The organism is Prevotella sp. P5-108, from assembly GCF_002251385.1.
GTDB lineage: Bacteria > Bacteroidota > Bacteroidia > Bacteroidales > Bacteroidaceae > Prevotella.
On record NZ_NPJJ01000033.1, the window covers coordinates 57,672 to 115,342 of the forward strand.

At 54.0% G+C, this 57,671-nt stretch carries 56 protein-coding genes, 1 tRNA gene and 1 pseudogene (2 of these 58 cut by a window edge); 24 read left to right on the forward strand and 34 right to left on the reverse strand.

Annotation, left to right across the window (positions count from 1 at the left end):
• The 3 genes from nth to CIK95_RS06295 all read right to left on the reverse strand — a co-directional run.
• Positions 1-634: the 5' portion of an endonuclease III gene (gene nth / locus CIK95_RS06285; protein ID WP_094420757.1), read on the reverse strand. The gene continues 14 nt to the left of window position 1, outside the view; the window shows 634 of its 648 coding nt (coding positions 1-634); it begins with the start codon at positions 632-634; its stop codon lies off the left edge, out of view.
• Between the two features lie 137 nt (positions 635-771).
• A complete protein-coding gene (locus CIK95_RS06290; RefSeq protein ID WP_022310772.1) occupies positions 772-1,383 on the reverse strand; it encodes an OmpH family outer membrane protein in 612 nt (203 codons plus the stop codon).
• 47 nt (positions 1,384-1,430) lie between these two features.
• Positions 1,431-1,625, reverse strand: a complete 195-nt coding sequence (locus CIK95_RS06295) for a hypothetical protein (protein ID WP_094466553.1) — start codon at positions 1,623-1,625, stop codon at positions 1,431-1,433.
• An 89-nt stretch (positions 1,626-1,714) separates the two neighbouring features.
• Here CIK95_RS06295 and CIK95_RS06300 point away from each other — a divergent pair, with 89 nt between their 5' ends.
• Positions 1,715-3,169, forward strand: a complete 1,455-nt coding sequence (locus CIK95_RS06300; RefSeq protein ID WP_022310774.1) for an aminoacyl-histidine dipeptidase — start codon at positions 1,715-1,717, stop codon at positions 3,167-3,169.
• 219 nt (positions 3,170-3,388) lie between these two features.
• Here the strand turns inward: CIK95_RS06300 and glmM are convergent, their stop codons facing one another.
• The 6 genes from glmM to holA form a co-directional block, all read right to left on the reverse strand.
• The gene (gene glmM / locus CIK95_RS06305) at positions 3,389-4,774 is read right to left on the reverse strand and encodes a phosphoglucosamine mutase (protein ID WP_094385955.1); all 1,386 of its coding nucleotides are present in this window, start codon (positions 4,772-4,774) and stop codon (positions 3,389-3,391) included.
• A 13-nt stretch (positions 4,775-4,787) separates the two neighbouring features.
• Positions 4,788-5,426: a DUF4827 domain-containing protein gene (locus CIK95_RS06310; RefSeq protein ID WP_022310776.1), complete on the reverse strand. Its 639-nt coding sequence runs from the start codon at positions 5,424-5,426 to the stop codon at positions 4,788-4,790.
• A 361-nt stretch (positions 5,427-5,787) separates the two neighbouring features.
• The gene (locus CIK95_RS06315) at positions 5,788-6,699 is read right to left on the reverse strand and encodes a dihydroorotate dehydrogenase (RefSeq protein WP_022310777.1); all 912 of its coding nucleotides are present in this window, start codon (positions 6,697-6,699) and stop codon (positions 5,788-5,790) included.
• Positions 6,687-7,463 carry a dihydroorotate dehydrogenase electron transfer subunit gene (locus tag CIK95_RS06320; RefSeq protein ID WP_022310778.1) on the reverse strand — a complete coding sequence of 259 codons (777 nt, stop codon included), beginning with the start codon at positions 7,461-7,463 and terminating at the stop codon, positions 6,687-6,689. The genes CIK95_RS06315 and CIK95_RS06320 overlap by 13 nt, the downstream gene beginning before the upstream one ends.
• Before the next feature lie 118 nt (positions 7,464-7,581).
• On the reverse strand, positions 7,582-8,031 hold the full coding sequence (locus CIK95_RS06325; protein WP_094466554.1) for a helix-turn-helix domain-containing protein: 450 nt from the start codon (positions 8,029-8,031) through the stop codon (positions 7,582-7,584).
• 870 nt (positions 8,032-8,901) lie between these two features.
• Positions 8,902-9,924 (reverse strand): DNA polymerase III subunit delta, encoded by a 1,023-nt coding sequence (gene holA / locus CIK95_RS06335; protein ID WP_094466555.1) that lies wholly within the window; start codon positions 9,922-9,924, stop codon positions 8,902-8,904.
• A 284-nt stretch (positions 9,925-10,208) separates the two neighbouring features.
• Here holA and CIK95_RS06340 point away from each other — a divergent pair, with 284 nt between their 5' ends.
• The 3 genes and pseudogenes from CIK95_RS06340 to CIK95_RS06350 form a co-directional block, all read left to right on the forward strand.
• Positions 10,209-10,655 carry a type I restriction enzyme HsdR N-terminal domain-containing protein gene (locus tag CIK95_RS06340; protein WP_094466556.1) on the forward strand — a complete coding sequence of 149 codons (447 nt, stop codon included), beginning with the start codon at positions 10,209-10,211 and terminating at the stop codon, positions 10,653-10,655.
• Positions 10,656-10,825: 170 nt separating this feature from the next.
• Positions 10,826-10,954 (forward strand): hypothetical protein, encoded by a 129-nt coding sequence (locus tag CIK95_RS13570; RefSeq protein ID WP_256387330.1) that lies wholly within the window; start codon positions 10,826-10,828, stop codon positions 10,952-10,954.
• A 97-nt stretch (positions 10,955-11,051) separates the two neighbouring features.
• Positions 11,052-11,774 (forward strand): annotated as a pseudogene (locus CIK95_RS06350) (TolC family protein); the annotation flags it as partial.
• Between the two features lie 223 nt (positions 11,775-11,997).
• Here CIK95_RS06350 and CIK95_RS06355 read toward each other — a convergent pair.
• From CIK95_RS06355 to nusB, 11 genes are all read right to left on the reverse strand, one after another.
• Positions 11,998-12,813, reverse strand: a complete 816-nt coding sequence (locus CIK95_RS06355; protein ID WP_094466557.1) for a zinc ribbon domain-containing protein — start codon at positions 12,811-12,813, stop codon at positions 11,998-12,000.
• A gap of 7 nt (positions 12,814-12,820) precedes the next feature.
• Positions 12,821-13,639: a Nif3-like dinuclear metal center hexameric protein gene (locus CIK95_RS06360; protein WP_094466558.1), complete on the reverse strand. Its 819-nt coding sequence runs from the start codon at positions 13,637-13,639 to the stop codon at positions 12,821-12,823.
• Positions 13,640-13,712: 73 nt separating this feature from the next.
• On the reverse strand, positions 13,713-14,714 hold the full coding sequence (locus CIK95_RS06365) for a lysylphosphatidylglycerol synthase transmembrane domain-containing protein (protein ID WP_094385938.1): 1,002 nt from the start codon (positions 14,712-14,714) through the stop codon (positions 13,713-13,715).
• 3 nt (positions 14,715-14,717) lie between these two features.
• Entirely contained in the window at positions 14,718-15,821 is a 1,104-nt protein-coding gene (locus CIK95_RS06370) for a PdxA family protein (RefSeq protein ID WP_094466559.1), read from the reverse strand.
• A 21-nt stretch (positions 15,822-15,842) separates the two neighbouring features.
• Entirely contained in the window at positions 15,843-16,886 is a 1,044-nt protein-coding gene (gene rlmN, locus CIK95_RS06375; protein WP_094466560.1) for a 23S rRNA (adenine(2503)-C(2))-methyltransferase RlmN, read from the reverse strand.
• A gap of 248 nt (positions 16,887-17,134) precedes the next feature.
• Positions 17,135-18,220, reverse strand: a complete 1,086-nt coding sequence (locus tag CIK95_RS06380; protein WP_254046434.1) for a TlpA disulfide reductase family protein — start codon at positions 18,218-18,220, stop codon at positions 17,135-17,137.
• An 88-nt stretch (positions 18,221-18,308) separates the two neighbouring features.
• Positions 18,309-18,746 carry a DUF5606 domain-containing protein gene (locus CIK95_RS06385; RefSeq protein WP_022310795.1) on the reverse strand — a complete coding sequence of 146 codons (438 nt, stop codon included), beginning with the start codon at positions 18,744-18,746 and terminating at the stop codon, positions 18,309-18,311.
• 8 nt (positions 18,747-18,754) lie between these two features.
• Entirely contained in the window at positions 18,755-19,321 is a 567-nt protein-coding gene (coaE, locus tag CIK95_RS06390; RefSeq protein WP_094466561.1) for a dephospho-CoA kinase, read from the reverse strand.
• Positions 19,318-20,295: a YbbR-like domain-containing protein gene (locus CIK95_RS06395; protein WP_094466562.1), complete on the reverse strand. Its 978-nt coding sequence runs from the start codon at positions 20,293-20,295 to the stop codon at positions 19,318-19,320. The genes coaE and CIK95_RS06395 overlap by 4 nt, the downstream gene beginning before the upstream one ends.
• Entirely contained in the window at positions 20,296-20,616 is a 321-nt protein-coding gene (gene yajC, locus CIK95_RS06400; RefSeq protein WP_022310798.1) for a preprotein translocase subunit YajC, read from the reverse strand.
• A 46-nt stretch (positions 20,617-20,662) separates the two neighbouring features.
• Positions 20,663-21,616 (reverse strand): transcription antitermination factor NusB, encoded by a 954-nt coding sequence (nusB, locus tag CIK95_RS06405; protein ID WP_094385929.1) that lies wholly within the window; start codon positions 21,614-21,616, stop codon positions 20,663-20,665.
• 195 nt (positions 21,617-21,811) lie between these two features.
• Between nusB and CIK95_RS06410 the strand changes: the two genes are divergently transcribed.
• From CIK95_RS06410 to CIK95_RS06430, 5 genes are read left to right on the forward strand one after another with little or no spacing between them, the layout of a single operon-like run.
• A complete protein-coding gene (locus tag CIK95_RS06410; protein WP_094385926.1) occupies positions 21,812-22,408 on the forward strand; it encodes a 50S ribosomal protein L25/general stress protein Ctc in 597 nt (198 codons plus the stop codon).
• A gap of 10 nt (positions 22,409-22,418) precedes the next feature.
• Positions 22,419-22,991 carry an aminoacyl-tRNA hydrolase gene (gene pth, locus CIK95_RS06415; RefSeq protein WP_022310801.1) on the forward strand — a complete coding sequence of 191 codons (573 nt, stop codon included), beginning with the start codon at positions 22,419-22,421 and terminating at the stop codon, positions 22,989-22,991.
• The gene (locus tag CIK95_RS06420; RefSeq protein WP_094388542.1) at positions 22,988-23,425 is read left to right on the forward strand and encodes an RNA-binding S4 domain-containing protein; all 438 of its coding nucleotides are present in this window, start codon (positions 22,988-22,990) and stop codon (positions 23,423-23,425) included. The genes pth and CIK95_RS06420 overlap by 4 nt, the downstream gene beginning before the upstream one ends.
• A complete protein-coding gene (locus CIK95_RS06425) occupies positions 23,415-23,999 on the forward strand; it encodes a phosphoribosylglycinamide formyltransferase (protein ID WP_022310803.1) in 585 nt (194 codons plus the stop codon). The genes CIK95_RS06420 and CIK95_RS06425 overlap by 11 nt, the downstream gene beginning before the upstream one ends.
• A gap of 12 nt (positions 24,000-24,011) precedes the next feature.
• Positions 24,012-24,593, forward strand: coding sequence for a manganese efflux pump MntP family protein (locus CIK95_RS06430; protein WP_022310804.1), 582 nt, complete (start codon positions 24,012-24,014; stop codon positions 24,591-24,593).
• 85 nt (positions 24,594-24,678) lie between these two features.
• On the opposite strand, the gene CIK95_RS06435 is transcribed toward CIK95_RS06430, so the two are convergent.
• Positions 24,679-27,660, reverse strand: a complete 2,982-nt coding sequence (locus tag CIK95_RS06435; RefSeq protein WP_094466563.1) for a TonB-dependent receptor — start codon at positions 27,658-27,660, stop codon at positions 24,679-24,681.
• A gap of 216 nt (positions 27,661-27,876) precedes the next feature.
• On the opposite strand from CIK95_RS06435, the gene aroB reads away from it, so the two are divergent.
• The 5 genes from aroB to CIK95_RS06460 all read left to right on the forward strand — a co-directional run bounded on the left by aroB (position 27,877) and on the right by CIK95_RS06460 (position 36,714).
• A complete protein-coding gene (aroB, locus tag CIK95_RS06440) occupies positions 27,877-28,950 on the forward strand; it encodes a 3-dehydroquinate synthase (RefSeq protein WP_094466564.1) in 1,074 nt (357 codons plus the stop codon).
• 472 nt (positions 28,951-29,422) lie between these two features.
• A complete protein-coding gene (locus CIK95_RS06445; RefSeq protein WP_094466565.1) occupies positions 29,423-30,568 on the forward strand; it encodes an efflux RND transporter periplasmic adaptor subunit in 1,146 nt (381 codons plus the stop codon).
• Positions 30,569-30,591: 23 nt separating this feature from the next.
• A complete protein-coding gene (locus CIK95_RS06450) occupies positions 30,592-33,657 on the forward strand; it encodes an efflux RND transporter permease subunit (protein WP_094466566.1) in 3,066 nt (1,021 codons plus the stop codon).
• Entirely contained in the window at positions 33,632-34,813 is a 1,182-nt protein-coding gene (locus CIK95_RS06455) for a TolC family protein (protein ID WP_094466567.1), read from the forward strand. Before CIK95_RS06450 ends, CIK95_RS06455 begins: the two co-directional genes overlap by 26 nt.
• Before the next feature lie 224 nt (positions 34,814-35,037).
• Positions 35,038-36,714 (forward strand): SulP family inorganic anion transporter, encoded by a 1,677-nt coding sequence (locus CIK95_RS06460; RefSeq protein WP_022310810.1) that lies wholly within the window; start codon positions 35,038-35,040, stop codon positions 36,712-36,714.
• 133 nt (positions 36,715-36,847) lie between these two features.
• Here the strand turns inward: CIK95_RS06460 and CIK95_RS06465 are convergent, their stop codons facing one another.
• The 6 genes from CIK95_RS06465 to CIK95_RS12820 all read right to left on the reverse strand — a co-directional run bounded on the left by CIK95_RS06465 (position 36,848) and on the right by CIK95_RS12820 (position 42,985).
• Positions 36,848-39,688, reverse strand: coding sequence for a helix-turn-helix domain-containing protein (locus tag CIK95_RS06465; RefSeq protein ID WP_094466568.1), 2,841 nt, complete (start codon positions 39,686-39,688; stop codon positions 36,848-36,850).
• Between the two features lie 114 nt (positions 39,689-39,802).
• Positions 39,803-41,080 (reverse strand): porin family protein, encoded by a 1,278-nt coding sequence (locus tag CIK95_RS06470; RefSeq protein ID WP_094466569.1) that lies wholly within the window; start codon positions 41,078-41,080, stop codon positions 39,803-39,805.
• A complete protein-coding gene (locus CIK95_RS06475; protein ID WP_094385904.1) occupies positions 41,077-41,634 on the reverse strand; it encodes an RNA polymerase sigma factor in 558 nt (185 codons plus the stop codon). Before CIK95_RS06475 ends, CIK95_RS06470 begins: the two co-directional genes overlap by 4 nt.
• Positions 41,635-41,699: 65 nt before the next feature.
• Positions 41,700-42,371, reverse strand: a complete 672-nt coding sequence (locus tag CIK95_RS06480; protein ID WP_094388551.1) for a NigD-like protein — start codon at positions 42,369-42,371, stop codon at positions 41,700-41,702.
• 28 nt (positions 42,372-42,399) lie between these two features.
• Entirely contained in the window at positions 42,400-42,672 is a 273-nt protein-coding gene (locus CIK95_RS06485) for a hypothetical protein (protein WP_094466570.1), read from the reverse strand.
• 7 nt (positions 42,673-42,679) lie between these two features.
• Positions 42,680-42,985 (reverse strand): hypothetical protein, encoded by a 306-nt coding sequence (locus CIK95_RS12820; protein WP_144007757.1) that lies wholly within the window; start codon positions 42,983-42,985, stop codon positions 42,680-42,682.
• A gap of 181 nt (positions 42,986-43,166) precedes the next feature.
• Between CIK95_RS12820 and CIK95_RS06490 the strand changes: the two genes are divergently transcribed.
• From CIK95_RS06490 to CIK95_RS06505, 4 genes are all read left to right on the forward strand, one after another.
• Positions 43,167-44,207, forward strand: coding sequence for a bifunctional oligoribonuclease/PAP phosphatase NrnA (locus tag CIK95_RS06490; protein ID WP_022310816.1), 1,041 nt, complete (start codon positions 43,167-43,169; stop codon positions 44,205-44,207).
• A gap of 17 nt (positions 44,208-44,224) precedes the next feature.
• On the forward strand, positions 44,225-44,785 hold the full coding sequence (locus CIK95_RS06495) for a DUF4738 domain-containing protein (protein WP_094466571.1): 561 nt from the start codon (positions 44,225-44,227) through the stop codon (positions 44,783-44,785).
• Between the two features lie 17 nt (positions 44,786-44,802).
• A complete protein-coding gene (locus tag CIK95_RS06500; RefSeq protein ID WP_094466572.1) occupies positions 44,803-45,681 on the forward strand; it encodes an SGNH/GDSL hydrolase family protein in 879 nt (292 codons plus the stop codon).
• A 117-nt stretch (positions 45,682-45,798) separates the two neighbouring features.
• Positions 45,799-45,871 (forward strand) — tRNA-Met (locus CIK95_RS06505).
• Between the two features lie 272 nt (positions 45,872-46,143).
• Here the strand turns inward: CIK95_RS06505 and CIK95_RS06510 are convergent.
• Positions 46,144-47,055 (reverse strand): nucleotidyltransferase, encoded by a 912-nt coding sequence (locus CIK95_RS06510; protein WP_094385894.1) that lies wholly within the window; start codon positions 47,053-47,055, stop codon positions 46,144-46,146.
• A gap of 349 nt (positions 47,056-47,404) precedes the next feature.
• Here CIK95_RS06510 and mnmA point away from each other — a divergent pair, with 349 nt between their 5' ends.
• Complete coding sequence (gene mnmA / locus CIK95_RS06520) at positions 47,405-48,490, forward strand: tRNA 2-thiouridine(34) synthase MnmA (protein ID WP_371591386.1); 1,086 nt, start codon at positions 47,405-47,407, stop codon at positions 48,488-48,490.
• On the opposite strand, the gene CIK95_RS06525 is transcribed toward mnmA, so the two are convergent.
• The 6 genes from CIK95_RS06525 to lysS form a co-directional block, all read right to left on the reverse strand.
• Positions 48,480-49,049 carry a hypothetical protein gene (locus CIK95_RS06525; RefSeq protein ID WP_094385889.1) on the reverse strand — a complete coding sequence of 190 codons (570 nt, stop codon included), beginning with the start codon at positions 49,047-49,049 and terminating at the stop codon, positions 48,480-48,482. The genes mnmA and CIK95_RS06525 overlap by 11 nt on opposite strands.
• A gap of 88 nt (positions 49,050-49,137) precedes the next feature.
• On the reverse strand, positions 49,138-49,719 hold the full coding sequence (locus tag CIK95_RS06530; RefSeq protein WP_094466574.1) for a hypothetical protein: 582 nt from the start codon (positions 49,717-49,719) through the stop codon (positions 49,138-49,140).
• A gap of 138 nt (positions 49,720-49,857) precedes the next feature.
• Positions 49,858-50,625, reverse strand: a complete 768-nt coding sequence (locus tag CIK95_RS06535) for an HAD family phosphatase (protein ID WP_094466575.1) — start codon at positions 50,623-50,625, stop codon at positions 49,858-49,860.
• Positions 50,626-50,692: 67 nt separating this feature from the next.
• Positions 50,693-52,051 carry a glucose-6-phosphate isomerase gene (locus CIK95_RS06540; protein WP_022310825.1) on the reverse strand — a complete coding sequence of 453 codons (1,359 nt, stop codon included), beginning with the start codon at positions 52,049-52,051 and terminating at the stop codon, positions 50,693-50,695.
• A 6-nt stretch (positions 52,052-52,057) separates the two neighbouring features.
• Positions 52,058-53,053 carry an NAD(P)H-dependent glycerol-3-phosphate dehydrogenase gene (locus tag CIK95_RS06545; RefSeq protein WP_022310826.1) on the reverse strand — a complete coding sequence of 332 codons (996 nt, stop codon included), beginning with the start codon at positions 53,051-53,053 and terminating at the stop codon, positions 52,058-52,060.
• A 32-nt stretch (positions 53,054-53,085) separates the two neighbouring features.
• Complete coding sequence (lysS, locus tag CIK95_RS06550) at positions 53,086-54,819, reverse strand: lysine--tRNA ligase (RefSeq protein ID WP_022310827.1); 1,734 nt, start codon at positions 54,817-54,819, stop codon at positions 53,086-53,088.
• A 363-nt stretch (positions 54,820-55,182) separates the two neighbouring features.
• Here lysS and CIK95_RS06555 point away from each other — a divergent pair, with 363 nt between their 5' ends.
• The 5 genes from CIK95_RS06555 to CIK95_RS06575 form a co-directional block, all read left to right on the forward strand.
• On the forward strand, positions 55,183-55,551 hold the full coding sequence (locus CIK95_RS06555; protein ID WP_144007758.1) for a hypothetical protein: 369 nt from the start codon (positions 55,183-55,185) through the stop codon (positions 55,549-55,551).
• A gap of 32 nt (positions 55,552-55,583) precedes the next feature.
• Positions 55,584-56,123, forward strand: a complete 540-nt coding sequence (locus CIK95_RS06560; RefSeq protein WP_094385880.1) for an RNA polymerase sigma factor — start codon at positions 55,584-55,586, stop codon at positions 56,121-56,123.
• A gap of 4 nt (positions 56,124-56,127) precedes the next feature.
• A complete protein-coding gene (locus CIK95_RS06565; RefSeq protein WP_094385878.1) occupies positions 56,128-56,460 on the forward strand; it encodes a hypothetical protein in 333 nt (110 codons plus the stop codon).
• 25 nt (positions 56,461-56,485) lie between these two features.
• The gene (locus CIK95_RS06570; protein WP_254046017.1) at positions 56,486-56,953 is read left to right on the forward strand and encodes a hypothetical protein; all 468 of its coding nucleotides are present in this window, start codon (positions 56,486-56,488) and stop codon (positions 56,951-56,953) included.
• Positions 56,954-57,439: 486 nt separating this feature from the next.
• A protein-coding gene (locus CIK95_RS06575; RefSeq protein WP_094385872.1) for an SPFH domain-containing protein crosses the window boundary here: on the forward strand, positions 57,440-57,671 show its 5' portion. 710 nt of this gene lie beyond the right edge of the window; only the first 232 of its 942 coding nucleotides appear in the window; the start codon lies at positions 57,440-57,442; its stop codon lies off the right edge, out of view.

The window sequence follows — 57,671 nt, forward strand, 5'->3', positions numbered from 1 at the left end:
CGTCAAATCTTTTTGGACAGAATGAATCGAAGGGACATTCGCCACAGAGCGGACGATTGCTCCGACAGATATAGCGCCCATGGAGCAGGAGCCAGTGGTGGGCATCGGGGATGTCCTGGACGGGGATATAGCGCATGAGCTGCTGCTCGACCTTCAGAGGCGTATTGGCAGTCTGGGGAACGAGGCCCAGACGGTGGCTGACACGATAGACATGGGTATCAACAGCCATGGTGGGCTTGCCGAACCACACGGCCTGGATGACATTGGCGGTCTTGCGCCCTACGCCCGGCAATGTCATGAGCTGGGAGCGGTCGGAGGGTACATCGCCATGGAAGTCGCTGACCAGCTGGCGCGACATGGCTACCAGATGGTTGGCCTTGGCATTGGGATAGCTCACCGAACTGATGAGCTGCAGCACATCGTCGACCTCGGCCTGGGCCATGGCCTGCGCGGTGGGATAACGGGAGAAAAGGGCTGGGGTAACCTGGTTGATGCGCTTGTCAGTACACTGGGCACTGAGGAGCGTGGCTACCAGCAACTGGAAAGCCGAACCAAACTGGAGCTCGGTGGTAACCTTGGGCATGGCTTCACGATAATAATCGAGCACACGCTGGTAACGCTGTTGACGGGTCATAATAAAATCTGTGTAGGATAAAGGGCAAAACAAACGGAGTATGAAAAACTCTTTCGCTCGTGAGCGGCGGTTTCTACATACTCCGTCGTGGATTGTGGAACGTGCCTTGCGGTGCGCCCACTAAGGTAAGTATCTAATTATTTCTTCTCTTCGGTGGCCTTCTTGGTAGCGGCTGTGGGCTTGTAGGCCTTGTTGAGACCGGCAACCACCTCGGCAGTAACGTCGTAAGCCTTGTCGGCGTAGAGCAGATTGTCGCCGGCCTTGCTCAGGATAAGGCTATACTTCTTGTCCTTGTTGTAGGCAGCGAGGAAGTGCTGGATAGAGTCGCGCAGAGCGGCGTTGTACTTGTCGGTCTCTGCCTGGAACTCGTTGGAAAGACGACGATTGAGCGCATCGAGGTCAGCGCTCTGCTTCTGCAGACCAGCCTGGATGCCCTCGGCCTGCTCACGGGTATAAGCATTCTGCTGAACCTTCTGCTGGAAGTTGGCAGCGGCTGCCTGCAACTGCTGCTGCTTGGCTGCAAGGGTATTCTGGATGTTCTGGCCCTTCTTCTGAAGAATGAGCGAATAGTCTTTGCAGAACTTATACTGCGACATAATCGAGTCTACCTCAACATAGGCAATCTTCAGGCTACCGGGAGCTACGGGCTGAGCCTGGGCTTCATCGTTAGCGGTACTCTTGTTGCATGAGGTCATAGCGAGCGACAGTGCTGCGACTGCCACCATGGTTTTCATCAGATTTTTTTTCATATCAGTTATAGTATTTATTGTCATCGTTAGCGGCGACGGCCTTCGCATCAGTATGCCCCACCCTTCTGGCGGGCTTCACGGTCCTGGTCCATCACGCAGTGTATACCGCGGTCTTTCATCGCCTTGCTGTCATGGATATGCTGGGAAGAGAACTCTCCGTGCTTGCGAAAAAGCAACTTCACACACAATAATGCCAGTGCAATAGCAATTATTAACACGCTTAATAGTAGAGTTTCCATCATTTTAATTAATTTTGCAGTATCACATTGACACCTTTCTGCTGACAAAGGTAGCGTTTTTAGATTAAAGGACAAAATAAATAATCATAAAAATGAGTAACGTAGAATTAAAACCTGCTCGCGTGTTTGAGCAGTTTGCTAAAATCAATCAGATTCCACGCCCCTCCAAGCGCGAGGAGAAGATGATTGAGTATCTCAAGGAGTTTGGTAAAAGCCATGGTCTCGAGACTGTAGTCGACGAGACAGGCAACGTACTGATACGCAAGCCCGCCACCCCCGGCCACGAGAACCGCAAGACGGTAATCCTGCAGAGCCACATGGACATGGTTTGCGACAAGCTGGTGGATATCGAGTTCGACTTTGACAAGGATGCCATCCAGACTTATGTAGACGGAGAATGGCTGCGCGCCAAAGGCACCACACTGGGTGCCGACGACGGTATAGGTTGTGCCATCGAGCTGGCAGTGCTCGACAGCGACGACATCGAGCATGGCCCCATCGAGTGTGTGTTCACTCGCGACGAGGAAACCCAGCTCACAGGTGCCATAGGTATGAAGTCGGGCTTCATGAACGGCGACTATCTCATCAACCTCGACTCTGAGGACGAGGGCCAGTTCTTCGTAAGCTGTGCCGGCGGCCGTAGCACCATCGCCACGTTCAGCGTAGAGCGCGAAGAGGCTCCTGCCGGTTACTTCTTCATGGAAACTGCCGTGAAGGGCCTGGTAGGCGGACACTCGGGCGACGACATCAACAAGAAGCGCGCCAATGCCATCAAGCTGCTCACCCGCTTCATCTATGCCGAGATGCAGAAGACCGACGTGCGTCTGGTTTCTTTCAACAGCGGAAAGCTGCACAACGCCATCCCACGCGACGGCAAGGTGGTATTCGCCGTTCCCGCTGCCGACAAAGAGATGGTCAAGGCCGACTTCAACATATTCGTAGCCAATGTAGAGGATGAGTTCCACGTTACAGACACCGCCATGGAGTTTGCCCTCACCAGCACCGACGCTGCAGCTGTCATCACCAAGGCTGTAGGCGACAACATCATCTTCGCGCTGCAGGCTGTAGACAACGGCGTCTTCGCCATGTGCCAGGACGAGGCTCTCGACTGGCTGGTAGAGACATCGAGCAACGTAGCCGCCGTGAAGACCACCGACAACGAGGTGGAGGTACTGTCATCGCAGCGCTCTTGCGTGATGAGCAACCTCGACAACATGTGCAACACCGTGGCTGCCGCTTACCGTCTGGCTGGTGCCAAGGTGATAACCACCGACGGCTACCCTGCATGGAAGATGAACCCACACAGCAAGCTGGTAGACATCACCGCAGAGACCTATCGCAAGCTCTTCGGCAAGGAGCCCAAGGTGCTGGGAATACACGCCGGTCTGGAGTGCGGCCTCTTCTCAGAGCGCTACCCCAACCTCGACATGGTAAGTTTCGGCCCCACACTGCGCTATGTACACACTCCCGATGAGCGTCTGCTCATCCCCACTGTACAGATGGTATGGGACCACCTGCTCGAGATACTCAAGAATATTCCCGAGTAAAGCATATATTATAATATAGGTACGGGAGGAATTGCCGGCATCCATGCCACCACAACAGCAATTCTGACAACCGGCCTGACGATGACAGCAGACCTCCGCAAAGAGAAGTCTGCTGTCTTTTTTATTGGTTACAGAAAAGCCCACACCGTTCATGCTGAAGGTGTGGGCTTATATAGTAAAGTTAAACAGTCTTGCTGTTTCCGCTTTAGTCCATCCGGCTTATTGCATCGAATAGACTACGTCCATCAGGCGCTTGCCCAGCGCGTCGGCAGCCTCCATAGTGGAAGCCTCGCTGTAGACGCGGATGATAGGCTCGGTGTTGCTCTTGCGGAGGTGCACCCAACGGTCGGGGAAGTCGAGCTTCACGCCGTCGATGTCGGTTACGGTCACATCGGCCTCCTTGCCATAGAGTTCCTTGACCTTGACCAGGATAGCGTCGACATCGGTCTCAGGGGTAAGGTCGATGCGGTTCTTGGCGATATAATAGGTGGGGAAGGTGGCGCGCAGCTGGCTGACGGTAAGTTTCTTCTGGGCCAGCGACGAGAGGAACAGGGCGATGCCCACGAGGGCGTCGCGACCGTAGTGGCTCTCGGGATAGATGACTCCGCCATTGCCCTCGCCGCCAATGACGGCACCCACTTCTTTCATCTTGGTGGTGACGTTGACCTCGCCTACTGCCGAAGCATAATACTTGCATCCGTGGCGCTCGGTGACGTCGCGCAGGGCACGGGTAGAACTCAGATTGCTCACAGTGGCACCCTTGACATGGTCCAAAATATAGTCGGCCACGGTCACGAGGGTGTATTCCTCGCCATACATCTTGCCGTCTTCCTGAATGAAGGCCAGACGGTCTACATCGGGGTCGACCACGATACCCAGGTCGTAACCGCCCTTGGCAACCTCGCTCATGATGCCGCCGAGATTCTTCTCCAGAGGCTCGGGGTTGTGGGCGAAATCGCCGGTGGGCTCGCCATAGAGCATGGTATACTCTACGCCCAGAGCGTCGAGCAGACGGGGCAGGATAACGCCACCCACAGAATTGACAGTGTCGACAGCCACACGGAAGTGGGCATTGCGGATAGCCTCGCGGTCAACGAGCTCGAGAGCCAGCACACTGTCGATATGGCGCTGGTCGAAACTGTCGTCGCTGGTGTAATGGCCCAGATGGTCTACGTCGGCATAGTCGAAAGCCTCGGCCTCGGCTATGGCGAGCACCTCGGCACCGTCGGCAGCGGTAAGGAATTCGCCCTCGGCATTGAGGAGCTTCAGGGCGTTCCACTGGCGTGGGTTGTGGCTGGCGGTGATGATGATACCACCATCGGCGCCGCTCATGCGCACTGCCAGTTCGGTAGTGGGTGTGGTGGCCAGACCGATATCAATGACATCGAAGCCCATACCCATGAGGGTACCGCAAACGACGCGATTGACCATCGAGCCCGAGATGCGGGCGTCACGGCCTACTACTATCTTGTTGGTCTTCTTGGTCTTGCCAATGAATGTGGCATAGGCTGTGGTAAACTTCACGATGTCCAGCGGGTTGAGAGTGTCGCCGGTGTGACCGCCTATGGTGCCACGAATACCTGAAATGGATTTGATGAGTGTCATAATTACTTAAAAGTTATCTTCCGCGTTTATAAGTTATATCATACAGACAGGGATAGACGGTCTGCATCGCATAGCTCTGTCCCTGGGCAGCCGGTACGATGAGTCGTACCTTGGCTATCTCTTCGTTCTCGTTCTCCGGACGCCCAAGATTGATGTAGGTAAAGGGCACAAGCCATCCACCAGGTACTGAGGTGGTGCCATAGACCTGATACATGAGACACTTCTTGGTATCGAACGATGCGGTGAAGGTGCCCGATGTGTTGGTTACTGACATCTTGTCGTAATAGTCGGAGTAATAGAGGATATTGTTGGTAAGCTGTATGGAGTCGGTGAGCAGGTTGCGCTCGGTGAAACGGCAGAGCACATAGGCGGTCTCGCCATCCTTGAGCTTCTCGCCACATCCTTGGCGCACAATCTGCATATAGACACCATTGCTCTCGAAAAGTACAAATTCATTTTTAGACACGTCGGTCTTGTAGCCATTGGCCTTGAACTTGGCCTCGCTGATAACGTTTACTGCCGAGTCGGCAATATACTTGCCTATGGCTGCGCGCTCCTTGGCCTTGCGCTCGGCATAGGTCTCGGTATCGTTGCATGACCATAAGAAACTCAGTCCCAAAAACAATAAAATGATATACTGAATACGCTTCATCAGATTGTAATCTATTTGCTATTATTGATTATACATTTATAATATATACCGCCGCCACAATGACGAGGCATAGCCCAAAGCCATATAACACAAGCTCAAAGCTGCGCAAAGTTAAGCAAAAATAAAAGAAAAACGCCCTATTTCTTCATAATTTTCGATTAGAGGCAACGATTTTCATTTTTTTTATCATATCGGGGGCGCCGAGCATGGTCAGCCGAGGAGTCAGAGCGATGCCCTTCGGAGTTGTGGCGGTGGCCATAATCAAAAGCAAACCGCCAGAGAGCACTCGTGCGAGTCGCCCGCTGACGGTTGCTATCATTCATTATCCACTATGCAGAGCCAGTCGGCCTGCAGTCACTGTCTAAGCATTGACGGCGCCGATAATCTCCTGTACCGAAGCACAGCCATGGCTGTCGAGCCAATCGTTGATACCGGTCTTTACCTTGTAGGCGATGGCGGGGTCTATGAAGTTGGCTGTGCCTATCTCTATGGCTGTGGCTCCAGCCATAAGGAACTCGATGGCATCCTGGGCCGAAGAGATACCGCCAAGTCCGATGACAGGTATCTTGACGGCACGTGCCACCTGCCACACCATGCGCAGGGCAACAGGCTTGACGGCAGGACCGCTCAGTCCGCCGGTACCGATACTCAGCTTGGGGCAACGGCGCTCGGTGTCGATGGCCATACCCATGAGAGTATTGATGAGCGACACGCTGTCGGCGCCTTCAGCCTCACAGGCACGGGCTATCTCGGCAATATCGGTCACATTGGGCGATAGCTTTACGATGAGCGTCTTGTGATAACGCTCGCGCACGGCCTTGACCACACTCGTGGCGCCGGCGCAAGTCACGCCGAAGGCCATTCCACCGTCCTTGACATTGGGGCAAGAGATATTGAGCTCGATGGCAGGTATCTTGTCGAGGGCGTCGATGCGGGCGGCACACTCGGCATAGTCTTCGGGCGTACTGCCGCTGACGTTGACAATCATCCGCGTGTCGATATCCTTAATCTGCGGATAGATGTGGGAGCAGAAATAATCGACACCCTTGTTCTGCAGCCCCACACAGTTGAGCATACCCGAAGCGACTTCGGCCATACGGGGATAGTCGTTGCCCTCGCGTGGACGCAGGGTGGTTCCTTTGACGATAATGCCGCCAATCTCATGCAGAGGCACGAGGTCGGCAAACTCCAATCCATACCCGAAAGTGCCCGATGCGGTCATTACCGGGTTGGAGAGTTCCAGGTTATTTATCTTTACATTTAGACTTGCCATAACAGTTTCTTAATATTTAACACCGGACCATCTTTACATACACACAAATTGCCCTCAATAGTCTTCTCTACACAGCACAGACAAGCACCCAGACCACAGGCCATCATATTCTCCAGCGACACCTCGCAGCTTACGTCGTGCTTGGTGGCATAGGCGGCTACAGCCTTCATCATCGGCTTGGGGCCACAGCAGGATATCTGGTCGAAATGCGTGGTCTGCAGCACCGAGTGATTGGTGACAAATCCGCGCTCACCATAGCTGCCGTCTTCGGTGGTGACATAGACATCGCCCAGCGCCTCGAAAAGCTCCAACTGGAGCAGGTCGGTCTTGGTGCGAGCGCCAAGAAGGAACGAGGGACGGCCGCCCATCTTCTTTATCTCGGCTCCGAAATAGAGCAGAGGGGCCACACCCACGCCGCCGCCAACCAGAAGCAGACGCTTGTCGGCAGTGTCGGGCATGGTGAAGCCATTGCCCAAAGGAAGGACACAGTTGAGGGTATCGCCGACATGGAGCTCGCCCATCTGGCGGGTACCGTCGCCAATACGGGCGACAAGGAGCCAAAGTTCGTTGGTCTCGGCATCAAAATTGTGAATGGATATAGGACGACGCAGAAAAGTATTGGGAGACTTTTCTACCTTCACCTCGACAAACTGACCAGGCGCCATAGGCGGCATGGCGTCCTGAGAAGTCAACTTGATGAGTACGTACTTCTCGTTGAGGTGGTCGATGGAACTTACGGTCAAGTCCAAGCAAGCCTTCTTCATAAATAGAGTTTTATAAGTAACACTGCAATTTGATGATGACACGTGAAGACGCCGTCAGGCGTCTCACGCGCGTACATATAATTATATGTTGCAAAATTACTTATTATTTTGCGAATAATCACTTTTTGGGTACAAAAGTTTCCCAGGTCTGGTCATCGTAGAAGATGCGAATTTCGGTGATATTGCGTTGTGTTTTGTAAATATTTTTCATCACTACAGCAGTGGGCTGTTGACCCTGCTGTGGGGCACGATTGACAGCCGATGGGGTGGGAGCCGTTTGAGGAGCGTCACCGAAATCGATAACCTGTTCACCGCCATCGGGAGCGGAGTCATGGCCCTGGGCAATGTCGCCGGAATGGTCTCCATACATCGAACCGTTGCCAAACATCAACCAGTCGGTAGAGATGGCAGGAAACTTTTTCTTTATCGCGTCGACAATGTTAAGGGTAGGGTTGGTACGACCATTGAAGATGCTGCTGAGGGTGGCGGGAGACAACTCGAGGGTGTTGGCAAACTCCTGTTGGGTCAACCTCTGGGCTTCCATAATCTGCTTAATTCTGTCCTTCATTTTCTGTTAATGGGTTTAAGAGGGCCAAAAATGGCCATTTTTATACGTTTTACAAAGTTAAAGCATTTTTTTAGAACAAACAACAAAAGTAAAGGATATTTTATGATTATGATTATTAAATCAGAAATTAAGATTATTGAAATCTGATTTACCTTTGTTGATACCGGAATTAATATTCATAAATCTATATTAGTTCCCATGTTTACATATATGTAATTCACTTGAATAAATACTGTCTTTAGATTGGTTCTCAGTATGATACATATTAACATGTGCATCTAAATCAGCGCTTAATGCGGTTCCGGTGCATAGTAATGGCGTCTTTTGGCATAAAATGATTTAATATATCGCAAATAATCGCTGTTTTTCATAGGTTTTGCGCTGATTTTTGGCGGTGCATAAATATGCGTTAGGTTTGTAGTTGTGAATGTTTTACATATTAATATTCATATCTAAATCACCCGTGATATTCATTGCGATAAATATCATAATGTTCAAATGTAAATTCATTAACTTCCGCTGTTTAGTTTATGTTTTTAGATTTACAAATCAATATGATAATAAAAGTTAAGACAACCTTTGCGACCACCCTGATGACCGAAAAAATCAAATAAATCGCATATTTCGAGCCATTGTCCAGCTCGTTTGCAAATATGCGAGTATTTTTGAGGGTATTTCTGCCTAAATAGATAATTTTCAGCCATTTAAGGCTAAAAAATAGTGGTTTCAAAACTTGCGAAAAACGGCCCAGAAAAGTCCAAAAACCGCGTTTTCAGGGCGAAATAGTGGCAAAAACGGTCAAAAAAGGCATCAAAAAGGGGGCCGAAGCCCCATTTTTGATGCTATAATGATGGTATGAAAAAACGGAAATCAGTGCATTATGAAGAACAGAAGTTCTTTGGCCAAATCGGAAGCCGTAGCCGAAACATTGCCCAAACCTTTGCTCCTTGCATCGACACTTTTTATCATGTGGATAATCTGCATTACCTTCATCGCATTGTAATTGCGCATGCCAGAGATGTACTCTTTTGCCGCCCAGGGAGACTTCAATCCCAAGAACGACGCCACCGAATTTTCATTGGTTCGCTCGGGAGCATAGAAGGCAATCATCAGATTTTGGAAATAATTAAAGAGCAGAGGCACGACTGCATACAGCGAACCAGCCTTGGGATTATTGTCAAAATAATTCATAATCTGGTTGGCCTTGAAAACGTCCTTGGCGACCACCGCATTTTTCAATTCGAAGATGTTGAAATCTTTGCTGATGCCAATTTGTTCCTCCACCACTTCCGGAGTAATCTGCCGGTTGTCCTCGGGAAGAGAGATGAGTACCTTGTCTACCTCTGAGGTGAGGCGTGCCAAATCGGAGCCCACATGGTCGGCTATCATCTCAGCCGCTTTGTGGTCGATGACCGCCTTCTGCATTTTGACATATCCTTCGACAAATGCCGGCAACTCGTAGTCGCGCTTCTTTTTGCTCTCAAAGACCACACCCTTGGCTTTGGCCTTGGCGACCACTCCCCTGTCGGCTTTGCCACCCTTGTAGCAAAGCACCAGGACGGTCGAAGGCACCGGGGCTGCAAGATACTTCTCCAGTCCGTCGCCACTCTTCATGCCCTGCGCTTCCTTGATGATGACCACGCGACGCGAAGCCATCAGCGGAAATTCGCGGGCCAAGTCGACCACCTGCGGAGCGGTGATATCCGAGCCGAACGCCACCACCTGATTGAAGTCTTTCTCTTCGGGCTGCAGCGCATGTTCCTCGATATACGCCGAGATTTTGTCTATAAAATAGGGTTCATCCCCCATCAAGAGATAGACAGGCGCAAAATTCTGCGCCACCAGGTCACGCATCACGGCTTCATAAGTGATTCCTGTTTCTTTTACTGCCATAATCGGTTGTTTCTGACCCCACAAGGCGCATGGCAGCACCCGGCAGCGTCGTTAATGATTGTGCTATCGTAGAGCCCAGCTTTTCGGCTTTCTTGTCCAGCAGTCGTCGCCCCGAAAATAAATCAACCGATTTGTTTGTTATTTCCACAGGTTTACACTACCTTTGTATGAAAGCGCGAGCCCTCTCATTCACCTACAAAGGTAATGTAAATCGGGCGCAATACAAAACAAATTGTTTTTTTTCCCCGTTTACCACTCTACAAACCATTAAAAAATCAGATAATATGCAATTAAATCTGCCCCCTTTTGATGTACGCATGGGAGGAACGCCCACCCAGCCCACCATCTTTGACATTCTGCGCCGCAAATATGTAGCGCTCACTCCCGAAGAGTGGGTACGGCAGCACTTTATACATTATTTAATAGAGTCCAAGGGCTACCCTGCCTCGCTGCTTGCCAACGAGGTCAAGCTGAAGATTGGCTCCAAGACGCTGCGGGCCGACAGCGTGCTCTACTCCACCCAACTCAGCCCACGCATGATTGTCGAGTACAAAGCCCCGCACATCAAGATAACCCAGCAGACCTTTGACCAGATCTTTGCCTACAACCTACTGCTCAAAGCCGACTATCTGGTGATGAGCAACGGCCTCTCCCATTACTGCTGCAAGCTGGATTCAGACAGCCAGAAGTACGTCTTCTTTGAAGACATTCCCACTTATGAAAATTTATGACAAAACGGCAAGAAAACAGCGGTAATTTTTCTTGACAGTTTTTATCTCCATTACCGCGCCAACCAAGCCCAAAAATCGCGTAATGACATTGCCCAAATCGGAGGACTAAGACAGTACCGCCGTGATGGTCATGGCCGACGCGCATCGTAAGGCACGTGAGTCCGCATCGTATGAAACGTGTGTCCGCATCGGACAAGACGCGCATCCGTGCCGTCCGACACGAGCCGGCAGCTATCATCCCAGCGCCACAGAGTATCATCTCCATACCCACCAAACTGACCTCCAACATCACTGCATAGCATCTCCCGCAGCGCAGAGGTCATCTCCAGCAACGCAAAGGTCATCTCCAGCAGCACAAAGGTCATCTCCAGCAGCACAAAGGTCATCCCCTGCAGCGCAGAGGTGGAATACGCCCGTACAGCCACATTGGTGCCCGAGTTAGAGCGTAAGATTTCTGTCAAGGAGAACGACATCGCCTTCTTGGCTGGCGAATATCCGCAGGTGATACACCGCTCCATTCTTCCCGAAGAAGTGAAGTTGCCCGAGTCACTGCCAGTGGGTCTCCCCTCCACTCTGCTGGAACGGCGCCCCGATGTGCGTGAAGCCGAGCAACGCCTGATTGCCAGCAACGCTGCCGTGGGTATGGCATTTACCAACCTCTTTCCACGCATCACTCTCACAGCCAATTACGGTTTGGAGAGCAAGCAAATGTCAGACTTCTTCAAGTCGCCCATTCACTACCTCGGCGCAAACCTGCTGGGGCCGCTTTTCGCTATGGGCAAGAACCGCGCCATGCTGAAAGCGCAGAAAGCAGCCTACGAGCAGGCCTGCTATGGATACGAAAAAGCTGTGCTCAGTGCTTTCAAGGATGCCCGCAACGCCATCGTTGAGTTCAACAAAATCAAGGAAATCTACGAGTCGCGCCGCGAGCTGGAACGCTCCTCAAAGGCTACTATGGAACTGGCGCAGTTGCAGTACATCAACGGTGTCATTGGCTACTTGGATGTGCTCGACGCCCAGCGTAGTTACTTCGATGCCCAGATAGGACTGAGCAATGCCATCCGCGACAAGCAAATCACCATGGTCAAGATGTATAAGGCACTGGGTGGTGGATGGTAGTTTAGGGAAATCATCAAAACTCCAAATATCTTCAAAGCCGTTTCAGCTATCAGTCTGAAACGGCTTTGATATTTCATCAGGTATGCCCATCACTATTGCTGTCTGCTAAAGAATTGGGCTTACCCAGGTTTTTTCCCGTCAGACAATGCTGCTGAGCGTACAAAAAATCCCTATCTGCTGCTTGCAGATAGGGATTGTTATGGTTATGAATGACGACAGGAGATTACTCTGCATCCTCAGTCTTCTTCTTACGGGTAGCGCGCTTCTTGGGCTTTTCCTCCACATCCTTCTTGATGCCTGCGAGTTCGCTGTCAATCATGATACGACCGCAATATTCGCATACGATAATCTTCTTGTGCATCTTGATATCTATCTGGCGCTGTGGTGGAATCTTGTTGTTGCAACCGCCACAGGCATCACGCTGCTCTACGGTGATACCAAGACCGTTACGGGCACTCTTGCGGATGCGCTTGAAACTTGCCAGCAGACGGGGCTCAATCTTAGCCTCGAGCTCGCGGGCTCTGGCCTTGAGTTTCTCCTCGTCGTCGCGAGTTTCCTGCATGATTTCGTCGAGCTCGCCACGCTTTTCAGCCAATGCCTCAGTGCGGTCGGCGATGATTTCCTTGGTCTGCTCGAGTTCCTTCTTCTTCTCGTCGATGCGAATGATGGCATCCTTTATCTTCTTGTTACAGAGTTCCACCTCGAGCGACTGGAATTCAATTTCCTTGGTCAGCGTGTCATACTCACGGTTGTTCTTCACGTCGTTGAGCTGCTCCTTGTATCTTTCGATACCTGCCTGTGCCTTGGCTATTTCGCCCTTCTTGGCAGTCACGGCACTCTGGAACTCATTGATGTCGCCTTCGATTTTCTCCACACGGGTCTTGAGACCTTCGAGTTCGTCGGCCAAGTCCTGTACTTCCAGAGGCAACTCACCGCGCAATGCGCGCTTCTCGTCGATAGCCGACAGAGTAACCTGCAGCTGATAGAGCGCCTGCAGCTTCTCCTCTACGGTCAATTCAGTAGGTGATTTTTTTACCATAATCGTATTAAAAATAAATGATGGGATTGGTGTCGATGGCCGAAATTTCGCATTTCACACCCTCACACTGCTCCTCTATGATTGTTTTGAATATTTCTGTCGTAAACTGTTCGCTCTGATAGTGCCCTATGACGGCAATCTGTATCTCCTGCTCGTGGCCGAAATACTGGTGATAGCTCATCTCGCCTGTGACAAAGGCATCGGCACCGCGGGCTATGGCCTCGTCGAGCATGAACGCGCCGGCACCGCCACACAGCGCAACCTTGCGTATGGGCCTGCGCAGCAACTGGTTGGCCATGACGCACTCTACGCAGAATGTCTGCTTGAGCATCTGGATGAAATCGTCGGCAGCCATAGGCTCGTCCCACTCTCCCATCACGCCCTCGCCACCTGCCACCATGGCGTCGGCATCTGCCGATGCGCCATGAGCCTCGGCCTGGCGGGTCTTGCCGATGAAACCTACGTGGCTGAGCCCCATCTTCTCGGCAATCTTAAAGTTGACTCCGCCCTGTGCGGCATCCATATTGGTGTGCATCGACACGATGACAATGTGATTGACAATAGCCTTAGCCACAACGCGTTGCACCATATCTTCGCCCGCTATACGCCGCAGCCGGCGGAAGATGAGCGGGTGATGCGACACGATGAGGTTGCAGCCCTTGCGGATGGCCTCATCCACGGTCTCTTCGGTCACGTCAAGACACAATAAAGCCCCTGAAATCTCCGCTTCTGTCAATCCTATTTGCAAGCCGGCATTGTCATAGTCTTCCTGCAAAGGCAGAGGCGCGAATCGTTCAAGGGCATTAACCACTTCTATAATTTTCACGCTAAATCGTAATATTTAGAGTACAAAGTTAGTGATTTCTTATGGAATAAAGCGCTTTTTCATAGCGCTTTAACTATTTATAACTATTTTTCCTGCCCTCTGCCACCTTGATGAGCATCAGTCCGATGCCAGTCCACACCAGTTCGCGCAGACGCACCAGCAGCGCCACAAAGATGGCGGCATTGGCGGTCATGCCCAGACCTGTGGTCGAGAGCAGGAATCCTCCCTCGCGTCCACCAAGCTGCAAGGGCATGAAAAAGAGCAGATTGGCAAGCAGCGAGGTAAATGCCAGTATCAGGATGCAGGCTCCATAACTCACCGACGGCGTGAGGACAAGCAGGATGAAGTAGATTTCGAGCGCAGAAAGTATGCGGCAAGCCAGCTCAAGGCTTACCGCCAGTATGAATGACGCCGGACGCTGGCCGTGGAGAGCCGTTATCTGCATGTCGATGGCGTCGAGCTGGGTCTTGTGGGTCTCGACAAACCGCCCTACCCTCGACTTGAGCAGCGGTATGTGACGCAGGAGCGCCATCAGCCTGTTGGCCAGTCCACGGCGATAACCGCTGAGAAAGAACCAGATGCCCAGTCCGCATCCCGCAGTGACCGCCGCCAGCATGATGGCCATGGGCAGATCTACGGGGTAAAGGGCTACAAAGAGCACCACCGACAGCAGCCAGAAGCAGAGATGGCTGAAGATGTGGGTCATGGCGTAGAGTATCACCGACGACGAGGCGCGCTCTGTGCCTATCCTCGGTGCCAGTTCCATGATGCGATAGGGCTCGCCACCCATCAGTCCGCCAGGCGTAGCGTAGTTGAGGGCAAATCCAGACACGGTGAGCTTGTAGAGCCAGGCAAACTTGACATTGCGGCTGTCGCCCTGCTGACTACGGATGATGGTAAGCCAAGAGGCGGTATTAAGCAGATACAGCAACGCCCATAATACCAAAATCACTGGAAACCAGTAGCCTGCCCGCTGCAGTCCGCGCCACACTTCGGCAAAGTCCAACTGTGACACCATCACGGCCAGCACCACCAGTCCAAAGACCAGGAAGGCGTTCTTGTATCTGCTCTTCATCTTCTACTTGTCAGCGCCGCTGTTCTCGTGCTTCTTGGGAATGGCAAATCTTACCTTCTCGCTCTCATCACGCTTCTCGTGATAGAGTTTGGGGAGCGGATTGGCAAGCGGCTCGTCGTACATGGCGCGGTTGCGATAGGTATCGATGGCCAGATAGATAGCCTGGCGCAGAGCGGTTTCATCGGCCTCGTTCTTGCCTGCGATGTCGAACGACGCATCCTGCAAGGGCTGCACACACACCAGTGGCAAACCGGAAGCTATCTCTACCCCACCTTCGGGCGTCTGTGCCAGGAATGGCGCCATACCCTGGTCGTGATACATGGCCAGAATGCCGTCGAAGCAGTCGTACATGCTGTTGCTGAAGAAGTGGTTGGCGGTATAGGGACCAAAGGCATTGACCTTCTGCTCAGCCAGCGCCTCGATGACGGGCTTGATGGTCTCCTTCTCTTCGGTACCGGGCTCGGGATTGAGGGCCAACACTGCCACACGTGGATTGGAGATGCGATAATCGCGCTTCAGCGTCTGGGCGAAGTTCTTGATAGTCTCTGTCAGCGTCTCGCGGGTTATGGCGTTGGCTATGTCCTTGACAGCCACATTGTCGGTCATGAGTCCGATGCGCATACGGTCGTTGACGAGTATGTTCATCGCCTGGGCATGCTCGGCGAAACACTCGGCTACGTAGTGCATCTGTCCGCGGAAGTCCAACCCGGCGCGCTTCATGCTCTCAGCGCTCACGGGGGCTGTCACCAGCACGTCGAAGAGGTGGTCGTTATAGTCTACCATCGCCTTGTCGAGCGCCATCAGCGCAGCATGGCCCGCCTCTTCGCTCGGTGTACCCAGCTCGACCTTGATTTCATCGTTGGTCACTGCCACCAGGTTTACCCTGCCGTCCTTGGCTTCACTGGCATGGCTTATCACGGCATAGCCCGTGGGCTCCAGGCCGAGGGCCTTGCGGTGGAAGGCGGCTGCCTTGGGCGACCCATAGATGATGGGGGTGCAGAGCTCGAGCATCTCTGGCTCTGCAAATGTTCTAAAAATAAGTTCGTATCCGATACCGTTGGTATCGCCGTGGGTGATGGCCACACGGATTCGTCTGTTGTCGTTCATATATATAATATTAATATGTGTCTACTCGTGCCTTATCTCTTCTATCTTCTTCGAGGTGCTCAGCAGTCCGCAGGCGGCATAGATGTCCTGTCCGCGGCTGGCACGGATGGTGGTAAATACGCCGTGACCGGTAAGATAGTCTCTGAACGCCTCCATGCGCGAGTCGTCGACTCCCCGCAGGTTGACCTCGGGTATCTGGTGGAAGCGGATAAGGTTGATGCGGCAGTCGAGCCCCTTGAGCAGCGTGATAATCTGCTGGGCATGCTCGATGCTGTCGTTGACTCCGTCGAAGACGATATACTCGAACGAGAGGCGGCGCTGATGGGAGAAGTCGTAGTTGCGCAGCAGCTCAACGACCTCTTCGATGCCCATACCCCGCTCGGCAGGCATCAGCTGGCTGCGCAACTCGTGGGTAGGCGCATGCAGGCTTATCGCCACATGGCAGTCGCTCTCCTCGATGAAGCGCTTCAGCTTGTTGCGCACTCCCACCGAAGACACCGTGATGCGCTTGGGGCTCCAGGCATAACCGTAGTCGGCGGTGAGCACCTGGGTGGCTCTCAGCACATTGTCGAGATTGTCCATCGGTTCGCCCTGGCCCATAAACACGATGTTGGTCAGCGTGTCGTGCTCGGGCAGCGAGTATATCTGGTTGAGTATATCGGTGGCAGTAAGGCTTCCCTCGAAGCCCTGCTTGCCCGTCTGGCAGAACAGACAGTTCATCTTGCATCCCACCTGTGACGACACGCAGAGCGTGGCGCGGTCGTGGTCGGGAATATATACCGTCTCCACAAACTTGCCTTCGGCTGTGGGGAAGAGATACTTGACTGTGCCGTCGACCGAGCGCTGCTCGTCGATGGGCGCACGGGCTCCTATCTCGTAGGCCTCGGCCAGCTTCTGTCTGTTGGCCTTGGATATATCTGTCATCTCGTCTATGCTTTTCACCTGACGCTGATAGAGCCACTTGGCCATCTGTCCGCCGGCAAAAGCAGGCATCCCCAATGCTCGAGCCACTTCCTTGAGCTCCAAGAGGGTCATGCCGAGAAGAGGTGTCTTGGTCTTTTCCATATCTGTAATTAATTAATGATGCAAAGTTACTACAAACCAAAGAGAAAACAAAGCAAGCGCGCTGTTTTTTATCGTCGCTGGCGCCAACGTGATGACTTTGGGGCTGGCGCCAGAGGCAAGGGTCTCACTATCTCGTGCGTTTGCCATAGCTGCAGGACACCGCCCTGCTGCCACGACAAAGGGCGTGCCGCAGACAGATGACTCTCTGTCGCCGGCACGCCCTTGACGCTATCGGTAGTGACGAATGGTTATTCGCCGTAGATTTCCTTGAGCTTGTTCAGCAGTTCCTTGCCACGCAGGTCGGAAGCCACAATCTTGCCCTGGGGGTCAACGAGCACATTGCTCGGAATGGAGCTTACGCCATAGACCTCGTTGGCAGCACACTTCCAGCCCTTGAGGTCTGACATCTGAGGCCAAGCCATACCCAACTGCTTGACGCCGTCCTTCCAACGGTCGAGCTTGTCGTCGAACGAAACTCCTACGACATTGAAGCCCTTGCTGGCATGGTAGCGATTGTAAGCCTCTACCACGGTAGGCATCTCGCGGCGGCATGGACCACACCATGATGCCCAGAAGTCTACCAGTACATACTGGCCCTGACCAACCCACTGGCTCAGTTTGACAGTCTTGCCGTCCATATCCTGCATGGTGAGGTCGTGGAAGGTAAGACCGGTACGGCGCTTCTCGAGTCCAGCCAGCTTGCTCTTGGCCTGCATCATAGCGGGATGGTTGAAATAAGCGGTTGCGGGGTCGCAGAACTCCTTGAGATGGTCGTAGTCGAACGAGTAGAAATACTCCAAGCCGATGACGGCAGGCAGCACATTGTCGCGGTTGTCGCGATAGAACTTATAGATTACCTCATTGCTCTCATTGTCAAGACGCTTCAACTCGGCCTCCAGCTCCTTCTGGCGCTCGGGAGTGGCCTTGCCAGCCTTCAGTTCGCGATCCATGCTGTACTGCTTGGACATACAGTCATTCATATAAACCCAGAATGCGGCAACACGCTCGTTGAGGGCAGAGCCCTTGTACTCGTTCTTGGTATAGTCGAGTGCGAGCGGAGTGCCATCGTTGATGAAGAACATCAGGTTGCGGTCGTCCTTGGTGAAGACTGCTACAGCGACGATGGCATCCTTGGGCGCCTTGCCGGCGATGGCGAACTTGCCACCTGCGCATACGCTGTCGGTATAAATCGTCTTGCCACGGCCATACTCGCCGACCATTGCCTTGACGGTTCCCTGGGGCACTACGCCTGAAACCTTGAACTCTACATCCTGTGCCATAGCTGCTACAGTGCATGCAAAAGCAGCCACGAGGGTCATCATGATTTTTCTCATTGTTGTTTTCCTCCTATTGATTAAAACTAAATAAGGTGCGCCCCTCAGCCTACAGGCGAGAGATACACCTTATTGTATATATACATCTTTACTCGGCGCGGTCATCCACGTTGTCGCCCTCGGTGGGAGCGAGCACGGCCTCGAAATCGGTGATGCCGTTGTTGACGAGGATATCATACCACTGGATGAGCTTGCGGATATCGCTGTCGTGTACACGCTCCTCATCGTAAGAGGGCAGCACCTCGGCAAAATAGGCACGAAGCTCCTTGCTTGTGGCCTTCTTGTAATGGATAGAGCAAGGCTTGCTCTGCTCCTTCTCGCCTACATTCTTGAGCACCTGCCACAGAGGGATATCCTCGGCATCGGTGTACATGGCTATATCGGCCAGACTGGTCACGCGGTCGGTGGCAAAAGCCGGCATACGACGGTGAGCGTCGTCAAGGGTTTCTACTATCAAGTTCATTTTACCACGCGAAACCAGCTTGTAGAGACCTGGCTTGCCTGAAATCGAAAGAATTGTTTCCATTGTTTTCTTTATAATCTGTTTATATTATTATTAATCTGACTGATTTGAATGTCTATATCCTGCACACCGTCGTTGACGATAACATAGTGGCTCAACTCGACCATACGCTGCTGGGGCATCTGCCGGCGTATCCACTCGAGTGCTCTGTCGCGGCTCACATGGTCGCGCGCCATGATGCGCTCCACTCTCAGGGGCTCTGGAGCGGTGACGCATATCACATGGTCGAACGCTATGCGCCTGTCAAATCCGCTGTCGAAGAGTATGGCGCTCTCGAGCCAGTCGTAGCCCGAAGCCATGAAGTCCTCAGCCACAGCGGGATGAACCACATCATTGACCGCCTGCTTGTTGGCCTCGCTCTGGAGCAGAAACTCTGTCAGCACATCCTTGCGGAGCTGTCCCTGGCTATAGACATCGGGGCCCACCAGAGAGATAAGTCCTTCGCGGATGGCTTGAGACTCTGCCATGAGCCTCTTGGCGGCGCTGTCGCAGTCGTAGACAGCGATGCCACGGGCTCTGAGCCGCTGGCACACATAGGACTTTCCGGCTCCTATACCTCCTGTGATGGCTATCTTCATTGCTGTTCGATGAGATAGTCAACCTTCTGGCTGACCAGATGGCATCGTGACACGTTGTGAGGATAAGCCTTGAGATGGAGCATGCACTTGTCTTGCGGATGGGCCTGCAGCTCGTTGTAGTCGGCCACCACCTTGAACTGGTCGGCCTTGACATTGCGGTACATGCTGGCTCCGATGGAAAATCTCACCCTGACCTTGGAGGGGAATGTGCGCAGCACCTTGCCCTCGGGCATATTGACTGCCGTGATGGGCACCTCTATGGTCTGCTCGGTGAGGATATCGGGATAGAGCACTATCTTGACCGTCGCCGGCACTGTCTTGACTCCCTTGACCTGCTTCAACTCCACCACCCGCTCTACGGTATCATTGAAATTGACGATGTTCAGATCGGCGGTGGTGACATACTTGATGCTGTCGAGCATGTCCTTGCGGGCATACACGGTCACCTTTTCGGGCATCACCTTCTTGCCGGCAAGATAGTAAGCCTTCTCGGGCTCAATCTTTCCTACCAGCTTGACCGGAACAAGTTTGGACTCGCCATAATTGAAGAAATACTCGATGCGGTCGGGCTTCACGCCGGTGACGCGCGACGAGCCAAACAGCTGGTTGAATGCTGCCTTGATCATGTCGGCCGAGGTGATGACGCCCTTGCCAGCCACCTTGTTGGCCGACGCCTCGAAATTGAAGTTGATGGGTTTCTGCTTGTTGGTCATATAGGCCAAGAGGGAGAATCCCTTGTCCCTTACCGTTACCGTGATAGAGTCTGTGCTCTGAGACGTGATGATTACGTTCTTGGGTATATTGGTAAGGTACACGGGAATCTTGAGTTCTTTCTCATAGCTCTCGTTGAGCGTCATCAGCAGCCAGAATGTGCCGCTGAGCGCGAGAAAGAACAAAAAAATCAAGAACTCCTTGTTGACGAAGCCGAACAAGAAGTTCTTGACATGTGCCATATTACGGTTCAGGTTCGTCATTTATGCCTGGCGCATGGGAGAATTGGCATCGGCGAATACATAGCTCTTATCGACTACGATGTTCACGCCGCGGGCAATCTCTACCTCTACCGTATTCTTCTCCAGATTGATATTCTTTACTGTGCCATAAATGCCACCACCGGTTACCACGTGGTCGCCGGCCTGCAGCGAGTTCTGGAAGTTGCGTATTTCTTTCTGCTTCTTCTGCTGTGGGCGAATCATAAACAGCCACATGATTACAAACATGGCTATCAGCATAATAATCATTCCCATACCGCCTCCGGCGCCTTGGCCCTGGGCAGCTAAGATAAGTGTACTCATATTAGTCTATTCTTATGTTTTGATTGTTGTTACTATTCTTCTATTATTATTTGCCACCGTTGCGATGGGCAGGCTCGATGGGCTTGAGCAGCTTGCCGGTATTGACCAGATGGCGGGCTATGCCGTCGAGCATACCGTTGATGTAGCTGCCGCTCTTGGGTGTACTGTAGAGCTTTGCCAAATCCACAAATTCGTTGATGGTAACGCTGATGGGGATATTGGGGAAAGTCATCATCTCGGCTATGGCTATCTGCATGATGACCACATCCATGTACGCCAGACGCGAGAAATCCCAGTTGTGACTGGCCTCGCTCATATAGCGCTGATAAGTATCGGCATTGAGGATGGTAGCGCGGAACAGCTTGCGTGCAAACTCGCGGTCTTCCTCGTCCTTGTATTCGGGCAGGAGTTCCTGGTTGCCCTTGTTGGCAGGGTCGAAGCGCTTGATGGTCTTCAGCACGAAGGTATCTACTATCTCTTTGTCGTCATTCCAATAGAGACTCTTCTCTTCCAGAATGGCATCGAGCTCGGCATTGTCCTGAATGAGCATCTTATAGAGCTTGCGCCACACTTCACGGTCAGCCTCATAAGAATCGTCATCGCTGTCCATATATTCCTTATATACTTCACTCTGCTCTATCTGATTGCACTTGCCGCGGATAAACTCCTTGTCGTTTTCCCAGGTGAGCTTCTTGTCTTCCAGGAAAGCGTTGAGCATCTTGTTCTCCTCGAGCTGGATGGCGAACTTGTTAAAAGCAAATTTGTTGGATGGTTTGTCTGTGCCTTCACGCTCCGCACGAGCTGTGAGAATATCAAATCGACGTCTTTCCTCTCTTGAAATCTCGACGATTAACAGCAACAGATAGTTGTAAAGGTCATAAGCCTTGGAGAGGCTAAACAACAACTCCTTTTCAGCATTCTCCATGTTCTTGTTGCCGTTTTGGTAGTAGGCGTAGGTTAACTGAACTACCTTAGTTCTAATCAATTCTCTGTTTATCATTCTCTAATAATAATTGGTGTTTCTTTTATTTTCGCTACAAAAATAGTCAAAAAACAAATTCTATGCAATAAAAACGCTGAAAATAAATGTTTTTTTAGAAATTCTTTGCATAATCCGAGGAAAAAGGCTACCTTTGCAGCGCTTTTCGCATCTCAGTGTGATGGCGAATTAATTAATAATTTAGAGTAACACATTATGAAAGAGATTAATGTAACAGGTCAGAAGCGTACAGACCTTGGTAAAAAAGCTTCTAAACATCTTCGTAAGCAGGGCATGGTTCCTTGTAATCTTTATGGTGAGGCAAAAGAGGACAACAAGCCTGTAGCTTTAGCATTTGCTGTAGCTATGAGCGACCTCCGCAAGATTGTTTACACTCCCCATGTTTATGTAATCAACCTCATCATCGACGGCGAGTCTCACACCGCAATCCTGAAGGAACTTCAGTTTGACCCCGTGACAGACGCCGTTATGCACATCGACTTCCTGGAGGTTAACGACCAGAAGCCTATCACTATCGGTATTCCTGTTCGCCTCGTAGGTCTGGCTCAGGGTGTTCGCGATGGTGGTCGTATGAACCTCTCTATGCGCAAGCTCAACGTTACCGCTCCTTATCAGCAGATTCCCGAGCACCTCGACGTTGACGTTACCGCTCTCAAGATTGGTAAGAGCATCAAGGTTGGTGAGCTGAGTTTCGAGGGCCTTGAGATTGCCAATGCTAAGGAAGTTATCGTTTGCTCTATTAAGATGACCCGTCAGGCTGCTGCCGCCGCTGCTGCCGCCGCTCAGGCTTAATTGATAGCGAATGGACAAATTTTTGATTTGTGGTCTGGGTAACCCCGGTGCTGAGTATCAGGATACCCGACACAATACAGGTTTTATGGTATTGGACGCTTTTGCTAAGGCGTCCAATATTGTTTTTGAGGATAAGCGTTATGGTTTCGTGGCAGAGACATCGATTAAGGGACGCAAGGTTTTTCTGCTCAAGCCCACCACCTTCATGAACCTCAGCGGCAACGCAGTGCGCTACTGGCTGAACAAGGAGAACATCGACCAGAAGCGGTTGCTCGTCATCTCCGACGACGTCGCCCTGCCCGTAGGCGCCTTCCGTCTGAAGGCCAACGGCAGCAACGGCGGCCACAACGGACTGGGGCATATCCAGCAGCTCATTGGCCAGGACTATCCCCGCTTGCGCATGGGAATCGGCGGAGACTATCCCCGTGGCGCCCAGGTCGATTGGGTACTGGGCCGATTCTCCGATGACGACCTGCTCAAGCTCAAGCCCAGCATCGACATTGCCGTCGACATCATCAAGAGCTTTGTGCTGGCTGGTATCGACATCACCATGAACCAATACAACAAACTGGGAAAGAAATGAAAACCGAGGCACGTATAGACAAGTGGCTGTGGGCTGCGCGCATATACAAGACACGCAGCATAGCCGTCGACGCTATCAAGAACGGACGCGTCACCATCGATGGCATCAATGTCAAGCCGGCACGCATGGTCAAGGCTGGCGATGTGGTGTCGGTGCGCAAACCGCCCATCACCTATTCGTTCAAGATACTCCAGCCCATCGAGCAGCGCGTGGGGGCCAAGCTCATTCCCGAGATTTACGAGAATGTCACCGACCCCAAGCAGTACGAGCTGCTGGAGATGAGCCGCATCAGCGGATTTGTCGACAGAGCGCGCGGAACCGGACGCCCCACCAAGAAAGACCGACGTGCCATGGACGCCTTTGTCGACCCGGCATTGTTGGACTTCGACGATATTGATGACGACTTTGATTGGGGCAACGACGATGAAGCATAATCTTGCCATCTTTGTATCTGGCAGTGGTACCAACTGCGAGAACATCATCCGACATTTCGCCCACCATCCCGAGGTCAACGTGGCGCTGGTGGTGAGCAGCAGTGCCAAGGCCGGAGCTTTGGCGCGTGTAGAGCCTTATGGCATCCCTACCCTCGTGGTCAATAGAGAAGAACTGGCAAGTCCGCAGTTTGTCCGTATGTTGCAGACCGACTATCACGTCACCTTCATTGTCCTCGCCGGATTTCTCTCGCTCATTCCCGAGACGCTCACTACCGCTTACGCCCACCGCATGATTAACATCCATCCTGCCCTTCTGCCCCGTTATGGTGGCAAAGGCATGTATGGACGCCATGTCCACGAGGCTGTGAAGGCTGCCGGAGACACCGAGACCGGCATGACCATCCACTGGGTGAGTGACGAGATAGACGGCGGAGCCATCATCAGCCAGTTTTCCACCCCGCTCCTGCCCACCGACACCGTCGACGACATCGCCCGCAAGGAACACGAGCTCGAGATGCAGCACTTCCCAGCCGAGATAGAGCGCATCCTGGGCACCCTCGACACCTTATTATAATATATATAGGTGATGGCCGACACTCTCGAACTGCTGCTACTCGCCGTAGCCCTCGCCATGGACTGCTTCACGGTCTCCACCGTGTGTGGCGTCATCCTGCGCCGCCGCCAGTGGCGCACCATACTCCTTACCGCTTTCTTCTTCGGCGCTTTCCAGGCGTTTATGCCTTACATCGGATGGCTCGGCACCTCGCTCTTTGCCCGCCAGTTAGAGGCTTACGACCACTGGATAGCCTTCTCACTGTTGCTGTTTCTCGGCGGCAAGATGATACACGAGTCCTTTCTGCCCGAAGAGCGCCAGAGCTTCTGCCCCACATCGCTGCGCACCCAGCTGGTACTGGCGGTAGCCACCAGCATCGACGCCCTTGCCATAGGCATCTCGTTTGCCTGTACCGGCTATCGCTCGTCGGTCGATCTGGCAGAACCTCTGACCATCATCGGACTCGTCTCCGCGCTTTTCTCGGTCATCGGCTATCTGCTCGGCATCCGTTTCGGTTCGACCGTCACGCGGCGCATCAAGCCCGAGCTCTTGGGCGGCCTCATCCTGATAGCCATAGGCGTCAAGGTGCTCATCAGCCATCTCTACGGGCTGTAGGCGGTCATCCCTCATCCACCAACCAAAATGGGCTGCAACTCTACAAGACGTGAGTTGCAGCCCATTTTGTATGTCGGCCATCAGGTCAGATGCCCATGCCTGGCCCGCGGGGAGGCATACCGCCGGGAGGCGGACCACCATAGCCGCGACCACCCTGCGGACGACCCGGGGGCATATCGCCAGGAGCCATGTCTCCTCGTCTGCGCATACCCTGACGGGCGTTCTTGCCGCCAAACATATTGAAGCGATAGACCACATGGAGCATGGCATAGCTGTTGATGCTGTTATACCATGTATCGCTACGCTGGAAGGCGTCGATGGTACGGCTGAAGTTGCTCTGCTGGTGCAGCAGGTCGTAGAACTGGAGCAGCACGGTGAGGGGCTTGCCCTTGAGGAAGCCCTGCGATACCTGAGCGTTCCATATCAGCTCGTTGGTGTTCATCGAGTTGTCGTTATATCCACGGCGGCTGCTTTCGGAGATATTGGTAGAGAGTGCCGTACCCCAGGGGGTATTGAGGCAGAACGTGGCTCCATAGCTGAACTGCCATGTGTCGAGATTGCTCTGACTCTGCAACTGGTTGCGGCCGTGCATATAGTTGACCGACCCGTTGAGTTCTATCGAAGCCCATCCTTTACGATAACCCACATTGAGCTGTTCACGCAGATTCAGCGTGCGGGTGCGGTTTTTCTGCACACCGCTTGTACGGTCCAGGGTGAGGTAGCTCACGTTGTTGGTAAATCTGGCATCGGTATTGGTATTGGTATACCACGTACCGGTCGAGTCGATAGAGGTGTTGTAGAGCAGTCCTCCGCCGATGCTCCAGTTGCCGTTGATGTTCTCCGGACGGCTGGTGCGCCCGCCAGTCACCTCGTCATAGGTCACCATATTGCTTATCGAGTTGCGCACAGTCTGAAACGACAGATTGGCATTGACAAACTGCGAACGCTTGGTGATGAAGTTGTTGTAGAAGAGATTGAAGTCATTGGTAAACGAGGGCTTCAGTCCGGGGTTACCCTTAGAGATGTCGAGCGGGTTGCTGTCGTCGGTGATGTCGAGCAGCTGACTCATGCTGGGCTGGCTCGTAGTGCCGCGATAGCGTATGCGCAACTGGTGCTGGCGGTTGAAGCGGTAGCGCAAATCAAATGTAGGAGACAGATTGGTCACCGTGCGCACCGTGTCGACATGCACTCCCTGATAGTCCTGGATATACTTCGAACGCTGGGGCTGCACCATAAATCCGGCGTTGAGCTGATACTTGCTCTTGATGAGCCTGAAGGTCAGGTTCATCTCGTGGATATAGTTGTTGTATTCCGAGTAGCGGCTCAGCGTCTGGTCGAGATAGTCGGGCAGCGTGCCGGGCAGCAGGTTGAGATAGTCGCCCCAACCGCGGTACTCGGGGTTGACGCCGTCAAAGACGCTGCTGCTCAGTCTGCTGAAGTCGTAGGTAGAGCGGTCGCTCTTGCTGTGGTTGTATCTGAAGTTGTAGCGCAGCTGCAGGAAGGCGCCCTTGAAGAGGGGTTCGGTGAAGGTCGCCGACAGCCGGTAGTTGTAGTTGTCGGTGGGCATCAGATTGTAGCGGTGGGTCTGATAGGTCGAGTCCAGACCCTCTGCGGTCTGCTTGAGCCACAGTCGGGTGGCATTGAGCGACATGCTCTCGCTGTCGCTTTCGCCGTAGCCTCCGCCCGCACCGAATGTGATGCTGCGTCCACGCGTGTTGAGCTTGCGGTTCACCTGCAGCATACCGCTCAGGTTCTTGCTGTTGCTGTAGTTTATCGAGTTGCTCTTCTGCGAGTTGACCACGATGCCCTCACGGCTTATCTCTTCCAGTTCGCTGTCGTCAAGCGGACTCTCTGAGTAGAGATAGGGGTCGGCATTAAACGATGCCGAGGTCGAGGTGGTCAGTCCGTCGCTCTTCGACCACGACAATGTGGGCCTGAACATGATGTTGGTCATCGTGTCGGGCTGCCACTCCAGTCTTCCCTGTACATTCCAGCTATCGCTGCGCGAGTAGTTCTGCCGTATACTGTTGGAGAAGGCACCAGTGGTATTGACGAAGTTCTCTGCCGAACTGCGTGTGAAGGCATCGCCGTCATTGTGGCGCCAGAATGCACTCAGGTCTATCTTTATCTTCTTGACTTTCTCGTAGTTATAGTTGAACCCCAGCATCTTGGCGGCGTTCAGACCCTGACGGCCGGCCCCGAAGCGGCCTCTGCCACCACCGGGGAAACCCATATCGTTCACGTTGTTGGCACTGCCAAACATCATGAACCTGTTTTTGTCGTCAAAGTATGCGCCCATGCCTCTCTCGGCATAGCGGCTGTGGTTGCCCAAACCCAGGTCTACATTGGCAAAGGTGCCGCGGTTCATGCCCTTCTTCAGTCCGAAGTCGAGCACGGTGGTCTCTTCGCCGTCGTCGACGCCGGTGATGCGCGCCAGGTCGCTCTTTTCGTCATAGGCCTTGATTTTCTCCACGATAGAGGTGGGCAGATTCTTCATGGCTATCTTGGTGTCGCCAGTCATAAACTCCTTGCCGTCTACCAGTATCTTCTTCACCTCCTTGCCGTTGTGGGTTATCTTGCCGTTTTCGTCGACCTCCACGCCCGGCAGCTGCTTCACCAGTTCCTCGATGGTCGAGCCTTCGGGTGTGCGATAGGCGGCGCTATTATATATAAAGGTGTCTTCCTTGACCGTCACCTTGAGTGCCTGCCCTACCACCTGGGTCTCCTTGAGCACCACGGCGTCGGTCTTCATCTCCATCTTGCCGAGGGCCAGGTTCTTGCCGTCGCTTATCACGATGCGCTTCACGATGGTCTGATAGCCTATACTTGATATACGCAGACGGTATTTGCCGTCTTTCTTGATGCGCAGTTTGAATACGCCCTGTTCGTTGCTCAGCGTACCTCCGGCATAGGTGCTGTCGGCATTGAGCAGCTGCACCGAGGCTTGCTCGATGGGCTCCTTGCTCTCGGGGTCAAAGAGTTGGCCCGTGACGAGCCGCTCTTGGGCCATCGTCATCGCCGACGATAGCAGCAGTAGCAGCAGTAGTAGCAGTGTCTTGTTCTTCATTGTTGTTTCGTATGTGTTGCTTTGTTAGTTTTTTGACGCCTCCACGGTCCAAAGGTTTAATCGTGAGCCTCATCATTTTTATGCACACTGTCAGCGGGATGTGCGCAAACGGCGACACTTTTATCTTAAAAACTCTTAATTGTTATCACTGTGTTAGATACTTTCTCCGTAGTTTTGCCTACTTTTGTCCTTGCTATACAAAAAGAGCATTATGTTATGAAACCAACCGATACACTATCCAATAAGCATCAGCAGGTAATCCTTACCACCGACCTTGAGCGCGACCTCACCATGGCGATAGCCGAGTGTGAGCACGACCGCATCTTTGTCATCGCCGACCGCAACACCCATGCCCACTGCATGGGCAGGCTCAGCACCTTCCGCTGTCTGCGCGATGTCATCACCATCACCATCGAGCCCAGCGACGCCCACAAAGACCTCACTACCCTCACCGCCGTATGGCAACAGCTTCAGGAGCATGGTGCCACGCGCCACTCGCTGATCATCTGCCTGGGCGGAGGCGTGGTGACCGACCTCGGCGGCATGGCGGCAGCCACCTTCAAGCGGGGCATCAACTTCATCAATATCCCCACCTCGCTGCTGGGCATGGTCGACGCCTCGGTGGGCGGAAAGACCGGCGTCAACTTCGGCGGACTGAAAAACGAGATTGGCGTCTTTGCCGAGGCACACTTCGTGCTGCTGTGCGCCGACTTCCTTGCCACGCTCGACGACGAGAACCTACGCTCGGGCTATGCCGAGATGCTCAAGCACGGCCTCATCTCTACCACCGCCCAATGGGCCAGTCTGCTGCAGTTCGACCTCGCCACGCCCGACTATAGCCTTCTGGGCAGGCTCGTTGCCGACTCGGTCAAGGTCAAGGAAGACATCGTGGCCCAAGACCCGCTGGAGCAGGGGCTGCGCAAGGCGCTCAACCTGGGCCATACCGTGGGCCACGCCATAGAGAGCCTGCTGCTGCAGCGCACCCCCATCCTGCATGGCTATGCCGTGGCCTACGGCATCGTGGCCGAGCTCTATCTCAGCGCAACCAGGCTGGGCTTCCCCGCCGACAAGTTGCGCCAGACGCTCCATTACATCCGCCAGTATTATGGTACCCCCGCCATCACCTGCGATGACTATCCGCAGCTGCTCGCCCTGATGCACCACGACAAGAAGAACACGGGCACCGACATCAATGTCACCCTGCTCAGCGATGTGGGCGAGATACACATCAACCAGATAGTCGGCGAAGAGGAGATAAGCGAGGCGCTCGACTTTCTGAGAGAGGGCTGAGCCGTCATTGCCGCCGGCATCTCCATGACAAGTCCTCATACCTTATACTTTCATCCCAGGATGAAACGACACTGCAGCCGCACCCACAGGTGCGGCTGTTGTTTTTCCGGCAGTTACGTTGCCGGCCGTCACAGCCCATACTGCTTGGAAGCCAGCATATTTCCGCACATCCCTCACCTGCTCCACGCCGTTACTGATGGTCACTGGCGGCTCGTAACATTTGATACGTGAGTCCGTATCATACGTCACGTGACCGCGCGTCATACGTTACGAGACCACGTGACTTATGATACGAGCCAGCCCACGCACCTTGCAGACCTCCATCTGCCCTCTCCCGCCTCGCTCTCTGCCGTCACGAGAGAGGGAGGGGGGCCAAATATGCAACCCGGTTGCAAGAAAATGTGCGTATCTTTGCACTATAATCATTACATATATGTTGAAAACAGGTTTATATTACTTATCGCTGCTGTCTATGGCAGCATGTATAGCGGCCTGCGGCCATCACGCCCATGCCGACGGAGAAGGAAGTCACGACCACGAGACCGAAGAGGCTGGCCATGAGGGTCACGGCCATGCAGACCAGGACCACGGCGACGAGATAATACTCGAACCCGAGAAGGCACGCGCTGCCGGCGTAAAGGTCGAGACCGTCAAGCCAGGCAACTTCCATGGCGTCATCCACACCAGCGGCAAGGTCATGGCTGCCTCGTGCGACGAGACCACCGTGGTGGCCACCATCAGTGGCCGCGTGGCCCACATGGGTCATGTGAGCGAAGGCCTGAAAGTGGCAGGCGGCACTACCCTCTTCTCCATCACCTCGGCAGGCATGCAGGTGGCCGACGGCGACCCTGTGCAGCGTGCCAAGATAGACTTTGAGCGTGCCGAGCGCGACTACACCCGTGCCCAGGCGCTGATTAAGGACAAGATTATCAGCGTGAAAGACTTCGCTGTGGCCAAAGCCGAATACGAAGCCGCCAAACTTACTTATACCAGCATGCAGAAGACCCGCAGTGCCGGCGGCGTAGTGGTCGCAGCTCCGCGCGGCGGATATATCAAGCAGTGTCTGGTCAACGGCGGCGACTACGTCGAAGCGGGCCAGCCTCTGGCCATCATCACCCAGAACAAGCATCTCTATCTGCGTGCCGAGGTGCCCGAGCGCCGCTTCAACGAGCTCAACAACATCCGAAGCGCCAAGTTCAGCACCAGCTACAGCAACCGCCTCTACGACATCAGCCAGATGGGCGGACACATCCAGTCGTATGGCCGCTCTGCCGAGGTCAACAACTCTTACATACCCGTAATCTTCGAGTTCAACAATACCGGCGACGTGGTCCAGGGCTCCTATGCCGACATCTACCTCATCACCCATGAGCGCCAACAGGTCATCACGCTGCCCCTGACAGCCATCACCGAGGAACAGGGCTTACACTATATCTATATACAGAAAGACGCCGAAGGCTATCAGAAGCAGGAGGTGACTCTCGGCGAAAGCGACGGCGAGCGCATCGAAATCAAGAGCGGTGTGAAGGCCGGCGACCGCGTGGTGACGCGTGGCGCCATACAGGTCAAGCTGGCCTCGGCTTCCAACGCTATCCCCGCCCACAACCATAACCATTAAGCCCACCTCTATACTGTAACATCATGCTGAACAGGATCATCAAGTTCTCGCTCGAGAACAGAATATTAATACTGGTCTTGGCTGTACTGCTGGTTATCGCCGGCCTCTATTCTACCGCCAAGACCGAGGTCGACGTCTTCCCCGACCTCAACGCTCCCACAGTGGTCATCATGACCGAAGCTGGCGGCATGGCCAGCGAGGAAGTCGAACAGCTGGTGACCTTCCCTATCGAGTCGGCGGTCAACGGCAGCACCGGCGTGCGTCGCGTGCGCTCTCAGTCTACCCACGGCTTCTCTGTCGTCTGGGTAGAGTTTGACTGGGGCACCGACATCTACCTGGCGCGCCAGATCGTGAGCGAGAAGCTCTCTGCCATTGGCGAGCAGATGCCTGCCAGTGTGAGCGCTCCCGTGCTGGGCCCTCAGTCGTCTATCCTGGGCGAAGTGCTCATCGTGAGCCTTACCAGCGACAAGACCTCCATGCAAGACCTGCGCACCTACGCCGACTGGGTTATCCGCCCACGGCTGCTCTCTACCGGTGGCGTGGCCCAGGTGAGCGTCCACGGTGGCGACATCAAGGAGTACCAGATACTCATCAACCCCGGCAAGATGAAGCACTTCGGCGTAAGCCTCGCCGACGTGATGGCCTGCACCCGCGGCATGAACACCAATACCAACGGCGGCGTGTGCTACAAGTACGGCAACGAGTACATCATACGCGGCATCACCTCGACCAACGATATCGACAAGCTCGAGGCCAGTGCGGTGAAGAAGAGCGGTGAGAGCGTCATCACCCTTGCCGATGTGGCCGACATACGCGTGGGCAGCCAGTCGCCCAAGCTGGGCGTGGCCAGCGAACGGGCTCACCCCGCCGTGCTGCTTACCGTGACCAAGCAGCCCAACACCAGTACGCTCGACCTGACAGCCCATCTGGACCATGCGCTCGACGACCTCAAAGGCAATCTGCCCGCCGACGTACATATCTCTACCAACATCTTCCGCCAGGCCGACTTCATCAGCAGCAGCATCGACAATGTGAAGAAGTCACTCATCGAGGGAGCCATCTTTGTGGTCATCATCCTGATGATATTCCTTGCCAATGTGCGCACCACCATCATCTCGCTGGTCACCATCCCCCTGTCGTTTCTCGTGGCGATGATAGTGCTCAACGCCCTCGGCATAAGCATCAACACCATGACCCTGGGCGGTCTGGCGATAGCCATCGGGTCGCTGGTCGACGACGCCATAGTCGATGTGGAGAATGTCTACAAGCACATCAGGCTGAACCGGCAGTTGCCCGAGGCCGAGCGCGTGCCCATCATCCGGCTGGTCTATGAAGCCTCGCGCGAGGTGCGTATGCCCATCCTCAACTCTACCCTCATCATCATCGTGAGCTTTGCGCCGCTGTTCTTCCTCAGTGGCATGGAGGGCCGCATGCTCATCCCGCTGGGCATCGCCTTTGTGACGGCACTCATGGCGTCGACGCTGGTGGCGCTCACGCTTACGCCCGTGCTCTGCAGCTATCTGCTCGGCAAGAGCAATGGCGAGATGGGCAAGGAGGCCTTTGTGGCAGTATGGCTCAAGGGGTATTACCAGCGGGCGCTGACATGGGTATTGGGCCACACCCGATGGGTGATAGGCTCTACCGCCGTGCTGCTGGTGGCGGCTCTTGCCACATTCTTCTCTTTAGGTAGCAGCTTCCTGCCCAAGTTCAATGAGGGCTCGTTTACCATCAACATATCTTCGCTCCCGGGCATCTCGCTCGAAGAGAGCGACTCCATAGGCGCACGGGCGGAGAGGCTCCTGCTGCAGGTGCCCGAGATAACCACCGTGGCACGCAAGACAGGCCGCGCCGAGCTCGACGAGCATGCACTGGGCGTCAACGTGAGCGAGATAGAAGCTCCGTTCAAGCTCAAAGACCGCGGGCACGAAGAGGTACAGAACGACGTGAGGCAGCGCCTGTCGGTGCTGGCGGGCGCCAACATCGAGATAGGTCAGCCCATATCCCACCGCATCGACGCCATGCTGTCGGGCACGCAGGCAAGCATAGCCATCAAGCTCTTTGGCAGCGACCTGAACAAGATGTACACCATAGGCAACCAGATCAAGAAGGCCTGCAAGGACATCGACGGCATCACCGACCTCAACGTGGAACAGCAGATAGAGCGTCCGGAACTCAAGATAGTGCCACGGCGCGAACTGCTGGCACGCAACGGCATCACGCTGCCCGAGTTCAACGAGTTTCTGGCTGTCAATCTGGCGGGCGAGACCGTATCGCAGGTGTACGAGGCGGGCAGAGCGTTCAACCTGGTGGTCAAGGCCGCCAACTACAACGAGATAAGCGACCTGATCATCGACACGCAGGACGGACGCAAGGTGCCTCTGTCCGATGTGGCCGACATCATATCGAGCGCCGGCCCCAACACCATCAACCGCGAGAACACCCAGCGCAAGATAGTCATCTCTGCCAACACCACCGGCAGGGCACTGAGCGACGTGGTGGCCGACATCAAGACTGCGGTAGACAACAATATCCAGTTGCCCGAGGGCTATCATATAGAGTATGGTGGACAGTTTGAGAGCCAGGAGCATGCTTCACGGGTGCTCTATCTCACCTGCACGATAGCCATCGCCATCATCTTCCTGCTGCTGTTCATGCAGTTCCGCAGCACGATGGAGGCCGGTGTGATACTGCTCAATCTGCCACTGGCGCTCATCGGCGGCATCTTTGCCATCATCTTCACCACCGGCGAGGTGAGCATTCCCGCCATCATCGGCTTCATCTCGCTTTTCGGCATCGCCACGCGCAACGGCATGCTGCTCATCACCGAGTACAAGCGGCTGCGCACCGAAGAGGGCAAGACCGTGAAGGAAGCCATCATCGAAGGCTCGCTCTCACGACTCAACCCCATACTCATGACAGCCCTCACCTCGGCGCTGGCTCTGGTGCCGCTGGCTCTCGGCGGCGACCTGCCCGGCAACGAAATACAGTCGCCCATGGCCAAGGTGATACTGGGCGGACTCATCAGTTCGACATTACTCAACGCATTTATCATACCTATCATTTATGAAAAGATATCTCATCGCTATTAGCGCCATGCTCGCTACGCTGACGGCAGCAGCCACCGGCACAGACAGCATCGGCGACATACTCAGGCAGATAGCCGCCAACAACCTGACGCTCAAGGCGCAGGCACACGAAAGCGAGGCCGACGTGCTGGACATCAAGGCCGACAACGCGCTGGGCGGCCCATCGGTCGAATACAGCCCTTTCTTCAAGAAGGGATATTCGGGCGTGGTCGAGAGCGAGCTCGTGGTCAGCCAGGAAATCAAGTTTCCTACCAAGTACAAGGATTGCAGCCGGCTCGCAGGCATGCAGAGGAATGCCGGCCAGCAGCAGCTGCTCAAGCAGAGAAGGGACATTCTGCTCGAAGCCGAGCTGATTTGCCTGGACATCATACGCCTCAACCAGACGCTCAGTATGCTCAACCAGCGCCTCACGAGCAGTGAGCAGCTGCGCAGTATGTACGAGCAGCGTATGGAGGTGGGCGACGCCAACATCCTGGAGCTCAACAAGGTGAAACTCGACGTCATGGAGGTGAAAGCCCTGGTGACCGAAGCGCGCAACGAGCGCATACTGCTGCTCCAGCAGCTCCAGCAGCTCAACGGCGGACAGGCCATAGAGGTCAACATGACCACCATGCCTGAGTTTGCAGCCATCACAGACTACAAGTCGTTTGAAGCGCTGGCGCTGGCCAACGACGCCGACATCAAGACAGCCGAAGCCTCACTCAAGACTGCCGAGATGGACATGAAGATACAGAAGAGCGAGTGGCTGCCCAACCTCACGGTGGGCTACCGCAGGAACACCGAGGAGGGAGAGCCTGTCAACGGAATGATGGTGGGCATGAGCTTCCCGCTCTACAGCAACAGCAAGAAAATCAAGGCTGCCCGTGAGCGCAAGCAGAGTGCCGAGATACAGGTGATGCAGTCGCGCCGGGAAGCCGAGGCCTCTATCAGGTCGCGCTACCAGCAGCTCAAGGGGCTGCAGCAGGTGCTCGACCACAGCGATGTCAAAATGATGAACGAGAGTATCGCCCTCTTTGCCAAAGCGCTGAAGCAGGGAGAAATCACCGCGCTGGTCTACTACGAGGAAATCAACAATATCTATCAGAAACTGCAACGCCACATCGACCTGCACTGCCAGAGCACCAAACTCCTGGCCGAACTGCACAAGAACGAGTTGTAACACGCCAGACACCACTATCGCCACAGCGGCTGCCGTCATCTGTAGAGTAGAGACGGCAGCCGCTGTTTGGTTTACTGGGGTGCAGGGGCCAATGATACAGGTCAATAAGACACCATGAAAACGAAGAAAGACACCGCGCCAGCACCGATGTGTGGACAAAAGATGATACCTTTGCAGTCGTTTTTAAGGACACTTACATTATTACCGTTTTAGCAACAACACTTATGCAAGTATTTACGTACAAACCCAAACTGGTTTCTACCCTGAAACACTATAACCGTAGTAAATTTATGCAAGACCTCATGGCTGGCATCATCGTGGGCATCGTAGCCCTGCCGTTGGCCATCGCCTTTGGTATCGCTTCGGGCGTAACGCCCGAGAAGGGCATCATCACTGCCATCGTGGCAGGCTTCATGGTATCGGTCTTCGGCGGAAGCCGCGTGCAGATAGGCGGACCTACAGGTGCATTCATTATCATCATCTACGGCATCATACAGCAATACGGCATACAGGGACTCACCATCGCTACACTTATGGCAGGCGTGTTCCTGATACTCTTCGGCGTACTCCGCTTGGGTACCATCATCAAGTATATACCCTATCCTATCGTGGTGGGATTTACGAGCGGTATCGCCGTAACCATCTTTACCACCCAAATCAAGGACTTGTTGGGTCTGACTATGGCGACGGTACCTTCTGACTTCACCGAGAAGTGGATAGCCTACTTCCACGACATCAGCACGATAGACTGGTGGACGGCGATGGTGGGCATAGTGAGCATCGTGATTATCACGCTCACGCCCCGATTCAGCAAGAAGATTCCCGGCTCGCTGGTGGCTATCATCGTGATGACTCTGGCAGCTCTGATACTCAAGCAGTTTTATGGCGTGACAAGCATAGAGACCATAGGCGACCGCTTCTCTATCAACAGCGAACTGCCCAGCGCCACCGTGCCCGCCCTGTCGTGGGATATCATCAAGAGCCTGGTGTCGCCGGCGCTTACCATTGCCATCCTCGGCGCCATAGAGAGTCTGCTCTCTGCCACGGTGGCCGACGGTGTGATAGGCCATCACCATGACTCCAATACCGAGCTCATCGGACAGGGTCTGGCCAACCTCGCCTCGCCCCTCTTCGGCGGCATCCCTGCCACCGGAGCCATAGCCCGCACCATGACCAATATCAACAACGGCGGCCGCACCCCTGTAGCCGGCATCATCCATGCGGTGGTGTTGCTGCTCATCTTCCTCTTCCTCATGCCGCTGGCGCAGTATATCCCCATGGCGTGTCTGGCAGGCGTGCTGGTGGTGGTGTCGTACGGCATGAGCGGCTGGCGCTCGTTTGCCATGCTGATGAAGAACCCCAAGAGCGATGTCAGCGTGCTGCTTATCACCTTTATCCTGACCATACTCTTCGACCTGACCATAGCCATCGAGGTGGGCCTCATCATCGCCTGTCTGCTCTTCATGAAGCGTATGGCTGAGACCAGCGATGTCAAGGTAATCATGGACGAGATAGACCTGACCGACGAGACCGACGTGAGACTGGAGAACAACGAGCACCTCACCATCCCCACCGGCGTGGAGGTGTACGAAATCAACGGCCCCTACTTCTTCGGTGCCGGCAACAAGTTTGAGGAAATCATGGCCAACTTCGGCGACCGCCCCAAGGTGCGCATCATCCGTATGCGTAAGGTGCCGTTTGTCGACTCTACCGGCATACACAACCTCACCAATCTGTGTATGATGAGCCGCAAGGAGGGCATACAGATTGTGCTGTCGGGAGTGACTCCCAAGGTAGAACAGGTGCTCGAGCACGCAGGCTTCTACCAGATTGTGGGCAAAGAGAACATCTGCAGCCACATCAACCTGGCTCTGGAGCGTGCCAAGGAAATCATAAGATAAACCGCCATCGCCCCCTGCTGGCGGGCGACCCACGCGCGTATATATAATAAGGTAAGGACTTGGAGTGTGACTGCTCCAAGTCCTTACCTTAATTATATATATAGACACCAGAAGGCTGCCGCAGGATAAAGGACTAAGGCTTCAGCCACTCGTCCTTGTACTGCTTGGGCGTCTTGTTCATGCTCTTTCTGAATACCATGATGAAGTAGGCGGTGTCGCTGTATCCGCACGCCTCTGCCACCTGAGCCACCGTCATGTCGGCGGTCTGCAGGAGTTCGCAAGCCTTTCGGATACGGCGCGAGGTGATATATGCCGCCGAGGTGAGGCCCGTATGCTGCTTGACCTTACGCGTGAAGGTGGCACGGGTGACCCCGAAGCGAGCCGCCAGGTCGGCGAGGTCTATGTCGCCTTCACCGATACGGCTGTCTACATACTGCTGCACCTCGTCGATGAAGTCGGGAGTGCGGTCGGTGGTCTCTGCCTGTCCGTCGGCATCGTCGACAACCGGTACGGAGCCAGCATACTTGTCGCGCAGCATACGGCGCTGCTGGAGCAGTAGACTTACGCGCACCAGGAGTTCGTCGGCACGGAACGGCTTGAGCAGATAGGCGTCGGCACCAGCCTGAAAACCCTTCATGCGACCCCGCACCGAAGAGTCTGACGACACCATGACGATGGGGATATGACAGGTAGCAGCCTGCGCACGCACACCCTCGCAGAGCTGATAGCCATCAACGACGGGCAACACGCCGTCGGTGATAATCAGGTCGGGCGCGGCAATTCTGATTTTATGCAGACCGTCTTCACCATTGGAGGCAAAGAACACCTTGTACTGATTCTTCAGCTGGTCGGCAACGTAGCGAGCCACCTGTGCCGACTCTTCGACGATGAGTATGCGTGGCTTGTTGTCGGCATCGGCTTCGACGACAGGGGGCATGTCGGCATCGGCAGGAGATAGAGCGGCAGGAGTGTGGAGGGTCTTCTGCTCGGTGAGGCGAGGATAGTCGTGGTCGCCATGACGCAGGGGGATGGTGATGATGAACTGGGCATACTCGCCCAGCTTGCTCTTCAACTTGATATCGCCACCCATAGCTCGTATGGCAGCCTGCACCGCCTGGATATTCAGCCCCACATGCATATAGATTTCAGAGGTATTCTTGCTGTCATAGGGCTTGAGCAGGTCTTTGACTACCTCGGGCGACATACCCTGGCCGCGGTCTTTGAGTTCGAGCCTGAGCATGCGCCTCTCGATAGACATGCTGATATAGAGGTCGGACTGGTTGTAGGCATGGTGCAACATATCGGTCAGCAGATTGCCAAGAATCTTGTCGACATAATCGGGCACGAAGTCGGCCTCTATCTTGTTGCGCTTGGAGGTCACCACAAGACGTATCTGGCGCTTCGCGGCCTCATGGCGATAGGCTTCGACCAGCATGCGTACATATCCCACGATGTCGTCGTGACACCACTGTGCCTCGTCGACGGGTCTGATGCTGATATTGGTGATGTCCACCACACTGTCTACCAGATGGAGCAGACGACGAGAGGCCTCCTGAAGCTGCGACACCTCGTCGCGTATCTGCTGGTTGTCGGTCTGCGACTCTATGGAGTTGCCCGCCGACTGGATGATGGTCACCGGTGTGCGCAGTTCGTGCGAGATATTGGCGAAGAAGCGCACACGGGCGTCGCGGAACTCCCTGTAGGCGGCAAGCGTGCGGGTGCGGATGCGCAGGAGGTAATAGGAGAACGCCAAGAGGACTATCATACCTACCATGATGAGCGTAAACACGAGCCATCCACTCTCCTGCTGCTTGCGCATACGGTCCATATCCTTGCGCACATAGTTGAGCTTGCGCGTATTGTCGGCCATGAGCTCGTCTATCTGCACATTCTGGATATCACCCAGTTTCTCCAGGTTCATCACCGTGTCGTTCCAGTTCTTGTAGTCGACATAGGCAGCGAGGGCTTTGGCTGTATTGCCCGACTTGCGATAAATCTGATAATAGAGCAGGGCTATCTGCGAGCGGTCGCCAGGCGAGTTGATTTCGTCGGCGGTCATCTTGGCCTCCTGCAGATACTCGATGGCGGTGGCGGTCATCTGTCGCTTGATGTAGACACGCGCAAGGCTTATGCAGGACCGCAGGCGGAGATAGCGGTCGGAGTGGGCCATCAGGGTAATATAAGCCTTGTCGTACTCGGCAGTGGCCTTGGCATAGTCGCCCCTATCCTCGTAGAGGCCGCCATACTCGATACGAATGAGCGCCATACCCACCTCGTCGTTAATGAGCTGTTTCTGCTCCATGGATTTCTGGAAATAGAACTGGGCAGAGTCGAGGTTGTTCTGGGCTCTGAACACTCTGCCGATATCAGAATAGTTGAGCGCCATACCAAAAGCGCTGCCCAACTTGATTTCGCCGGCAAGCGAGCGCCTGAAGTAGTCGAGGGCTGCCTTGTAGTTGCGGATGGTATAATAGATTTTTCCCAGACCGTTGAGTATCTTCAGCTGACTCTTGAAGGCCGCGGCAGTGGTGTCGCTCCACTGCTGGCAGTAGCCCAGACCAAGAGTCATGCTGCTGGTGGCAAGGTACATGGCACCCAGACGGCGGTAGTTGGTACCCAGTTCGTTGAGGGTATTGACAATTTCCATCGTGTCGCAGATACTATCGGCTACAGCCAGGCCCTGCTTGTGGGCAAGGATGGCGCGACCGAACTGGTTGTCTACACGATATGCCCTACCTAACCGCCGCAGCACGATAGACTCGCCCATACGGTTGCCCGACTGGCGGTAGACTTGGAGCCAGTGCTTCAGGTCGGTGGTGTCGGCCACCGCGTTCAACTTGCGTTCTATCTGTTTGTACTCAGGGGTATTGTATATAGGTACCGTTTTCTTGTCGCTACAGCCAGCAAGAAGCAGCAGTCCCAGAACCACCGAGAGGTAATAGATGGGAAGATATGGATGCTTGATGGGTCTCATACTTTGCCGTGTTCTGTTCTCATTAATGCTAAGATGCCACAAAATTAATGAAAACCAAGAACAAGGCAAAGCAAAAGAAATATTATTTTAGGTTTTGGCCGTCTATTGGGGGCTTTATCGGCGGTTTATATCGACTCTGACGCCCATGCTGAGACCAAACTCGAAGGGCTTGTCGTTGTAGATGGTGCTGACGCCGCTGCCATTGTCGAAGTGGTAGGACACGCCGGGCTCGATATAGAGGCTCACGGCGCGGGTGGCACGATACTCGGCGCCGGCAGACAGCTGTACCGACAGCTGGGGACGGCTCATCTTGACATCTTCGTTGCGCTGCTGACCGGTATAGCTCACCGTGCGACGGCCCTTGACCAGTTTCTCTACCTCGCCGCCAGCGGTGAGATAGACATTGACATGGCGGTTGCCCCATACATTGTAGCCCACAGCCACAGGCACGCCGATGAAGTGGAGCTGCTGGTCGATGTCCTCGCCGCCCATCTCTATCTCTGACGAGTGATAGCTGTAGTTGACGCCGGTCTGCACGCTCCAACGGTCGTCGAGCGAGTAGCGCAGAGAGAGGCCTCCCTTGACGGGCAGCTTGTGATGGGTGCGGCCACCGCTCCTGCCCATAGGAAGCATGGGCACACGGCTGGGGTGGATCATATCGCTGCTGCCATAGACGTCATTGTCCGCTAAAAAGCCACTGCCGGCAGGCAGTTCGGAAGGGATGACAGAGTTGCCTGACTGGGCGCCGCGCACGTAGGCGCCAATCGACATGGGATGGGAGCGGCGGGTGGATGGATAATGTATCACTCTGCGATCGGTCTTTCTGACGGTAGAGCCCGACGGGGAGACAGGCTTCGAGGTGGCAGCAGGCTTGGTGGCTGTCGGGCTGTCGGCATCGGTCGGGCGCTGCTCCATCACCTCACATTCGGGCTCGGGCTCTATATTATATATAGGTGTAATGGCGGCGGGCGTGGTATTGTCGGCGAGCATCACCTCCTTGACGGCGGTGGGGCTGAAGGTTGCCTTCCATCGGCGCACGGCAGCGACCAGTGAACTGGGATCGCCAGCAGTCTGGGCGTCGGTGGCAGCGGCTACGGCAGAGGGCTGCACCGCATGGCTGGTGGGCAATGAGGCTGTCGGCGCCATCTCGGGAGCCGAGGGGGTAAACACAAATACGGCTACGACAACGGCTGCTGCCACCGCTGCCAGAGCTGCTATGCGCTGGGTCCACAAAGGCACTACAGGGGCTTTGCGCGAGGTGGCTGCCAGGGGCTTCAGCCCGCGGCGCTGCATCTCGGCCACGATATCATCATACAGTCCCTCAGGAACATCAGCCTCATAATGCTCCATCTTCTGCTGTATGCGATTAATCCATTTGTCGTTGGTAGTCATATCTGTCTTTTATAGTCTTTTATCATTTGTGCGAGCATTGTGCGTGCCCGCTTGTACTGCGACGCCGAGGTGTCGGGCTTGATGCCGAGCGCTGCGGCTATCTCCTTGTGGCTCTTGCCCTCGATGGCATAGAGGTTGAAGACGGTGCGATAGCCTACGGGCAGCCGTCTTATCATGTCCAGGATTTCGCCCTCGCTGAGTCCGGCGACATCGGGTTCGTCGGTGGTGTCATCGGCTATGTTCTCGACCTCTCCCATCATGGTTGTCGACGCTTGGGCACGCAGAAACATCAGCGCCTGGTTGATGGTGATGCGCGCCATCCATGCCTGGAGCGAGCCCCGGCCCTGATAGGTGAAGGAAGAGATATGGGTATAAATCTGGATGAGCGACTCCTGCAGCACATCTTTCTGGTCGTCGGCGTCGGTGATGTATCGGGCGCAGATACCGGCAAGCACGCCTGCATAGGAATCGTACAGACGACGCATGGCCGAGGCATCGCCCCGGCCAAACAGTTGTATTATCTGTTGTTCGATATCTGCTTGATACAATCGCATAGGATAGCACGTCGCCCATGGGGCCACACCCGCTACGGGGCATGGCCTCGGGACTCAAAACACTGTTATTTGCGGGTACAATACTTGAACTGCGCCTTCTTTTCGCCAGTGAACGACTGCCACTTGACGGTGAGCAGCACGGTCTTGCCTTCGGTGTCGGGCAGCTGGTTGAGACGGAAAGCTATCAGTCCGTCGGCAGGATAGCCAGAGACATCGCCGTGGGCATTGTGACGAATTTCCACCGTGTAGGGTTCGTTACACTTCACGAGGTTGAGCTCGTGGGGCTTGTTGCTGCCAAAGAGGGTGCGGAAGCGCAGGGTGAAATATCCGTCTTCGACCACCGTGGCCCAGCTGTTGACCACCTCTATCGGGTCTTTGCCGTAAGTCTGGTCGTCGTCGGCGCTGTGGAGCACCATAGGTTTGGTGCGTATGGTGTCAATCCAGTTGACATAGACCGAGCGTGAATTGTGTCCGGTGGATTTTTGGTCTTCCTTGAAGTTGACGAGGGCTCTCACCTCCTTGCCGCCATAAGGGGCTGTCTTGATATTGGTAGGTACGAGCGTGGTGGCATCGTCGAGCTGCATATAGAAGGCACCTGTCTCGGCATTGGTCTTCAGTGTGACCAACGCATTGGGGAAGTAGGTGATTCCGTTATCATCGTCATCGTTGCAGGACTGCAGGGTGAAAGAAGAGACTGCCAACACGAGGCAGAGGGTAAGGAATTTCAATTTGTTCATATCTGTCTTTTGCTTTTTGTTTCGTCTATTAAATGCAGCCGCAGCCATTTCCTTGCACGTATTTACCTTTTTTAACCATTAGGAATGGCTTCCCGCCACCACGGTCATCACGCCAAGGAGAGCGGAAACGCGCGCGCTGAAGCGGGAGCAGACGGGATGCATCGCGATAACTGCCACAAAAATAATACAAACCACGCGGAGAAAGAAATAAATTCGCCGTTTTCTTGTCGGTTGCCATCGTTTTCGTGTCGGCTGCCATCGTTTTCGTGTCGGCAACCATTGTTTTCTTGTCGGCTGCCATCGTTTTCTTAATCAGTTGTCATCGTTTGCTTGCCAGCAGCTATTGTTTTCGCGCGTCCACAGCCATCGGCGGCATCAGAGTGAAGGGACAGCCCGACGGCCATCGGCCGCATCGGGCAAGGGCGGCGCGCATTTTCGGCAGGGATGGCATAGAAGTTAATTTCGTGGTTTGAAACCGTCATTGCAAACCCTGCAATCAGCGTTTCGGAACTTGAAACCATCATTTCAAACCCCAAAATCAGGTTTAAGGAGATTGGCGGAAGTTTTGTGGATATATATAAATAAGGTGGGGATGTATTTGCTTCGGTTTGCACTATTTACGGCTCCCGCTGTGAAGGTAGGCGGCACCTCAAGAATAAAAATAAACGAGTTTATTTTGTATTCTCTTCGGTTTGCACTACCTTTGGATAAGGTAGGCTGCGTCTCAACAATGCAAAATGAAAAAACATTGGTTTTTTCTTTGCATTGTCTTCGACTTGCACTACCTTTGCAGATATGGAAATAAATCTTCTTACTACGGCGGAAGCCGAAAAGCTGAACGAGCTTATTGACAACGCCCAACAGATAGTAGTGACTTGCCACAAGTCGCCCGACGGCGACGCTATGGGTGCAAGCCTGGCGTGGACAGACTATCTCTCTGCCCAGCGTGATAAAAAAGTGACAATGGTAGTGCCCGACGCCTATCCCGACTTTCTGCATTGGCTGCCGGGAACCGAACGCGTGGTGCGCTATGACAAGCATAAGGACCAGGTGGCTGAAATCATGACTCACGCCGACCTGATATTCTGCATCGACTTCAATGCTATGTCGCGCGTAGACGAAATGACAACGGTGCTCACCGAAGCCACAGGCCACAAGGTGATGATGGACCATCACCTGAACCCCGAAAAGGAGGGCATGGAGCTGATGGTGTCGCATCCCGAGTTGAGCAGCGCCTCTGAGGTGGTGTTCCGCGTGGTATGGCAGTTGGGTGGTTTTGACATGATGACCCGCCGCTGCGCCACACAGATATACTGCGGCATGATGACCGACACGGGAGGGTTTACCTACAACTCCACCCGTCCGGAGATATATTATATAATAGGTCAGCTGCTCACCAAGGGCATCGACAAAGACCGCATCTACCGCAATGTGTACAACAACTACAGTTGCTGGGCCATGAGGCTGAGGGGATATATCATCTCGCAGAAGCTCAATTACTTTGAAGACTATCATGCCTCTTACTTCACCATCACCCGCAGCGATATGGCGCGCTTTCACTTCATCAAGGGCGACGCCGAAGGGCTGGTCAACGAGCCGCTGCGCATCAAGGGCATGAAGCTCTCTATCTCGCTGCGCGAAGACGACCGCCACGACAATCTGATATGGGTGAGTCTGCGCTCGGTCGATGACTTCCCCTGCAACGAGATGGCTGCCAGACACTTCAACGGCGGCGGACACCTCAACGCCAGCGGCGGCAAGCTCTGCTGCACGATGGACGAGGCAGAGAAGGCTGTGAGAGAAGCCATCATAGACTTCTCCGACAAGCTGAAATAAACTTAATTCGAGATAAAATGAAAACAAGAAAATGGCTCATGATAGCCGCCATGGGACTGATGCTGACTGCCTGTCAGGAGAAGAAGCAGCCCTACAACATCATCGTAAAGAAGGAGCAGGCACCCAAGCCTACCAAGACTCTGGCCATAGGCGACTATGTGCAGAAGTATCACGTAGAGTGGCTGGGCAAGGACTATACGATAACGGTAGCGGCAAAGGCTGACTCGACGCTGGACAAGGTGAGCGACGGCACACGCAAATACTACGACAACCGCATCGCGCTCACCATCAACCGCGAAGACGGCACACAGTTTCTGCACCGCGAGTTTACCAAAAACGATTTTTCCGCCCATGTCGATGCCGGCTACCTGGACAACAGTGCGCTGGTGGGTATCGTGTACGACAAAATCGATGGCGACAACCTCACCTTTGCTGTCAGCGTGGGCTCGCCCGACAAGTCGAGCGACGACTACGTGCCCCTGCTCATCAAGATAGGACGCACGGGCAGTGTCTCTGTGAGCAAAGACACACGCCTGGACACCAGCTCGGCTGACGAAGCGGCAGATGAAGTATTCTAACCCTAAAAAACATAATCATGAAGAATGTAATCACAGCACTCCTGCTCTGCATCTCGATAGGAGCATCGGCACAGACCATGGGCAATCCTATGCCCAACATTTCGGCGGAAGAAAATCCGCTGCAGACCATCAACAACACGCCCGGCCTCTGCGCCATCTTCCGTACATGGGGCTTCATAGGCGACAGCCTGTGTAGCGGCGAGATGGAGAGTCGCGACGAGAATGGCAAGCTGGGTCATCACGACATGTACGAATACTCGTGGGGCCAGTTCCTGTGCCGTGCCTGTGGCGCCGAGGGCGAGAACTTCAGCCGCGGAGGTCAGACCGCCAAGGGATGGATAGCCGACGACACCAAGCGCGGATGGGCATACTGCAAGATGAACCCCAAGCAGGCTTACATCGTGGCTATGGGTGTAAACGACTATACACGCCGCAAGCGCAACAACCTGAAGTGTGGCAGTCTGGACACCGACGTAGACCTCAAGGACTACAACAACAATGCCCCGACCTATGCCGGCTATATGGCTGGCATCATACAGCGACTGCAAAGCATACAGCCCAAGGCAAAGATATTTGTGGTGACACGCCCGCAGACCGACAAGGGCAACAACGCCTATGACGAGTTCAACGAGGTGGTGCGCGGGCTGGCACGTATGTTCAGCAACGTATATGTCATCGACCTCTTCAAGCACGCCCCACTCTATGACGCCGATTTCCAGGACCGTTATTACGTAGGAGGACATCTCAATGCGATGGGCTACGAGTACACGGCACGTGTATTCATGACCTACATAGACTGGATTATCCGCAACAACTATAAAGAATTCAAGGAAGTGGCCTTCATTGGTACCAAACTCCACTATACGCCTGATAATGAGTTGAAAAAGAAGAAATAGCGTCCGCCCGGGCATGCCAAAGACACCCATAAATGACCCATGGGGATAAAAAACATGCCCGAAAATTTGCAAGACTCAGAAAAAAGCACTACCTTTGCACTCGCAAATGAGAAATATCGCGGAGTGGAGCAGTTGGTAGCTCGCCAGGCTCATAACCTGGAGGTCGCATGTTCGAGTCCTGCCTCCGCAACTACAACGTCCGAAAAGCAAATAACCAAGGCTTTTCGGACGTTTTTCGTATATACACTCGTACAGGGGGTCGGACAGTAAGGCCCAGATATATATCGGGTGAGCCATAATATAGCAACAGTTCTATTATCGGTCATTCCGAAACATCCCGAAACAAAAAGGCGCTATCCGTACTGCCTCTGTCGCGCTGTGGAGAGCGCTGTGGGCCATGCGGATAGCGCAGATGTTGACGGCTTGATGGCTGCGGTGGCAGGCAAGCCGATGATGGGTTCTTTAGAACAGGTGTGAGGGATAAACGCCCTCGTCAATGAGGCTCTGGATGCGGGCAACCACACTGTCGCGGTCGGCAGCATAGGTCACGCCAAACCACTTGCTGGTGGTATCGAGCACCTTGACGGTAGCGGTCTTCTCGTTGATGAGTTTGTTGACCATCAATGGGATGAAGAACTCTGCCTTCAGGTTTTCCATATTCTTCTTGTCGCTGAGGAACTCCTTGAAGTAAGCCTCGCTATAGTCGAAGTAATCGGGAGTGAAGCCCCACATATTCATACTTACGGGCGTGTTGTCCTCGACAGCTACCCACTGGCCCTGCTCGTCCTTGTAGCATACGGGGCCATTGACGCGCATAATCTCGGTGCGCTCAACCACGGTGGTAAGGTGACCAGCCTCGTCCTTAGAGCAGATACCGCGAGCCACGGTACCGTTCTCGCTCAGCGTATTGCCTACACGGAAGCCCACCATAGCATAATCGTTCTTGGCGCCCTCGGGCAGCTCTGACAGGAACTTGCCAATCACCATGAAGGCATCACGGTTGTAGAAGTCGTCGCAGTTGATGACGCAGAAAGGCTCCTTGATGATATCCTTGGCCATGAGCACGGCGTGGTTGGTACCCCAAGGCTTCTGACGGCCTTCGGGCACGCTGAAGCCCTCGGGCAGCGCGTCGATAGACTGGAAGCATATCTCGGCGGGGATATGTCCCTCATATTTGGAAAGAACCTTATCGCGGAAATCCTGCTCAAAGTCCTTACGGATTACGAAGACGATTTTGCCAAAACCAGCCTGGATGGCGTCGTAGATAGAGTAGTCCATAATGGTCTCACCATTGGGACCCAGACCGTCGAGCTGCTTGAGCCCACCGTAGCGGCTTCCCATACCAGCCGCAAGAAGTAACAATGTAGGTTTCATATTATATAATAATGTGTTAAGTTATAGTCACCATGCAAAAGTAATCAAAAAAAATCGGAATACACAGCACCTTTACTGATAATTTATGCCATCGTCCTATTTTTGTCTGTAATGTCCGAAATCTTGCCAACCACCACGCTGCGGCTTGCATCGATTTCGGTCATCACGGCGATTACGACAAAGACAGACGGCGCCTCAACCAAGCAAATTGAAAAAACATTCGCTGTATTGTCTTCGGCTTGCACTACTCTATGGCTCACCATGAAGGTAGGCGGCGCCTCAACAATACAAATTGAAAAAACATTCGTTTTTCCTTTGTATTGTCTTCGGCTTGCACTACCTTTGCAATATGATTGACATAAACGAGATAAAGGACAAGCGGATAGCCGTGCTGCTCTCGGGCGGCGTCGACAGTTCGGTGGTGGTATACGAGCTGACCCGCATGGGGCTCAAGCCCGACTGCTTCTACATCAAGATAGGGCCAGAGGAACAGGAGGAATGGGACTGCACCTCTGAGGAAGACCTGGAGATGGCCACGGCTGTGGCCGGAAGGTTCGGATGCCGCCTGCAGGTGATAGACTGCCACCGCGAATACTGGGACCAGGTGACGCGATACACCATGGAGAAAGTCAAGGCGGGCTATACACCCAACCCCGACGTGATGTGCAACAGGCTCATCAAGTTTGGCGCCTTCGATGAGAAGATGGGGCACAACTACGACCTGATTGCCACCGGCCACTACGCCCAGACGGAAATCATAGACGGACGCAAATGGCTCTGCACCAGCCCCGACCCGGTCAAAGACCAGACCGACTTTCTTGCCCAAATCTACGACTGGCAGCTGCGCAAGGCGCTCTTCCCCATAGGTCACTATGAGAAAGACGAGGTGCGCCGGATAGCCGAGCGCGAGCATCTGGTCAACGCCCGACGTCGCGACAGCCAGGGTATCTGCTTCCTGGGGCAGATAGACTACAACGAATATATACGCCGATACCTGGGTGAGAACCCCGGAGACGTGATAGAATGGGAAACCGGCAAGCGCATTGGCGGCCATCGTGGACTCTGGTTCCACACCATCGGCCAGCGCAAGGGCCTCGGGCTGGGCGGCGGTCCCTGGTTTGTCATCAAGAAGGATGTGGAAAAGAATATCCTGTACGTCAGTCACGGTTACGACCCGGAGACTGCGTACAAGCAAGAATTCAAGATACATGATTTTCATTTCCTCACAGCCGGTTTCGACAAAGATGAAACCGACGTGACGTTCAAGATACGCCATACTCCCGACTACCATCACGCCACCATCCGACAATGTGGGGATGGCTGTTATATGGTCTATTCGGCTGAGAAGATACATGGCGTGGCGCCGGGTCAGTTCTGCGTCGTCTACGACCACGAGCACCACCGCTGTTATGGTTCAGGAGAGATTACTTTGTAGTAGTCTCTTCTTTTTTTTCACCCTTGTCTTTCACCGTGGCTTCATAGGCGCGCTTCACGGGGTCCTTCTCGTCCATCTTCTGCAGAGCCTGCTTGACTTTGCGCGTACGTCGGCGACGGGACCGGCCTTTGAAGTCAAAGATTTTCACGAGATCAAAATCGACCACACTCGTCTTGGGATTGAGCAGCTGGCGTTCCTTGGGGTCGGTGACACCCCACTGCTCCACATTCTCACGCAGACGCTTGGACAAGTCCTCGCCCACCACCTCGACTTCGCCCAGGGTGCGGGTGCGGGGAATCAGGCCGATAGAATCTCCCACTTCCTTGAAGCCCATCGAGTGGGTGAGATACTTGGGATGACTCACCGTGATGGTATCAAACTTCTCGGGCAGAACGAGTTGGCCCGTATAGGGCGTGGTGTAGGTTCTGGACTTGTCGACCCTTACCCTCACCTGACGGATGGGCACCCGGGTCTCCAGGTCATAAATCACCACTTTCTTCTGGGCGTAGGCCGACACGGAGAACAGACATAGCAGCGAAAAGAGTACACGATAGTTCATGACAAGTATCTTACTATTGAGTTTGTAATTCTGCAAAAGGCGGCCCATGCGGAACTCGCACTGCCGCCTTTTAGGTATGTATCAGGCTCTATTCGAGTCCCATTTCCTTCATCGCCTTTGCCGCTGCTTTGCCTACAGCCTCGTGGGCCTTCTGTCCAGCCTCATTGGCTTTCTCATTGATTTTGGCTTTGGCTTTGGCAGCAGCCTCGTTGACCTTGGCTTTGGCGTCAGACTTGGCAGCCTCGACTGCCTCTTTGGTCTTGGCATCTACCTTCTTGGCTGTCTCTTCGGCAGCATTCTGCGCGGCTTCGGGCATACTGGTTACGCTGTTTACCAGATTGCTCACCTCACTGTCTTCGCCAGCGATGGCAGTAATCTGTGCCGCATGTTCCTTCAGATATGTCTGGGCCTTGGCCATATATGCCTTGGCTTCTTCGAGCTTGCCCGCCTTGACCAGCTGGGCATATTTCTCCTTGATGGCAGCGAGGGTCTTCATCAGCGCGTTGGGGTCCTTGCTCTTGAGCTGGGCATCGAGCATACTTATTACATCATCGTCTACAGGGGCAGCCACCTCTATGGCTTCGCCTTCGGCAGGGGCATTCTGCTTGTTGCCGCAACTTGCCAAGGCAGTCATGGCGAGGATGCCGGCAAAGAAAAACAATTTCTTCATATTCTTATCTTTATTGTTTATAGACCTGAGTCTCTTGTCTGCAAAGATAGTATATTGCAGCTTTAGCCCAATGGGTTATTAAGATGATTTAACCCACTACCCTACCAATTTATAATTAATTTGGCAAGGCGCAGCAGTTTATCCCCTTTTGGCCGGGCCATACGCCATCAGCTGCTGCCAGTCATCGGCCAGCCTGCGGATGCTGGGCAGAATGACATTGGCACCCTCGCCGGCCAGCACCTCATCGGGCAGCGGACCGCTGTTGACACCGATGGTGAATATCTGGGCTGCCACGCCGGCTCTTACGCCCATCGGCGCATTCTCTACCACTATACCCTCCCAGGGTTTCATGTTGCCTGCCAGTTCCAGACCTTTCAGATAGGGGTCTGGGGCGGGCTTTCCGTGGCTCACATTGTATGCCGACACGATGTGCTGTTCGTCGATAAAGTCTCCGAAGTCGTTGACAAGGCGCTGGATGAGGGGTTTCTGTCCGCTCCCGGTAACCACACAGATAGTCAGTCCAGCCTCGCGTATCTGCTTCATCAGGTCTACGACGCCATCGAATATCCCGGCTTCGGGCATCTGGTGAAACAGACGCGCCTTTTCGTCGTAGATGGCTTGGGCCTCAGCCTCGGTGAGTTTCTTTCCCGTCTGGCGCTCGGCATAGATGCGTATGGTGTCGACGCCCTTCATGCCCTCGGTGGCATAGGAGTCTTCGGCGGTGAAGTGGAGCCCATTGGCGCTCATAGCCTGCTGCCATGCCACGGCATGATTGGGCATGGAGTTGTAGAGCACGCCATCCATATCGAAGAGCACGCAGCGGAATCCCTTCCACTCGTCCTTGCTGGCGAGTTGATGGCTATCGACCATACGGTCCAGGTATCTGTTAATCTCTCTCTCGTACATTATTATAATAATAAAGGGAGGAAGTTACTCCCCCCTTGTTATTGTATCAAGCCCAGAGGCGTTGCGATTACTTCTCGTTCTGCAGACGCTCCTGGATAGCCTTGCTCTCAGCCTCATAGCCAGGCTTGTTGAGCAGGGCAAACATATTCTTCTTGTAAGCCTCAACACCGGGCTGGTTGAACGGATTGACACCAAGGATGTTGCCGCTGATACCACAACCTATCTCAAAGAAGTAGATAAGCTGACCGATGTAATACTCGTTGAGCACGGGCACGCTGATGCGGATATTGGGTACGCCGCCATCCACGTGGGCGAGACGTGTACCGAGTTCAGCCATCTTGTTGACCTCATCCACACGCTTTCCGGCGAGGAAGTTGAGACCGTCGAGGTTCTCATCGTCATGAGGGAAGTCGAGTTCGCGGTTGGGAGTCTCTACCGAGATGACGGTCTCGTAGATAGAGCGCTCGCCATCCTGAATCCACTGACCCATAGAGTGCAGGTCGGTGGTGAAGTCGCAAGATGCGGGGAAGATACCCTTGCCATCCTTGCCTTCGCTCTCACCGTAGAGCTGCTTCCACCACTCAGCGATGAAGTGGAGCTTGGGCTGGTAGTTGACCATAATCTCAATCTTCTTGCCACCCTCATTGTAGAGAGCGTTGCGCACGGCAGCATACTGTGCAGCGATATTCTCGCCGAAAGGCACATTCACGCCAGTAGCCTTCTCCATATCAGTAGCACCAGCCACGAGAGCCTTGATGTCGAAACCAGCACAGGCTATAGGCAGCAGACCCACGGGAGTGAGCACAGAGAAGCGGCCACCCACGTTGTCGGGAATGATGAAGCTCTTGTAGCCTTCCTTGTCGGCACAGGTGCGTGCGGCACCGCGCTTGGCATCGGTAACAGCCACTATCACCTCACGAGCCACGTCCTTGCCCATCTGGGCCTCACACTGCTTCTTGAGCAGACGGAAAGTGAGGGCGGTCTCGGTGGTGGTACCCGACTTGGAGATATTGATGACGCCGAAGCGCTTGCCCTTCAGATAGTCGGTGAGCTCAGCCAGATAGTCCTCGCTGATGTTGTTGCCGGCAAAGAGAATCTGCGGGTTCTTCTTGTCCTGAATGAGCCAGGCAAACGAGTTGCTAAGGGCTTCGATGACAGCGCGCGCGCCGAGGTAGCTGCCGCCGATACCGGCTACCACTACTACCTCACACTTCTCTCTGAGGGTGTTGGCAACAGCCTGGACTTCATCGAGGAAATCAGGAGTAATACTTGATGGCAAGTGAAGCCATCCTAAGAAGTCGTTGCCGGGGCAAGTATTGTTCTCCAATGCCTCGAGAGCGGCTTTAGCTTTGGGTTCATACGCCTCTACCGCACCCTCACCAAGGAAGGAAGCGGCTTTGGTAAAGTCTAAAGAAATACTTTTCATTTTAGTCTATCTAAAACTGTCTGTTAATAATTTGATTTCAATCTGGGGATTGATGCGTTCGTAGAGAATGTTGTACACCGCGTCGAGGATAGGCATATTGACATGCATGTGGCGGTTGATTTCCTTCATGCACTTCGTACCGAAGTATCCCTCGGCTATCATCTCCATCTCTATCTGTGCGCTCTTCACGCTGTAGCCCTTACCAATCATCGAACCGAAGGTGCGGTTGCGCGAGAAGTTGGAGTAGCCCGTGACCAGCAGGTCACCCAGGTAGACGCTGTCATAGACATTGCGCTCTATGGGATTGACGGCGGTCATGAACCGGTTCATCTCCTGCACGGCGTTGGATATGAGTACCGCCTGGAAGTTGTCGCCATACTTCAGGCCCGAGCAGATGCCCGCGGCGATGGCATAGACGTTTTTCAGCACCGACGAATACTCTATGCCAAGCACATCCGACGCCACCTTGGTCTTGATAAACTCCGACGAGAGTACCTCGGTAAAGGCCTGGGCCTTTTCCTGGTCGGCACATCCCACAGTGAGATAAGAGAGGCGTTGCAGCGCCACTTCTTCGGCGTGCGACGGACCGCCGATGACGGCAAGATTGTCGTAAGGCACGTCGTAGACCCTATGGAAGTATTCAGAGCACACCAGGTTCTCATCGGGCACGATACCCTTGATGGCGGTAATGATAAACTTGTCCTTGATACGGGTCTTGAGTTTCTTCAGATGACTCTTGAGATAGGGCGAGGGAGTGACAAACACGAGCGTGTCGTAAGCCTCAACTATCTTGTTGATGTCTGAAGAGAAGAAGATTTCGTCCACATCGAAGTGCACACTTGTGAGATAGGCGGGGTTGTGACCCAGTCTTCTGAAGTCTTCGATGCGGTCGTCGCGGCGCATGTACCACCCCAGGTGGTGGGTGTGGTCTATCACTATCTTGGCGATAGCTGTAGCCCACGAGCCTCCACCGATGATGGCTGTTTTTCCTACGCTAAACATAAATCTTGTTTTGGGGTTATTTTATGCTGTTCTCAGGCCTGTGCGCTGTCTATCCACTGCTGGATGGCGTCGACACCGGGCTTTTCAAACTCGAGCTTGTACTTCTTGTGTATCTCGCCCAACTTCTGCTGCAGTCCCTGAGCCTTCTGGTCCTTGATGTCGCTGATGAGATTGAAGCCTGCCTTGCGCAGCACATACACCTCGTCCTCAGGCACACCAATGGCAGCCCACTCCTTGATGCTGCTCTGAGGTATCTTGGCCTCGGGCTTCATCTGGGGGAAGAGCATAACTTCCTGGATGTACTCCTTGCCGGTCATGAGCATCACCAGACGGTCGATGCCGATACCGATACCACTTGTGGGGGGCATGCCGTACTGCAGCGCACGCAGGAAGTCCTGGTCGATGACCATTGCCTCGTCGTCGCCCTTGTCGGCCAGTCTCATCTGCTCCTTGAAGCGCTCTTCCTGGTCAATGGGGTCATTGAGCTCAGAGTAGGCATTGGCCAGCTCCTTACCGTTGACCATCAGCTCGAAGCGCTCGGTCAGTCCGGGTTTGCTGCGGTGCATCTTGGTGAGCGGGCTCATCTCTACGGGATAGTCGATGATGAAGGTAGGCTGAATGTAGGTACCCTCGCAGTACTCGCCGAAGATTTCGTCGATGAGCTTGCCCTTGCCGAAGCTCGCGTCGATGCCTTCCATCTTGAGTTCGTCTACAGCGATGTGGCGTATCTCGTCCTCGCTCTTGCCGTAGAGGTCATATCCGGTCTTCTCCTTGATGGCATCGAGGATGGGCAGACGACGGAAGGGAGCCTTGAAGCTGATAGTCTTGTCGCCCATCTGCACTTCGGGCTTGCCGTTGACAGCCACACAGATGGTCTCGAGCAGCTGTTCGGTGAAGGACATCATCCAGTTATAGTCCTTGTACTGCACATAGAGCTCCATGCAGGTAAACTCAGGGTTGTGGAAGCGATCCATACCCTCGTTGCGGAAGTTCTTGCCTATCTCGTAGACGCCTTCAAATCCGCCCACGATGAGTCGCTTCAGATAGAGCTCGGTGGCGATACGCATGTACATATCTATATTGAGCGCATTGAAGTGGGTGATAAACGGACGGGCGCTGGCACCGCCGGCAATGCTCTGCAGCGTGGGGGTCTCTACCTCAGTATAGCCAGCCTCGTCGAAGAAGCGGCGCATGGTGCGCAGCACGGTGGCACGCTTGAGGAAGGTATCCTTCACACCGTCGTTGACCACGAGGTCTACATAGCGCTGACGATAGCGCAGCTCGGGGTCCTCAAACTTGTCGTAGGCCACACCGTCCTTATACTTCACGATAGGCAGAGGCTTGAGGCTCTTGCTCAGCAGCGTCAGTTCTTTGGCGTGAACGCTGATTTCACCGGTCTGAGTACGGAAGACGAAACCCTTGATACCGATGAAGTCACCGATATCCATCAGTTTCTTGAACACCTTGTTGTACAAGTCTTTGTCATCGCCAGGACACACGTCATCACGGGTGATATACACCTGGATACGACCCTTGGAGTCTTGCAGCTCGGCAAAGCTGGCCTTACCCATCACGCGGCGGCCCATCAGACGGCCGGCGATAACTACCTCGCGCTCTTCGCCATCCACGAAGTTGTCACGGATATCGGTCGAATAAGCATTTACGGGAAATTCGTCTGCGGGATAGGGATTGATACCCATCTGTCGCAACTCTTCAAGACACTGGCGGCGTACAATCTCTTGTTCGCTAAGTTCTAATACGTTCATATATATTGTTTTTATTTACTTTCCATTCATACTGGCATGCACCTTTGCCCCGCCCGCCTCTGCAGTAACGGGACATACGCACATTATCATCTGCAAAAGTACTCAAAAAAAACGAAATTGCATTGGTTTTTACCTTATTAATTACATCGCGAGCGCATATATTTATATAATGTGCAGGCATTCGTATTGCCTGTACGTATCGTTGTACTCTGCAGTCAGGACATGGAAAACGGAAAAAACAGTAAAAAAGAGAAAAATGAATAAAATGACGGTTACCCATTTTACTTTTCCCACTTCTCGGGGTTATATATATGAACGGCGTTCATACAACGGACCCAATTTCAACCTCAAACGACAACGAATATGAGACATTACAAAACAACCATCGTATCGATGACAGCACTAATGGCCATGCTGCTATGCTTGCCGGCTTCGGGCCATCGCCGCCCAGGCTGCCATCATCGCCTGTGGACTCCGAGACCCATGGTCGTAGTACGCACGGTGCCGACAACGGCCACCCGTGTGAGCAACCACCTCACCCAGAACCAGCGTCTGCACATGGCCCTGGCCTATCTGCAGAACAACAGATACCTCACCATCAAGCACTACGCCCGTATGACGGGACTCAGCAAGCAGATGGCCGAAGCCGAGCTCGACTCCTTCTGCTCCAGAGCCAACGGCATGCTGAAATGCCAGACCGCAGGTAGCAAAAAGGTATATAGCAAGATATAATCACCCAAACCTCACAACGAGAGAAGACGACCATGTCCATCGACGACACTTACATAGTAAAGCAGCTGAAGGCAGACACTGCCAAGGGGTTCGCCCTGCTGGTAAAGCGCTACACCGAGCCTATCTACTGGCACATACGCCGCATGGTGGTGAGCCACGACGATGCCCAGGACGCCATGCAGGAGACCTTCATACGCATCTACCGCTCAGTGGGAAACTACGATGAAATCCGCTCGCTGTCGGCGTGGATATACAAGATTGCCACCCACGAGGCGCTGCGCATCATCGGCCAACGGAAGCAGGATGAGGTTTCGGCCGACGACAGGATGGCGCTGCTCGACGAGCGCGCAGCCGACAGCTATATCGACTACAGCGACGCCGAAGCCGTCAGACTGCAACGTGCCATCCTCGCGTTGCCCGACAAGCAGCAGCTGGCCTTCAACCTGCGCTACTACGATAACATGAGTTTTGCCGAGATTGCCGACGTGACAGACTCCACGCCCGCCTCGGCCAAGACCAACTATCACATCGCCAAGGAGAAAATCATCAGATATATGAACAATCATGACTAAAGATATGGAACATCAATTCGATTTCGACAACATTGGCAAACGCATGCCTTACAGCGTGCCCGAAGGTTTCTTCGACGACATGGAACGCCAGATACTTGCCCGCAACCTATCACAATCGCGCCCCAGGCGCCACCGCTCAATGACCCTGCGCCGCTCGATAGCCGGTCTGCTGGCAGCTGCAGCCGTGACGGGCATAGTAGTGATGATAGGCGGCAGATGGTCTACCCTATCCACGACAGACTATGCCCATGTGGAGCAGGCGTTCGACAATCTGAGCAACGACGACCAGACCTACATCCTCTCGGTGTATCAGGAAGACATATTTATCAACGAATAAAAAACATAACAAGATGAAGACCATTATGAAGTTATGGCTCGTAGCAGCCTTGATGCTGATGGGCACAACCACTATCAGCGCACAGAACAACCAGCGCCAGCGTCTGACGCGCGAAGAACTGGCCGACAAGCAGGCACGGCACATCGCCCAGACCATGGCTTTCGACGAAGCCACCACCAAGCAGTTTGTCGAGACCTATACTGCCTGCCAGAAAGAAATCTGGGCTTTGGGCACTCGCATGAAGGGCGCTCGCAAACAGGCCAACGCACAGCAGCAGACCGAAGCCGAGGCCAAACAGGACATCGCCCGGCAGTTTGAGCGTAGCGAAAAGCTGCTGCAGATTCGCCAGAAGTATTATGCCGAATACAGCAAGTTTCTCACCCAAAACCAGATCAAGCGTGTCTACGTTCTCGAACGACGGATGATGAAGCGTCTGGCCAACCATCGCCCGGCGCGCAAGCCCGGGCAGAGACAGGCATTACAGATGCGATGACCGCGAGACCACAGCCCGACATACCGGGCGCAGATGTCTGCCCATAGGATTATATTTATATACGTGTGTATCGACCGAGATTGTCCCGAATTTACGGGCGGTCTCGGTTTCTTTATTTATATTCCTGGCAGTCATGGCTTTCAGAACCGTGCCAACCACCTTTGGCGGCTCGTATCGTATGTTACGTGGACACGTATCGTAAGGCACGAGCCCACGTAACAAATGATACGAGCCTTCGTGCCTTACGTTACGAGCCGCCAGATGAGGTTACGGCGGATGCGATGACGACCATAATGACGCCAAGCCACCCTCCCACGCTTCCCTCTGGGCCTTGCGATGCAGCAGTGACGACCACCGTCATCGGGAGGGCAGTAGGCACGGTCGGAAAAATAATTGAAAAAAAGTTGGAAAAATGCTTGGAAGTTATCACGCAAGTCGCTATCTTTGCAATATCAAATTAATATCACTTTCTAAACAGCTATAATTATGAAGAATCAAGAGTTTGACTTCAAGGGATTTACCCTGAATGGTTTCGTGATGTTGTTTGCCATTGTGGCTGCACTGGTAATTTCCGGCCTGCTGCTCGGCTTCGGCATCGAGTATGAGAATGCGTTCAAGATTGTCACTGGCTGCGTACTGCTGCTGGCTGCCATCGTCGCCATGTGCGGCTTCATCATGATAGAGCCCAACGAGGCCCGCGTGATGCTGTTCTTCGGCA

Coding starts and splice junctions, on each gene's coding strand:
- CIK95_RS06290 (WP_022310772.1), bottom strand. CDS start 1,383: ATGAAAAAAAATCTGATGAAAACCATGGTGGCAGTCGCAGCACTGTCG.
- CIK95_RS06295 (WP_094466553.1), bottom strand. CDS start 1,625: ATGATGGAAACTCTACTATTAAGCGTGTTAATAATTGCTATTGCACTG.
- CIK95_RS06300 (WP_022310774.1), top strand. CDS start 1,715: ATGAGTAACGTAGAATTAAAACCTGCTCGCGTGTTTGAGCAGTTTGCT.
- glmM (WP_094385955.1), bottom strand. CDS start 4,774: ATGACACTCATCAAATCCATTTCAGGTATTCGTGGCACCATAGGCGGT.
- CIK95_RS06310 (WP_022310776.1), bottom strand. CDS start 5,426: ATGAAGCGTATTCAGTATATCATTTTATTGTTTTTGGGACTGAGTTTC.
- CIK95_RS06315 (WP_022310777.1), bottom strand. CDS start 6,699: ATGGCAAGTCTAAATGTAAAGATAAATAACCTGGAACTCTCCAACCCG.
- CIK95_RS06320 (WP_022310778.1), bottom strand. CDS start 7,463: ATGAAGAAGGCTTGCTTGGACTTGACCGTAAGTTCCATCGACCACCTC.
- CIK95_RS06325 (WP_094466554.1), bottom strand. CDS start 8,031: ATGAAGGACAGAATTAAGCAGATTATGGAAGCCCAGAGGTTGACCCAA.
- holA (WP_094466555.1), bottom strand. CDS start 9,924: ATGGCAGTAAAAGAAACAGGAATCACTTATGAAGCCGTGATGCGTGAC.
- CIK95_RS06340 (WP_094466556.1), top strand. CDS start 10,209: ATGCAATTAAATCTGCCCCCTTTTGATGTACGCATGGGAGGAACGCCC.
- CIK95_RS13570 (WP_256387330.1), top strand. CDS start 10,826: ATGAAACGTGTGTCCGCATCGGACAAGACGCGCATCCGTGCCGTCCGA.
- CIK95_RS06355 (WP_094466557.1), bottom strand. CDS start 12,813: ATGGTAAAAAAATCACCTACTGAATTGACCGTAGAGGAGAAGCTGCAG.
- CIK95_RS06365 (WP_094385938.1), bottom strand. CDS start 14,714: ATGAAGAGCAGATACAAGAACGCCTTCCTGGTCTTTGGACTGGTGGTG.
- CIK95_RS06370 (WP_094466559.1), bottom strand. CDS start 15,821: ATGAACGACAACAGACGAATCCGTGTGGCCATCACCCACGGCGATACC.
- rlmN (WP_094466560.1), bottom strand. CDS start 16,886: ATGGAAAAGACCAAGACACCTCTTCTCGGCATGACCCTCTTGGAGCTC.
- CIK95_RS06380 (WP_254046434.1), bottom strand. CDS start 18,220: ATGAGAAAAATCATGATGACCCTCGTGGCTGCTTTTGCATGCACTGTA.
- CIK95_RS06385 (WP_022310795.1), bottom strand. CDS start 18,746: ATGGAAACAATTCTTTCGATTTCAGGCAAGCCAGGTCTCTACAAGCTG.
- coaE (WP_094466561.1), bottom strand. CDS start 19,321: ATGAAGATAGCCATCACAGGAGGTATAGGAGCCGGAAAGTCCTATGTG.
- CIK95_RS06395 (WP_094466562.1), bottom strand. CDS start 20,295: ATGACGAACCTGAACCGTAATATGGCACATGTCAAGAACTTCTTGTTC.
- yajC (WP_022310798.1), bottom strand. CDS start 20,616: ATGAGTACACTTATCTTAGCTGCCCAGGGCCAAGGCGCCGGAGGCGGT.
- nusB (WP_094385929.1), bottom strand. CDS start 21,616: ATGATAAACAGAGAATTGATTAGAACTAAGGTAGTTCAGTTAACCTAC.
- CIK95_RS06410 (WP_094385926.1), top strand. CDS start 21,812: ATGAAAGAGATTAATGTAACAGGTCAGAAGCGTACAGACCTTGGTAAA.
- pth (WP_022310801.1), top strand. CDS start 22,419: ATGGACAAATTTTTGATTTGTGGTCTGGGTAACCCCGGTGCTGAGTAT.
- CIK95_RS06420 (WP_094388542.1), top strand. CDS start 22,988: ATGAAAACCGAGGCACGTATAGACAAGTGGCTGTGGGCTGCGCGCATA.
- CIK95_RS06425 (WP_022310803.1), top strand. CDS start 23,415: ATGAAGCATAATCTTGCCATCTTTGTATCTGGCAGTGGTACCAACTGC.
- CIK95_RS06430 (WP_022310804.1), top strand. CDS start 24,012: ATGGCCGACACTCTCGAACTGCTGCTACTCGCCGTAGCCCTCGCCATG.
- CIK95_RS06435 (WP_094466563.1), bottom strand. CDS start 27,660: ATGAAGAACAAGACACTGCTACTACTGCTGCTACTGCTGCTATCGTCG.
- aroB (WP_094466564.1), top strand. CDS start 27,877: ATGAAACCAACCGATACACTATCCAATAAGCATCAGCAGGTAATCCTT.
- CIK95_RS06445 (WP_094466565.1), top strand. CDS start 29,423: ATGGCAGCATGTATAGCGGCCTGCGGCCATCACGCCCATGCCGACGGA.
- CIK95_RS06450 (WP_094466566.1), top strand. CDS start 30,592: ATGCTGAACAGGATCATCAAGTTCTCGCTCGAGAACAGAATATTAATA.
- CIK95_RS06455 (WP_094466567.1), top strand. CDS start 33,632: ATGAAAAGATATCTCATCGCTATTAGCGCCATGCTCGCTACGCTGACG.
- CIK95_RS06460 (WP_022310810.1), top strand. CDS start 35,038: ATGCAAGTATTTACGTACAAACCCAAACTGGTTTCTACCCTGAAACAC.
- CIK95_RS06465 (WP_094466568.1), bottom strand. CDS start 39,688: ATGAGACCCATCAAGCATCCATATCTTCCCATCTATTACCTCTCGGTG.
- CIK95_RS06470 (WP_094466569.1), bottom strand. CDS start 41,080: ATGACTACCAACGACAAATGGATTAATCGCATACAGCAGAAGATGGAG.
- CIK95_RS06475 (WP_094385904.1), bottom strand. CDS start 41,634: ATGCGATTGTATCAAGCAGATATCGAACAACAGATAATACAACTGTTT.
- CIK95_RS06480 (WP_094388551.1), bottom strand. CDS start 42,371: ATGAACAAATTGAAATTCCTTACCCTCTGCCTCGTGTTGGCAGTCTCT.
- CIK95_RS06485 (WP_094466570.1), bottom strand. CDS start 42,672: ATGGCAGCCGACAAGAAAACAATGGTTGCCGACACGAAAACGATGGCA.
- CIK95_RS06490 (WP_022310816.1), top strand. CDS start 43,167: ATGGAAATAAATCTTCTTACTACGGCGGAAGCCGAAAAGCTGAACGAG.
- CIK95_RS06495 (WP_094466571.1), top strand. CDS start 44,225: ATGAAAACAAGAAAATGGCTCATGATAGCCGCCATGGGACTGATGCTG.
- CIK95_RS06500 (WP_094466572.1), top strand. CDS start 44,803: ATGAAGAATGTAATCACAGCACTCCTGCTCTGCATCTCGATAGGAGCA.
- CIK95_RS06510 (WP_094385894.1), bottom strand. CDS start 47,055: ATGAAACCTACATTGTTACTTCTTGCGGCTGGTATGGGAAGCCGCTAC.
- mnmA (WP_371591386.1), top strand. CDS start 47,405: ATGATTGACATAAACGAGATAAAGGACAAGCGGATAGCCGTGCTGCTC.
- CIK95_RS06525 (WP_094385889.1), bottom strand. CDS start 49,049: ATGAACTATCGTGTACTCTTTTCGCTGCTATGTCTGTTCTCCGTGTCG.
- CIK95_RS06530 (WP_094466574.1), bottom strand. CDS start 49,719: ATGAAGAAATTGTTTTTCTTTGCCGGCATCCTCGCCATGACTGCCTTG.
- CIK95_RS06535 (WP_094466575.1), bottom strand. CDS start 50,625: ATGTACGAGAGAGAGATTAACAGATACCTGGACCGTATGGTCGATAGC.
- CIK95_RS06540 (WP_022310825.1), bottom strand. CDS start 52,051: ATGAAAAGTATTTCTTTAGACTTTACCAAAGCCGCTTCCTTCCTTGGT.
- CIK95_RS06545 (WP_022310826.1), bottom strand. CDS start 53,053: ATGTTTAGCGTAGGAAAAACAGCCATCATCGGTGGAGGCTCGTGGGCT.
- lysS (WP_022310827.1), bottom strand. CDS start 54,819: ATGAACGTATTAGAACTTAGCGAACAAGAGATTGTACGCCGCCAGTGT.
- CIK95_RS06555 (WP_144007758.1), top strand. CDS start 55,183: ATGAGACATTACAAAACAACCATCGTATCGATGACAGCACTAATGGCC.
- CIK95_RS06560 (WP_094385880.1), top strand. CDS start 55,584: ATGTCCATCGACGACACTTACATAGTAAAGCAGCTGAAGGCAGACACT.
- CIK95_RS06565 (WP_094385878.1), top strand. CDS start 56,128: ATGGAACATCAATTCGATTTCGACAACATTGGCAAACGCATGCCTTAC.
- CIK95_RS06570 (WP_254046017.1), top strand. CDS start 56,486: ATGAAGTTATGGCTCGTAGCAGCCTTGATGCTGATGGGCACAACCACT.